Consider the following 57,671-nt stretch of genomic DNA (forward strand, 5'->3'; position numbering starts at 1 on the left):
ATACGACTGTATGATGACCTCCGCCGTGCTTAATCCATGCTTTGACGCCATCTTGAAAGTTCGGTTTGATTTTCCAGAGGACTCGTGCCACCGGTAAATGTGGTGCTGCTTCCTGCGGCTCAAAGGCTTCCACTTCTTGAATCAGCCATTTGAAATGTGTTCCAAAATCAGCAATGGAGACAACAACGCCCTCGCCTGCTTTTCCATCAAACACAAGACGTGCTGGGTCTTCCCGGTTTCCAATGCCTAGCGGAGACACGACAATGACAGGTTTTGTATGTGCAAGCGCTGGATCTACTTCTAGCATATGAGATTGCAGCACTGCTTCCTGACCAGAGGTCATTTCATATGTGTAATCTTCCATAAAACCAGTCGATTGATGATGGCTCATCACCTTTAATAAACGATCCAGTGCGGCGGTTTTCCAATCCCCTTCACCTGCAAAGCCATATCCCTTTGCCATCAGCCGCTGAACGGCTAAACCCGGAAGCTGCTTCATGCCATGTAGATCTTCAAAGTTTGTTGTAAAGGCATTGTAGCCGCCTTCATCTAAGAAACGTTTAATGGCAATTTCATATCGTGCTTGCACTTTTACACTTTGTTCCCATTCTTCCGCCGAATAACTCCCATAATCCACGTCATATAACGTTAAGTACTCAGCAAACAGAGCATCAACTTCTGCTTCTTCCACGGCATTTACATAGTTCACAAGGTCGCCTATTCCAAAGTAATCAACGGTCCAGCCCAGCTGGATCTGCGCTTCAATTTTATCTCCTTCTGTCACCGCAACGTGGCGCATATTGTCACCAAACCGAGCCACTTTGATGTGGAAGCTCTCATGATAGGCAGCCGCAACGTCCATCCAATCAGCGATTTGCTGCTTCACCTCCTGCTTCGACCAATGACCTGCAACGATTTGGTTTTGCTTATTTAAACGTGCATTGATATAGCCGTACTCTCTGTCTCCATGTGCCGATTGATGGAGATTCATATAGTCCATATCAATCGTGTCCCACGGAATGTTTTCATAGTATTGCGTGACGAGATGCAAAAGAGGCTTTTGCAAAAGAGACGTACCACGTATCCACATTTTTGCTGGAGAAAACGTATGCATCCAAGTCATCACACCGATGACCTCATCACGATAGTTGACCTCTTTCATCAGCTGTGTGATTTGATCCGCACTGACCGCCAGTTCCTGCAGAATAATTGGATAAGGCAGCAAACCGCTCTCATTTAAGGCATCTGTTATCTTTTGCGCATCTGCCTTCACTTGCTTCAGTGCTTCATCCCCATATAAGTGCTGTGAACCGACGACAAACCAACATTCTTTCTTCTGACTTGTTAACATAGAAATCCCTCTTTTCTTTATCTTGAAGGTTTTTGTCCGTAATACGCATGTGTTCCATGTTTTCTTAAATAATGTTTATCTAAAATCACCTGCGGAAGAGGCTCCGCATATTCGTTCAATTGCTTTGCAAACAGGTTCATTTTCGCTACTTCATCTAAAATGACACTGTTCGTTACAGCACTTTTTGCATCTTTTCCCCACGTAAAGGGACCATGACCTTGCAGCAAAATACCAGGAACCGCCATGATATCTATCTGTCTTTTCTCAAACGTTTCAATGATCAGGTGTCCTGTTTCCACCTCATACCCGCGATTCACCTCTTCTTCTGTGAGAAATCGAGCGCACGGAACAGGTCCGTAAAATGTATCGGCATGTGTTGTGCCCATTGCTGGTAAATCAAGTCCAGCTTGCGCCCATACCGTTGCCCACATCGAATGGCTATGTGAAATGCCGCCAATTTCCTCAAAGTGTTTGTAAAGAACAGCATGTGTGGCAGTATCGGAAGAAGGATTGAATTCTCCCTCGACCACTTGACCGTCAAAATCGACCACGACCATGTCTTTTGCTGATAATTTGTCATACGCTATGCCGCTTGGCTTAATGACAAACAGTCCACTGTCACGATCGCACGCACTGACATTGCCCCATGTAAATTTCACAAGTCCGTACTTTGGCAGATCTAGATTCGCTTGAAACACTTCTTCTTTTAACCGCTCTAACATACAGGTGCCGCTCCTTTCTGTGGCGTGAGATGTTCTACTGCCGCCTTTTCTATCGGGAGTCCTTCTTGATAGCGCTTTATAAATTCCTCAAAACCTTTAACATCCAGTGGATCAGGATCAATAAGCTCTTCTAATGTATGGGCAAACACTTGATGCTTGAGAAAATGGCTCAGTGTTTGCTGCTGGTGATTGAGCATATATGAAGCAAGGACCGCCATCCCAAACGCACCGCCTTCTCCCGCAGTTGATACGACGGATACAGGTGTCCCGAGTGCAGCAGCAACCATTTTTTGCCCAACTATGGGTGTTTTAAATAAACCGCCATGTCCTAGTAAGCGATCAATCTTGACTTGTTCATGTGCTTTTAAACGCTCCATCCCAATTTTCATTGCGCCAAATGCAGAGAAGAGATGCGTCCGAATGAAATTAGCAAGGGTAAACCGGCTTTGAGGAGATCTAACAAAAAGAGGTCTTCCTTCTTTTAGTCTCGTAATATTTTCACCAGAATAATAGCCATAGCTTAAAAGCCCGCCCCCATCATGATCTGCTTCTAAAGCTTGATTTAATAGAGTTTCGTACAATCTTTCTGTTTCAACTGGCTGACCCATTGCTTCAAACGCTTCTCTGAATAGATTCATCCAAGCGTTGAGGTCACTTGTACAATTGTTGGCATGAACCATCGCGACTGGCAGGCCATCTGGTGTCGTGACAAGATCCACTTCTGGGTACACACCTTTTAGATGATGCTCTAACACAATCATGGCAAATACAGATGTCCCAACTGAAATATTCCCAGTTCTCTTTTCCACACTGTTTGTTGCGACCATTCCTGTTCCTGCATCACCCTCTGGTGGGCAAAAAGGGATACCTGGCTGCAACTGTTTGCCTTGGTCTAAAATCGCTGCTCCAGCTGCTGTTAACACACCAGCTTCTTCGCCTGCTAAATAGATGCGCGGCAAAAGATGACGAAGCTTCCACGGATAGCCTTTTTCTGCAATCAATGCTTCAAATTGATGAAGCATCACTTCGTTGTAATCCTTCGTTTTTTCATCAATGGGGAACATTCCCGACGCATCGCCAATTCCGATGGCCTGCTTCCCTGTTAGCAGCCAGTGAATGTAGCCGGACAACGTGGTCACATACTCTAACCGGGACAGATGTTTTTCCTCTCCTAATATCGCTTGATATAAGTGAGCGATGCTCCATCTTTCTGGAATATGAAATTGGAATACATCTGTTAGCTTTTGACTCGCCTCGGTCGTTGTTCCATTCCGCCACGTTCGAAACGGGACGAGGAGTTCTCCTGTATGATGACAGGCGACATAGCCATGCATCATCGCAGATATCCCGATGGAGCCAATGGTTTGAATCGTCACCCCATACAATTGCGCTGCCTGTTCTTTCATCTGACGGTACGCCACTTGAAGACCTGTAATGATCTCAATTAAGTTGTACGTCCATATTCCTTCTTGAAGAGAACTTTCCCATTCAAATGCACCTTGCGCAATTGGCTGAAACTCTTCATCTATTAAAATCGCTTTAATTCGTGTGGAACCAAATTCAATGCCCAAAGATGTCCGTCCTTCTCTAATGGCTTTGGCCGTCTTTTCACGATTCATTTTGTTCACCTCCAAGATGATAGCGGTTTCAAATATCTTTTTCGTTTGATTCACCTTTACCTGTGCACAAAAATAATATAATATTTGTACGTACATATGTCAATAATAAATATATTTGTACATACACAATTAGACAAAAACTTTCATGTTCTCTAAGGATTAGACGGTAGACACTGCAAGCGCCTGTTTTTGATTGAGCAACCATGTTAAAATATGTCCATACAAGTTCTTCTCAACCCGAGTAGAGGATCAACTGTGAAAGAAGTGAAACGATGAAAAAGAAGTACCAGATCATTATAGATGATATAAAAAGCAAAATACTGACAGGGGATTACCGGATCGGGGAGCGTATTCCAACCGAATCAAGCTTACAAGAGATGTATCAAGTAAGCCGGCATACGGTGCGAAAAGCCATCTTGGAATTATCGAGTGAAGGTTTTTTACGAAGCGAAAAAGGCTCAGGCACATTTGTCACCAATCAATATCAAACAAAACCTGCTGGACATGCTCATATGAAAACGATTGGCGTCATCACCACATACATATCCGATTACATTTTCCCGTCGATCATTCGGGGCATCGAAAGCCGATTAAATGAAGAGAACTATTCTTTGTTACTGGCGAGTACAAATAACGATGTGGAGCAGGAGAAAAAAGCACTTGAAATGATGCTGTCCTTTGGTGTGGACGGATTAATTGTCGAACCGACAAAAAGCAACTTATATAATCCAAACATTTCGTACTACCTATCCTTTAAAGAGCAGGATGTACCGCTTATTATGATCAATGCCTACTATGAGCAGTTAGAAGTTCCCTTCCTTTGTTTGGATGATGTAAAGTCCAGCTATTTAGCGACAAAGGAGCTGATCACCTCTGGACATCAGCACATTGGACTGATTTCAAAAACAGATGATTTACAAGGAAAATATCGAATGAAAGGCTATATTCAGGCACTCGGTGAAGCGAAGCTCAATTTCCTACCAGAGCATGTTCTTTTTTTTGATACAGAATCGAAGCAGTATTTAGGGGATCATATCAAAACCTTTTTACAGGCGCACCAGCATGAGCTGACTGCCCTTGTTTGCTATAACGATGAAGTCGGGTTAGAAGTAGCAAATGTATGTAGTGAAATAGGTTTATCTATTCCAGATGATCTTTCCATTATTGGACAGGATAACTCGTATATTGCCCAAAAAAATGCCCATGTGAAACTGACAACGCTGACACACCCTCAAGAGCAAATGGGACGAGATGCGGCAGACTGGATGATTAAACACGTACAAGGGAAAAAGAACCTGCCTGATCGAACATTTTATGAGCCTGAACTCGTTCCTGGTGAAACGATTAAAGAGCTGAACGTAAGAAAAAATGAGCCCTCTTCATAGAAGGCTCATTTGGCTTTAGGCTCTTGTTCAAGCATATTCATCACATCATAGGCAATTCGGTCGGGAGAGTCTTGCGTGATACGATTGCGATAGTTAGACAAGACGACCACTCCTGTTTTTGAATGCGGGCGGAAGCCCATGAAGCTGGAGAAACCAGAAGTTGCCCCATTATGGCAAATCAATCCCGTATCATCTATGACCCACCCGAGTCCCATTGACATGTTTTTCCCTATCTTTACCTTTGGTTCGTGGGTCATTTTCCATGGAGAAGCGACGTCTGCACTCATATGTGCAGAGAGAAATGAGAGCAAATCAGTGATCGTCGAACGAATCGCACCAGCCCCTTGGTAGTCTAGCATCTGAAGCGGAGGAACCTCTTTTCCATTCTCTTGATGACCTAGGATCATCTTCTCTTTGACGTCCTTCTTGATCGTAATAAAGGTGTTCGATAGTTTCAGCTCATCCACGATATATTCAGTCAGCAGCTCTTCATATGTTTTGTGAAGAGACCATCCCATGATCAACCCGAGGAGGCCCATCCCTACATTGGAGTAACGAGATGGGTATTCTTTTCGCTCATTCCATTTTTTCGAGTGTAACAGTTTCATTAATTCATCAAGGGAGTATTGACAGTACATATCTCTTCTCACTTTTGGAAGGAACCTTAGTTGTAAATCTCTGAGAAAACGATGTGCAGGAAGTCCAGACGTATGGGTTGCCAGCTGTTCCAATTGGATGGGGTGATTCTTTCTTATTTCTGGACAATACAGTGAAATGGAATCGTCTAGCTTCATATGCCCTTTTTGAATCATGCTTGCCAATATACTTGTCGTAAAGACTTTTGAAATAGAGCCGATTTCAAAAATGACCTCCTCAGGCTGGACGCGCTGCTGTATGGGGTGATCTCCGAAATGAAAAACGTGTCTTTCTCCTTGATGAATCAGTCCGATCACGAGCAGTGCCTGTTTCTTTTTCTCCGTATAAGAAGAGGCAATTCGCTGTACTTCTTGTTTGAGCATCATCAATGGATCATCATCCTTCCCCTTCATTTTGATCTACAATCAATTGATCAAGCTTTGTATAAATGGATGTCAATGTGTTGATCTCTTCGTGGCTTAATTTTGAATAGTATTTTTCAATGATCGCAAGTTCTATCTTTCTCATATTCTCCAAGTACGTCTTTGCCTTTTCAGAAAGTTCAACGTGCAATTCCCGGCGGTTTTGCGGGTTGATGCTGCGGCGAACCCATTCTTTTTTTTCAAGCGTGTTTAATAACTGGCTCACAGCACTTTGGGTGATGCCTAGTTGCTGAGCAATTTGAATAGGTGAGCTTCCCCCTTTGCGCTCTACGAAATCAAGGACAATATGCTGTTTATCAGTTAACTCATCTACAAATAATTCTTCAAACTCTAATCGGAGCTTTTGATGGATACGCGCTTCGATTTGGTTTAATTCTTGGATCATCGTTGTTTTGGATGTCAATGTCATCACCTTCATAATTAAGATAACTTAAGTATAAAGGTATATTAATTATTAATCAACAAAAATCCCTATCTTTTATCAAAGATAGGGAAAATGCCGATTATACTTCTTCTTTAGGTGAAGGTACTGCACATACGCCATCTGCACATGCTTCTTCAAATGAAGCATCAGCCGCTTTCTCCGTTTGCGCTGCCTCTTCTGTCCAAGCCGTTTCAAGTGCACGAAGGAACGTATCTGCTGGCTGTGCACCAGCAACCGAATATTTGTCATTGATCAAGAAAAAAGGCACAGCAGAAATCCCGAGCTGTCTTGCTTCTTTTTCGTCTTCTCGCACATCGTCTGCAAATTCTTGCCCGTCTAGAACCTTCTGTACTTCGTTCTGATCAAGGCCTGCTTTTTCTGCGATATCTAAAAGGGTTTGACGATCACCAACATGCTTTCCATCTGTAAAATACGCTTGAAACAGCTCACCCATGACGAGATCGCCTTTTCCCATTTTTCCAGCATATTGTGCGAGCTGGTGGGCATCAAAGGTGTTTGTCAAAACGAGTGGATCGAATTGAAAATCGATTCCTTTCTCCTTGCCCGCCTGTTTCACCTGTTCATTCATCGCGATGGCCCGGCTACGGCTCATGCCATATTTTTTGACAAGCATATCATGCACATCATAATCCACTGCAACAGGTGCATTCGGATCAAGCTCAAAGCTTTTAAACTCTACTTCTACCTGTTCTTTATGAGGGAATTGCTCAAGCGCTGTTTCCAACTGTTTTTTTCCTATATAACAAAAAGGACAGGCGATATCTGACCAAATTTGTACTTTCATCTTCATCTTCCTTCCGTTGCTTACGTTTTTTCTTTCAAGATGTAACTATTATAGTTACATCTTATCCTTTATGTCAAGTGATCCTTCTTTTTAAGTACCATGTATTAAAAAAACCTTTCCTTCAAAAAAGGAAAGGTTTTCATCACGGCTATTCTAAGTTCGCATGGTGACCGTACATTTTATGGGTGTCGAGCTCTTTCATTTCCATCAATCTCAAGATGACCGCATCGTACATAAGAAGCAAAGTTTGCTCAAATAATGAGCCCATCGGCTGAATCGTATGATGGTTTCCTTCATGTTGATCCTTTGGCGCACCTGACAGTAAGATGACTTCATCCGATAGATCAGCTATAGGTGAATCAGCTGAAAGTGTGAACGACGCGACGCTTCCGCCAATCGCCCTTGCCTTTTTCGCGAGCACAAGCAGCGTCTCTGTTCGGCCAGAACCGCTCCCTACAATCAATAAATCCTCAGATGTAAAAGCAGGCGTATTCGTTTCACCGATCACATAAGCTTCGACACCAATATGCGTGAGTCTCATCGCAAACGATTTCCCCATCAAACCAGACCTGCCAGCCCCTGCGACGAAGACCTTTCGAGCCGCTAAAATGCTTTTGACAAGCTGCTCTGCTTGTTCGTCTTGAATCGCGGGCGAGTGCTCAGAAAGCTCGCTTAGAATCGCTCTCACATAGTCACTTGTTTTCATGATTGTGCAATCAACTGCTTCATTTGCGCAGCCACTTCTGCTTTATTGTCTTGAGCCGCAATGCCGCCGCCGACAATAATCAAATCTGGATTTAATTTGACGACTTCAGGCAATGTATCAAGCTTAATACCACCTGCAATCGCTGTTTTCGCCTGTTTGACCACTTGTTTAATGGTCATGAGGTCCGCAAATGAGTTTTGACCAACCGCTTGCAGGTCATAGCCTGTGTGCACGCAAATATAATCTACCCCAAGCTCATCCAGCTCTTTCGCACGGCCGGCGATATCTTTGATCCCAATCATATCAACTAAAATTTGTTTCCCTCTTGCTTTTGCTTCCTTCACCGCTCCTTGGATAGACATATCTTCCGCTGCCGCAAGAATCGTGACGATATCCGCTCCAGCTTCAGATGCCTGCTGCACTTCATAACCGGCAGCATCCATAATTTTAAGATCCGCCAGCACACGTAAATTCGGAAACGCCTGTTTGACTTCTTTTACAGCACGAAGCCCTTCGTTGATCACAACAGGTGTCCCAATTTCCACCACATCAATAGACGCTTCTACTTCTTTGATCAGCTCGATCGCTTCTGGTATATTCACTAAATCTAACGCTAATTGTAATTTCATGAACGTTCACTCCCGTTTTTTCATCTCATCTTCAAGAGCTCCGTGAATAGGGCTTCTTGAACGATGAAATGAGTATAACAACAGGATGGAAGCAATCCAAGTACGCACTTTTTTTTTACATACTATACTTTTTCGCATATGGTTACAAAAAAGACACTGTCTTTTCGACCAGTATCTAAACGTACTGACAAATCCTCGCATTCGGTGTCAAGTCTGTGTTGTGATGCCGCTCCAGTACTCGTCCTTCCTAAACTGCAAAGGTTTTCAAGTCACGCTGAAAAGAAAACAAAGAGCTAAAATAAAATGATTTTAGCTCTTTGTCTACATCTATCGTCTTTCTATTTATCATCCTTTAAAAAATTGCTATCGAGATATTGTTTTCCCCAATCATACATCGCCTCTAAAATCGGCATTAAGCTTTCTCCGAGTTCCGTGAGAGAATACTCAACCTTTGGCGGAACGACGGGATAAACCTCCCGGTGCACAATGTGATCTTCCTCTAATTCTCTTAGCTGATTGACAAGCATTCTTTGCGTAATCCCAGGCATTAACGACTTTAACACACCAAACCGTTTTGTCCCTTCTCTGCCAAGGTGCCATAAGATCAGCATTTTCCACTTCCCGCCGATAATATTCAGCGTCAGCTCTTTTTCGCAATTGAACACTTTATTTTCCATTCGTGATGACAACGACATACACTCCTTTAATCTCAAACCACTTTATCATATACTGCGGCAAAATGGATTGCCCTAGCATACAGTCTTTGTTATTGATTTTGTTTTTTGACGAAAGCCATCACAGCCTTTGTCATCTCTTGCGCTTCTTTTGGCGCTCTGTCAGATCCAAACCATTTATTTAAATCACTGTGGCTCAGCGAATGAACCCGAAACACAAACCGAGAGCCTTTCTCATGATTCAGTTTTTCTGCAAATCGGTACACCTCAGGATTTTCCCAGCCTGTGACCAAATAAACAGGCGGTACATTCGTTTGATTCATATAAGTGACCGGTGATGCCTTTGTCCAGTTTTCCTCTTGTTTGCCAAAGACTTTTTTGTACGATGGAATGGCTTGTATAAATTGATTGATGTTTAACGGTCCATCTAAAATCACGATAGAATTGATCGTTTTTGGCGACAGCCCCACACGTTTTAAGTAAGTCGAATCTGTAGCAACCAATGCCGTCAAATGACCGCCCGCTGAGTGACCCATGACATTGATTTTTGACGAATCGATTTGATATTCATCTGCATGATCCTTGACCCATTTAATAGCGCTTGCCGTATCATCTGCCATCTGCTCGAAGTTGGCATCAGGGTGAAGCCTGTAATTCATTGAAACAAACACATACCCTTGACCCGTAAAATAATCGGCCTTTGAAGCGACTCTATTCTTATCGCCGCCTGTCCAGCCGCCGCCATGGAGATAGATCATGACTGGATGCTTCTTCTTTTTGTCTTCATCTTTTCCCTTTGGCATATATATATCCAGTGTTTGCTGTTTATTTTGTGTGTCTGCATAATGGATGTTCGTCGTCGGCTTAGGCTGGTTGAAACGGAACACAAAGAATGCGCATACCAATAATCCAGCGATGACCGCCGCAAATAAGAGCCATTTCATGATTCGATTCAATGTCATTGCACCTTTCTGTGTTGGGATGGGGAAGTATGATTCGCACATATGTAGAGCGACTAGCCCGATTCATTTGATACGACTTGTATGACTTGAACCGTTTGACAGTAAAAAGAAAAATACTGTTCTTCATAATCTTCGACAAAGTAATTCAAATATTCCCAGCCTCTATCCAAAAGTTGAATGTTCAAAAAAAGATAGGAATCGTTTGTTAACTCCAAATCTTTGATTTGAACAGAAGAGACATTGGTAAATTTCAGATGAATGTCTGCTTGCAGATTCGGGGAATCATATGGGATGTGTATTACAATACAGTTGATCAAGTCGTAATGTTCATTATACTCTTTAAAGTAGTGAAATTCATTGATTTGCTTTAGATGGTTGATATTGAAATCAGGGATTTGTTTCTGGACTTTTTCATCTAAAAACCATGTCATCGTTTGTCCTCCAAGAGGTTATTGTAGAAGTGCAATGATTTGTTTTCTTGTTTCTTCATGGTATTGAACATAGGAGTGCAGTAAAGGATATGATTCAAGGATCTCTTGATACGATTTGATTTGGGGATATTGCTCTTCAAATGACTGACGCAGCACGTTTAACTGTTTTTTCGGTATTCGTTTATGATCGACCACATAACTTAAGCTGCCTGCAACAAGTGAAATAAACATATAAAAATCATCTGAACATATACCAGTTTCCTCTTCAAAAGAGACGATTTCATCTGGATAAGATAAATCTAATAAGTATTGATAACGTTGTTTTACATCATCGAATAAACCTTGTTTATCACGGCTGATTCTCATGGTTTTTTCCCCAATCTCTCATTGTTTTTAATTCTTATTTAGACGCTAATGAGATCTTCCTATACACTGCAAATAAATTCTTGTGAATCGAAACATACGTTTTTCGATTCTATTGCGAGTAACATCCCATTGATGTTAAATAGAAAATTTGTATTTGAATCAAATTCTTCAAGAAGTACATTTTTAAGGTTCCCTATCCCATTAGGATGGTAACTACATTCAAAAATTTGCCAATTCATCTCTTCTTGTATCAATTCTTCAAATCTATCATTACCTTCACCCCCATTATAATAAAGACTCGCCACATTCATAAATCGCAATTCATGATACCGAGCATCATTTATTTCACTTATACTAATGTTTATGACTAGTTCTTTACGAAAAAAAATCAAATGAGAATGCCAGTACATCACAGACACCATCTAAATAATCGATCCATTTCTCTATACTGCTAAACATCTCATTCACTCCCCTAACGTATTCCCCTATTTTTTCAGAATAAACTCTATTCTTATCGTGTCACGGAGTTTGTAAATATTCTTCAAATGAAATAAAGTCCGCTTTTTTTCGAAATTCGCTTAAGATTTTCTGATCTCCTGTAAAAATAACATCTGTCGAATCAAAAAATCCGATTTCAAACACGGCTTGAGGGATAACGGGTGTATAATTCACGTTCCAATATCGTTCATTATCTTCAATTTGAGGTATTGAATGAATATTCAAATGATCTACATGACGAGGCAATGCGGTCAAAACAGCGAAAATAAAAGAATAAGAATAGTCATGTAAGAATTTTTTGAAATGTTCACCCTTCAGAAATAAAAAATCCGTATAATCCGGCATGACTTCTGAATGAGATTGATTATTCCGATCATGAAGCATTGGGAGTGTCACATCACTTATGACCCAATGATACTCTTCTACGTTTAAATTGATTTTCTTTATTAATTCATTTACTTCGAATAGATTTTTCTCTTTTGCTAATACGATTCTCATTACTTGCTCCACCTCACCGATTTAAAACATCAGACGAAACTAAAAATATTCCACAGTATCAAAATCTGACCATAATCTCCAGTCAGTGTTCGTGTTTATATTTACAATGCATGTTGGATCTTGATAGATCAAACTCTTCGCAACCGATTGAAAAAAAGGAGATTGACTAGGGAGTTGGCTATGCGTTTCTGGATGAAACCATGATTCAGTTGTATAGAGCGGTTTATCATATACATGCTGAACGATGTCAAATTGTTCTTGATCTGTCATCCATAAACTATCCAGCAAATCTCGATGTTTGGCCATTTCTCTTAACAGAGTAATCCATTCATTTTCCTCTGTTACATCAGATTGGCATGACTCTGGTATTTGAACATTAAAATAGCCACCATTCAATTTAATTCGTAATGGTTGTTTGGTGAATCCAGGTTCTATCTCATCATCATCTATTATTTCATCATGCTGATCCACGAAAACAAAGAGCTCATCCAATAGAAAATTGATGGATCCATTATTCAACTCATGACCAAACGCAAAAAAATCAATAGCCGGTCCTAACTTCGATAAACCGAATAATTGAATCGTGATCAGCCAATTTCCATCTCTAGTAAATAGAGAAAGCTTCCCTTTGGCAAAATCAAAGTTCTCGTTATCTAATAGCGGAAACTCTTTATTTAGAAAAGACTTATCTAATGTGTTTAATACATGGTCTATTTGTTTCATTTCTTCCTCCTTATGAAGTCATTTCTTCAAAGTTAGTATAATTTCGAATCAGTTCTTTTCTAAAATCATCAGGAAGTTTTTGATTCGGAAATACAACTGAAATCCAGCCTAATACAATCTCATCTAAAATTCTCCACGTTTTTAACAATTGTTTATTCATTTGTTCTAATTGAAGAATCGCTAGTACTCCTATCTCATAACCTCTGTCGCCATAAATGATCCATTTTGCAGAAGGGGAAACCCATATCACACGTGAAGCAATACCCATTATGCTATCATTTACACTCTCTATCGGATAATCCGTTAAGAGATCGAGGTAATCACTTGGTGTGAGGTTTAACGGTACTTTCACCCAAGGATAATAACCAAAATCATGATAATAATCATCCATGCTCTTCTGCTCATCTAATACAGCCATGAGTATATAGTCATCATGATGATTCAAAGCTAAACCTTTTAACATTTCCCAGCCATCATCTGATAACAACCAATGGAATTCTTCGAATAAATAATGAGGGGGTTTTGTTTTCAACACTTGATCAGGGAATGTCTTCGTACTGTGAATGAGCGAATGAACAAACGATAGAACATGTTCAAATTCTTTTGGATCGGATATAAACAAATGTTTCACTTTATGCTCCTTTCATATCTTCGGGTAAGTTTATCATCAGTCATTGATACTCCATTTCACCGCTTGTAACATGACGCATAATGAGAGAGCATTTGAGTGTAATAATCATTGAATGTTTTTTGATCCTTCAATAATCCTTCAAACCAATTTGCTAAAACAGGGTGATCCATTGGTTTCCACCCTTCTTTTAATAACCTATTTTTCACAGAATCTTTTGTTGATACCATCCCTATTACACAAATTCCCATATCCCTATCTGCCCAAATCGCCCACTGCAAAGAATGAGCTAACCAGACAACTATATTCGAATTCGTGATTATATTATCCGCTATGGAACCTTTTGGGTGCATCCATAGTGCATTTACATAATCCTCACCTGAAATGTTCACACTCGCTTTCAGCCAATGATAATAACCAAATTCCTTCAAATAATAATCAGTTGGATCTGGTTGAAGGACTGCAGTCAAAAATTCTCTATCTTGTGTAACAGTTGATAACTCTTTTATGGTTGGTAAAATATCATCACTCAATGCCCAATCAAACTCTTGAAACAAAAAACAATCAAATGTCTTACGAAAAACTTGTTGTGGCAGCTCTTTATTTGTTTCAAACACATGGTCTACTAAATTCTGATAGAATTTGAACTCTTTTTCTGAACGAATAAATAAGTCTTCAAGCCGTTTCAAACAACTACCTCCACTCTTGTCGAACTAGTAGTTTTTTAATTCTTCCTCTATATCTTCTTTTAATGTTTGAATTTCAATTGACACCGAATTATTTCGATTATAGAAAATGGACGGATTGATTCCATCTGCTAACATTCCCGGCAGCCACTCTTCTATAAAATCGTCTAAATCAGTCATTTCTGGCACTGTTTTTTCCCATTGGTCGATCGCACAATAAGCGGCATGTTCCTCTGTCGGCCAAAAATGAAGCTGCGGTACACGATGTTCATCCTCTGACATCACCCACCCCTTCTCGTTTCTTAATGACCAAACCTCTTCAAAATCAACAATCTTTTTGATGAAATAGTCATAACGCTTTTTCGCAGGTAATTGGACGGTGGTTTCTAATTCTTTCGGATGCATGGACATTGCGTCACTCCTTTTATTTATAAATGGGCTTAATCATAAGAATTTAGCAAGCTCATATATAGGAACTATTTGTATTCTTCTAACCAGTCATTCAAATCCTCTACAGGATGTAAGTAAGAATTAGGTGAATCTTTCAAATCAATTCCACTTAAAAGAATCAGCATATCCCAAACTTGATCATCGTCTATTTCTGGATCGTCTGCAGAAACGTAAATTTCAGCCCAATCAGACACTTGTTCTCTTGTGATCGTCCCCTTTAAGACATTTCGTATTTTATTTAAACAGTCTAGCATTTTTGGTTCAGCCATTTATTACACCATTCCTTTCTCAAAACTCATTTTACGCTGTAAACTGCCTATATTTCATATTTAATAATATCCTCCATTGACATACCTTTAAAATATAATGAAAGAATGCTTATAATAGTGTATTCGCCAAGCATACCAATCGGGTTAAATATCATTTTAGCCGTTTTTGGGTCAGCAACCTCTAAGTCCATAACAGGTGCATTGTGACCTTCTTTCCCCTTGCTTACGTAATAATTTCCATCTCGGTATTCCACGAATTTCAGATTTTGAAGATCCTCTTCTTTTATAAAATCTTGATTTATTTTTGTGATGACTTTCCATGAACCATTTAAAAAGCCTGTCAGACCTGTATTTGCAACAAATAGTTCATTCTCTTTTTTCATCAATTGTTTTAACTCATTTTTTTCTATTCTTTCATCAACAAACAAATCATAGTATTGGATTAAAATATCATCATATTGATTTTTCCCCTCACCCGAAATGATCAAAGCATAGCTCAATTTCCCAACTTCTTTTAATGGGAGTTCAAATATAGCTCCTGGTTCCACTTTACTTAAAGTTTTTACTTTTTTAGTTGTTATTTTAATATCCGTTACTTCTTTGTCGTTTAAATCATCAAAATAGTGACTACCTCCATTGTTTAAAGCCATCATAATTGTCAAAAGCATCTCATCAATCGTTGGCTTTCTCTTCAAATGTTCCTCAGTCATTTCATAAAATTGTTCAATCGCTTCTTCAAAAATATCTAATCCATCATCACCAATTATGATGTTCTTTTTCTTATGTTCTTCTTCCCAAAAGCCCATTTGGAAAACCCTCCTTATATATTGGGTTCTTTATTTTCTCATTTTGATTTATCACGATAAATATATACTTGTATAAACTGTTTTATTTGCACGTTTGAAAAGTGTCACTTCGTGATCCGTTAACCATTTAAGCTCTCTCATATGATAAGAAATTTCTTCTAAGTAAGTATAGGTTTCAGCAATTAATTTTTTATCTAAGATATTTCTTTTATTATCTTCAACTACAAGATAAAGAGTAAACTGTTTTAAATCTAATTCGATAACTGGGTAAGCTTTTCTTTTTTTATCGGGACTTAGTTTTGTTCTCCCTTTAATCTCCGCTTTATATTCCTTCTCCTTCATTTTCTTAAATGTTGCTTTGACTAGCTGACTGTCCCAATTCTTCAGTTCACAAAGATAGAGTATCGCTTTTTCCAAAGTATCTGCTAAGATCTTTTTCTTATTTGTTGCATTTTCAAATTCACTGTAACGGAAGGGTACTTCCAGCTCGTACGTATTTTTTATAAATAAGATGTCTGGTTCATCTTTTGAAGTACTAATTAATTTGTAGTCTTTAAAAGGCCCACATATCAAAACAATAGCCTCACAATCTTTCGTTTGAAATTTCTTTTCTAATTCGTATAAAAACATTTCAGTCATACAAAGGGATTGGCTGGCTAAGTTCCCATGATCGTCATCTGACATTAATTGTATATTTTTCAAATGCACTTCTTGTAAGCCTCCTAATAAGATTGTGAATGTTTGCTCACTCTTTTTTCAAAACTTGCTTTCTTAGGTGTAAATGCTCTATCTCATTCCCATTAAAATGCCCTTTCTTCCCTTCTAAATATAGCTAGTTTAAAATATTAGCTCCTTAGAATTTGAAGAATTTCTGTTGCTTCTTTGTACAATTCATTAACTAGTTGTATAATAATTCCTCGCAAATCCACTTCATTTTCAAATGCAATTAAATATCCTTTTTTGCTGATCAGATTATTTGATACACAATCCCAGATATCCAGATGGTCTATACAATAACCTTCATCTCCCTCATCACCATCATGAAACTCTTCGCCATTTAGATAATCTACTGAAAAATATATGGATGAATGATAACCTGCTTTAAAACAATCTGAAACATGAACTTCTCTCCCGCTAAATTTCTTCCCATATCCGAATCGTCCAAATGCAGCATTGATTGTTAACCCTAAATCTCTAAAATCTATTTGTTTTTCATCCACTATATTCAAAGCGATTTTTGTTATTTCTTTTTCGATATCTGCGATAAATTCTTTGGTCAAAGTATTCAATTTAATTTTTTTCAAATTTTTCACCTCTTGCATTGCCTATAGTTGTTAAGATAATGATTACTATTTCACTTCAATATATTTCTATAAATATACCATACTTTCAAACTAATCCATATATCATCAACTTATCTATATATCCCCTTTTTCACACATAAAAAAGCACCCTAAACGGATGCTTCTACCAAATGATATTTTTTCAAAATACGATAGGTGATTTCTTTTGCTTCTAGTCCGGTGCCTTCTATATTTGTGGCGAAGATGTAGGTTTTGTTTTCATGTTTGATGAAGCCTGCGTACCAGCCGATTCCTGATCCGGAGCCTGTTTTTCCGTATAGCGTGGTGTGTTTCTCTTCTTCTTGTATCATCATTCGTTTGACGGTTCTCATAACCGATAGGTCAAATGGGAGACTTTCTTCATATAGCTGTTTAAGGAAATGAACTTGTTCTACTGGAGAAATGCGCAACGTACTGCTTAGCCAAAATTGATCGATTCCGCCAGATATGTCTTGATTCCCATAATGAATGGCTTTTATCCAATGGCTCATGCGTTCTTCCCCGATATCACGCGCCATGGCTTGATAATACCAGACGACTGAATCTCTCATGCCAGAGCCCAGTGTATGGTCCTTATTCCAGTTATCAATCTCTCTTTTTACTCCGTCCCAATATTTGATGTCGTATTCATCTTTAACTGCGCCAGTTTGAAGTCCGATTAAGGCATTTGCTATTTTAAACGTTGATTGTGGTGCAAAGCGCTTGTTCGCTCTTCTTTTGTTATACACCCATGGTGATTTTTCTTTTACTTCTTGAATCACAAATGTGCCTTCCCGATCTTTCATGAATTCATCGACGGACCATTTTGGAGATGTTCCTTCACTTGATGCTGGCTCGCTCATACAAAGTGCTGCAAGCATCACGGCAGCAATCAGCCATTTCATCTTCTTTTTTTGCAAACAATCACCCTCTTTGCTCATGATTGCAATTGATTGTAGCATGCTGACTGATCAGAAATAAGAGCCGCTCGTCCTCTTTTTCAATAAAAAAAACCGGTTTTATCCGGCTTTCTGTTTATTGTACGTTCCATTTTTTCTCTTCAATCGCTTGCTTTGCAATTTTTGAAATTGTCATATCGTCCATTGGTGGGTTATGAAGGCCAGCACGAATGTCTCGATAGTAACGTTGAAGCGGGCAGCTAAGGCTTAAGCTTTTTGCACCGACTAAACGCATGGCTTTATCGACCACTTGCAGACTATCATTAACGACTGTATGCTTCACAGCACCGAATTCATTGATTAACAGCTCTCTTTTCTCTGGCTGCTCATATAATGTTGTCGTTGAATAGATGACATGGCGTGCTTGCTTTAGTAGTAAATCAATTTCGCCAATCAGTGTTTGGACATTTGGCAGTTCGCTAATCGTTCCGCTAATACTGTTCGGTGAATGGGTGATGGCATACTGAACAGCATAGTCTCTTGCCGCTTGTGCAATCCCTAAATAGCAGGAAGGAATGTGTGCGATCCAAGGGTTTAACGTACCGCCCCGAGGTCCTTTTTGCACTTCAACCAACATGTCATCTGGAACTTCCACATGATCTAGAATTAAATCATGGCTCTCTGTTCCTCTCATGCCAACAACATCCCACGTTTCTTCTATAGAAACACCTTTTGTATCACGGTGAATTAAGAAGAAGCCCATCGCTTCTTTTTCTTCGATCCATACACCGACGAGAAAGTATGTGAGTGCTGGTGACATCGTTGTGAATGTTTTCCGGCCATTGATCACCCAATGATCTCCTGATTTCGTTGCAGTTGTTCCAGGTTTGCCTCCTCTTGTTGGACTCCCTGTCTGCGCCTCACTGACGGCCCGGTTCACAAGAGCCCCATTTTTGATTTCTTCAGCAAAAAATTGCAGCTGCTTCTCATTCCATAGTTTCTTTTCATAAATTTCACCAACAACTCCTTGGTGCCAGCCGATCGATAAGGCAGTTGCTCCATCCATACTTCCTAGTGTTTCTTGAAAAAGAACCATATCCTTTACAGATTGACCCCCGCCCCCGTACTCAACAGGCAGAGACAACGTTGTATAGCCCAGTTCTACTAATGATTCGATATTCTGTTTAGGAAAATAGGCACCCTCATCATGTTCTTTTGCAGAATGTTCGATCGTTTCACGAAGGGATTCTAGTTGATTTAGCCAATTTTTTTGAAAATCTGTATCGACAAATAATGCTTTAGACAAAACGTATCCAACTCCTCTGTTTCTCGCAATCTATCATATCCGATTTATCCAATAGGTATTATTAAAACACACTTTACTTATAGGATTTAATGTGTTAAATTTTATCAATATTAAGTACATATGTCAAAGGAACGTGATGCTTTTATGATTTCTGCTATTAATCTACATAAATCCTATGGGTCAACTCATGTGTTAAAAGGAATTGATTTCACCGTACAAGAAGGTGAAGTGGTCGCCATTATTGGACCGAGCGGATCAGGAAAAACAACACTTCTCCGCAGTTTAAACAGCCTTGATATCCCAGACAAAGGAACGCTGACAGTTGGAGAAGCCACGATTCAATTTGAACAATATCGAAAAAAAGATCTTCTAAAACTCAGACAGCAATCGTCTATGGTGTTTCAGCATTATCACTTGTTTCAAAATAAACGAGCACTTGAAAACATCACAGAAGGATTGATTGTTTCTCAAAACATGTCTAAAAAAGAGGCGGAAAAAATCGGAGAGCAATTGTTAACACGAATTGGACTGCTTCATAAAAAAGATGCGTTTCCAAGTGAATTATCCGGCGGTCAACAGCAGCGAATCGGAATTGCCCGTGCGCTTGCCATGAATCCTGCGGTGCTTTTATTTGATGAACCAACGTCTGCACTAGACCCAGAGATGGTCGGAGAAATCCTTGAAATGATGAAAGATATTGCGAGCCAAGGCATGACGATGGTCATTGTGACGCATGAAATTTCGTTTGCAAAGGATGTAGCGGATACAGTGATCTTCATGGCAGATGGGGAAATCGTTGAGAAAGGCTCACCAGAAGACGTCCTGATGAAGCCTCAGCATGAACGGACGAAACAATTTTTATCAAGAATTCATCGCGGGATGTGGCAAGGATTGGAGGAAGACAGATGAAGCGCAAGACTTTATTCACCGCCGCTAGTATCCTTCTGTTTCTCCTCTCTCTCATTGGCTGCAGCAGTGTGAAAACGACAACAGATGATGGCAGACAAATTGTCAAAGTCGCACTAAGCGCAGAAGTCAATCCGCCTTTTTTAGCCACAAATGACCGCAACGAGCCGATTGGCTATAACATCGATTATTTAAATGAAGTCGAGAAACGTTTGCCACACATTCATTTTGATTATACCTTTGGCGAGGAAGAATCCAATTTAATTGGGATCGGCGCTGGGAAATTTGAAATGGCGGCTAATTGGTTTTTTAGTAATCCTGAACGTGAAAAACGCTTTCTTTATCCTAAGGTTCCATACGGCTATTCGATGACAGGTTTAATTGTGAATGAATCAGAGCAAGATATTCAATCTCTAGACGATATGACATCAAAAAAGCTCGCTCCCGTCAGTCCTAGCGGCGGCCTTCGTTCCATATTAAATCAATATAATGAAGAAAATGATCCGAAAATTCCGCTCACGACCATTGAAAGCCCTTCAAACGAACTCAATTTAAAACGAGTCGAAAGTGGACGGTCCGATGCGGCTTTTATGAATATTTCAACCTTTGATACGATACAAAAACATCTTCACCTGAAAGTCAAAGTGGGCGGCATTGTCTCAAAGGAACCTATTTATCTTGTCTTACAGCCTAGTCAAAAGAAACTAGCATCACAATTGGACCGAGTGACACAAGAGATGATAGAAGACGGAACATTACCTGACCTTGCGAAGAAATGGTTTGGCGTTGATTTCTTTCAAGATATTGACTATATATCAGAGCAAGGCTATCAATATGAAGAAAGGAAGGAAGCGCCATGACGTTTACAGCTGGAGATTGGCTGAGAATCTTTTTACAAGTGGTTGATCGTCTGCCACTCACATTTCTTATGATTGTGGTGTCATTGTTTTTTGCCATCATCATCGGATTGCTGTTTGCTTGCATTCGAATCAAACAAATTCCAGTGCTGAAACAATTGGCGGTCATTTATTTGTCATTTACACGAAGTACGCCGCTCATTGTTCAGTTATTTCTGATTTATTTTGGTCTGCCTCAGCTTTTACTCATGGCCGGAATTCAAATCAATCATTGGGATCGTGTGTTATTTGTGATGATCACATTCTCGTTACATACGGGCGCTTATTTATCTGAAGTCTTTCGCAGTGCATATTCTTCTGTTGGGAAAGATCAGCTTGAAGCAGCTTACATTGTTGGGATGACAGATACTCAGGCATTAATGAGGATCATTATTCCACAAGCCTTTCTCATTGCACTTCCGAACCTCGGAAATTACACCATTGATCTCGTGAAAGATACTGCCATTGCATTTACAATCGGACTCATTGATATGATGGGACAGGTCAAAATCATCCTAGGTAATAACTACGGGATAGGGATGTTTGAAGTGTACGTCATCATTGCAATTGTGTATTGGCTGATTTGCATCAGTATTGAACTGATCACGATGCTACTGGAAAGAAAATTTGTGAAAGGCCGCACCAGCCTGTCACGCTAAGGAGGCGATTTGATGCAAACCATTGATATATCATTTGCGATTGACCAAATACCACATATTCTAAAAGGCGTTCCCTTTACCTTATTGATTGCACTTGTTTCTATGGCTGTGAGCCTTTTGATTGGATCTGTTTTTGCTTTCATTCGCCTCTTTCGTATCCCTGTGCTCCGCCAGCTTGTCACGCTCTATGTCTCATTTTTTAGAGGAACACCTCTCATTGTTCAGTTGTTTGCTTTCTTTTATGGCATTCCATTTGTTCTGACCAAAATGAATAGCACTTTTGGGTTGACCTTTCACCCGGATATGGTCTCCCCGCTTACCGTTGCCCTTATCACCTTCAGCCTGCATTCAGCCGCACATTTAACAGAAGTGGTCCGCAGCGCACTCCTTGCGGTAGATAGAGGGCAACTTGAAGCGGCGAAAATCGTTGGCATGACCACCAGACAGGCGATGATTCGCATTATTTTACCGCAAGCGTTTGTGGTTGCCCTGCCAAACCTAGGGAATCAGCTCATTCAGCTGTTAAAAGCCACGTCCCTTTCGTTTACAATTGGTGTACTGGAAATCATGGGAATCTCTCGCATCATTGCAAATGACGGCTACAAGTTTTTAGAAACGTATCTCGTCTCTGCTTTGATCTATTGGATGCTTAGTATTTTCTTTGAACTCACTTTTGCTTTGTTAGAGAAACGAGTCAGCGTGTACGGAAAATCTCTTGGACGTTAAAAAAGAGAACGGCATCTGCCATTCTCTTTTTCGTCCTACTTATTCAGCACTGACTAAAATTTTCACTTGATCTTTTTCATTGATTAATGCATGGAAGCCATCTTCGATCACATCGTCCAACTTGATTTTCTTCGTGACGAGTGTGTCTGCAGAGAAATAGCCTTTTCTCATTAAGTTTAATACAGATGGGAAAACATCTCTGTAGCCGATGATTCCTTTGACTGTACGTTCTTTAATGACAATGTCATTCGGCATAATTTCTGCGCCTTTTTCCCAAATGCTTACAATGACTGTTTCACCTGAAATTCTAGTTGATTGGATTGCTTGCTTCAATACAACAGGTACACCTGTCACTTCAAAAGAAACATCGACTCCACCATTTGTGCGGCGTGCGATTTCTTGAACAACATCTTCATACTGAGAAGGATCTACAATGATCGCTCCAAGTTCTTTTGCTTTTTCTTGGCGCTCTTTTGATAATTCCACTGCATAAATGTCAGTAGCACCAGCTGCTTTTAATGCTTCAATGACAAGTAAACCAATTGGTCCACAGCCAAACACAGCTGCTGTATCCCCAGCTTGCACTTTACTAGAACGAACCGCATATAAAGCAACTGCAGAAGGTTCAACAAGTGCACCTTGCTCATATGAAATTTCGTCTGGTAACAAATGAAGTAATTCTTCATCGACAGATACATATTCAGAGAATCCTCCACCGCCACCAGCAAGTCCTAAGAAGCCCATGTTTTCATCTAAGTTGTAAGCACCTTGGTGCCCGTGAGTTGCAAAAATAGGTTCAACAACCACTCGATCGCCTACTTTGTAATTACTCACGCCTTCTCCAACTTCTACAACTTCACCAGAGAACTCGTGTCCCAGTGTAATGGGTGCTTTTTCTTTTGTAAGTGGATGAGGTTCATTCACAGGAATGAAGATCGGTCCGCCTAAATATTCATGTAAATCACTACCACAAATGCCGCACCATTTTACTTTCAGTTTCACTTTTCCTGGAGCAACTGTTGGTTCGTCAATTTCCTCTAGTCGAATGTCCTTTTGATCGTGCCAGCGTAGTGCTTTCATTTGTAAGACTCCTTTTCTCATCAATTTAATTAACTTACTTAAATAATGATAACATAATTTTTTTAATTTTCTAAGTAAGATGCACTATTTTTTTGACAGTCAATGGACGAAAAATGACAAAACATAGCAACAGACAAATAAGAAGCATACATATGCAGCCAATTATGACAGAAGTACGTATCGATAAAACATGCGCCAATGCGCCGCATATTCCTGTCATCATCATCGTCAGAACTGCTTCACATAACGCATAAAAACTTGCCACTCTCCCCATAACCTCTACCGGGATATTCGTTTGATAAAAAGTCATAAAACCGGTGTTTGCAAATGCTAAAAAGAAAGCGAGAACAAAAAAGCCAGCTGCTGCGAAAGTCAATGTGCTTGAAAAAGCATAGATCAAGTATCCAAAAGCCACAAACAAACTTCCCGCACCAAGCATCACTGAAATAGGCAGCCTTTCGACAATGACCGTATTGAGACATGCCCCTGCGATAATCCCTGCTCCAGCTACACTGACAAGAAATCCATATTCGGTATTGGTCAACATCAGCACTTCCTTTGCAAAAGCTGCTTCAAGTGAGTCAATCGCAGTCGGCAGCACCGTGATGGCAGCGCTAAATAATAAATACACGGCCATCACTTGCCGGGATGTGAGACTGAAACGAAAGACAAGTTTTGCATCTTCCTTTAATACCGAGAGAGAAAAGCCCTTTTGTGCCCCGTCTGCTTTTGACAAAATCGGTAAACACATCGTCAAAACAGCAGATATCAAAAGGCAGATTGCATTTACATAAATTGAAAGGACTGGTGTACCAATGAGAAAAAGCAGCCCTGCTACGGCGGGTCCGAGTAAAAATCCACCAGACTGCAGCAAAGATCGAATGGCATTAAACCGTTTTCGTTTATCCGCCGGGATTAGTGCTGTCATATACACCATCGAAGCTGGATGAAACATGGCTTGTGCCATGTGAATGAGAAATAGCATCACATATACGATCAATAAGTGGCCTGAAAATAAGGCAAAGGGTAAACAAGCAATCAGAATGGCCCGGCATAGATCTAGACTGATCATGACATTCCGCTGATTCAGTCTATCTATTAAACTACCAGACCAGCTATTTGTTAAAAGAGCCGAGACAGGTCTTAACATATAGACGGCTGTAACAGCAAGAACGGATCCCGTTTCCTGAAAAATCAGCAGATGGAGAGCAATCATATAAATCCATTCTCCTATGTTCGCAATACCAATCGCTCCAAGTAACACGCTCATATCCCGCCAATGTTTTTTCATCGTGGTGCCCTCCTTTTTGTCATAAAAAAATCCCGCCCCCAAGACATTTCTGTCTTGAGGACGGGATTGACTCCGCGTTGCCACCTCAGTTCATTCACCTGTTACCAGATGAACCTTAGCAGGTTATCGCTAACCCATCTCTATAACGGGAGAATGCCGCTGCACCACCATCACAATGAATCCGGTGCAGAGCTAAGAGGCTTGGTTCTGTAACGCTTCCCAGCTCCTTCTCAGCTTCACGGAGTTCTCTGTGTGAGGCAGCCATTACATACTCTTCTCTATTTGCGCTTTATCTTTTTTTCATCACGATCTTCAGCTGAGTTGTTCTATATTGTACTGCGTCTCCGTCAAGGCGTCAATGTTTTTTCATGTTAATCCGCATAAATCATTTTTCTAGTCATGCCGCCATCAACAACCACATCGGTTCCTGTCACAAATTGATTGTCTTCATCTGTTAAATAAAAACAAGCTTTGACAATATCCTTTGGCGTTCCTACTCGATTGGAAAGGTGCTGCTGATGATCAATTTCTCGCAAATTTTTCTCATCCTTCGTTTCAATCCACCCAGGGGAAATGCTGTTTACTGTTATATGATTCTGACTAAAAGAAGCAGCCAGCGCATGAGTAAGTGCTGATATCCCGCCTTTTGATGCAGCATACGCTTCTGTATGAGGCTCTGACATGGTCGCACGGGTAGATGAAATATTCACAATGGAACCGCCGTTTGGATTCTCTTTGATATAACGTGCCGCTTCCCTTGCACATAAAAAAGCACCTCGTAGGTTTGTATGCAGCACATGATCAAACTCATCAACCGTTAGCTCATAAGGCGATTTTGTACACATAACCCCTGCATTATTGATGAGAATATCGATCGTTTGATAACGAGCCACGGCAGCCGACATGATGTCTTGAATATCCTTCTCTTGTTTCACATCCGTTTTTTTAAAAAAAGCCTCAAAGGACTCCTTTTTCAGCTGATCTTCCAAGCGCTTGCCCTTCTCTTCGTCAATATCCGCAAGCACGACACGCGCCCCTTCTTTCGCATAGCCATACGCGATCGATTCACCAATTCCATTGGCTGCGCCAGTGATGATGACGGTTTTATTGTGAAAGTTCATCGTTTATCCTATCCTTTCTCTCATGAGATGTTGTCGTCTATCATACCACTCATGTATACATGATACCTAGTCAAATGGGACATAGAAAAACCACCACCTAAATCATACATTAGGAGGGTGGTATATTTGTAATTCTCCATATTGACGACATAGTCGTTTGCTTCTTGTGTAAAGTCTGGGAAGGTTTGTGTTTATCATTCAGTCATTCTATTCGGCTCTTTTTCTGTATGATTATATTAAAAAGCAGCCTTTAGTATATCTAAGTAGTCCGCTTTCGTAACGGCACGAACATTGCTTTTTGTAGAGTTGTTTTGTTCTGCTAGTTCAGCCATTTTTTCAAAATCTTCTACTTTTACATAAGATAATTCTTTTAGTGATGGAATACCTAAATTCTTTGTGAATGTATATATACCATCCATTAATTTTTGAATCGCCACATCATCTGCATCCGTCTTATCTGCAAAGCCCATGATGTTTGCAAGCTCTATGTGCAATGATTTGTTTTCAGCTGCATTAAATTGTATGACATAAGGTAAAAATACAGCATTTGCGATACCATGAGGTGTATCATAAAGACTTCCGAGCGCTTCGGCTAAACAATGCACAGCTGCTACATCAGCGGAACCGAAGCATAAGCCAGCGAGTAAACTGCCTTCCTGCATTTTGTATCTTGCTTCTAAATCAGATCCGTCTTCATACGCCTTCGGTAAATAGGTCACAATGGTTTTCATTGCGCTTGCCCCCATCGCCTTAGAAATAGGGTTTGTTTCTTTACATGTATAGCCTTCAATCGCATGTACCAGTGCATCAACACCTGTTGCCGCTGTTATACTTTTTGGCACCGTAGAAGTAAGAGCAGGATCCAAAATCGCAATAGTTGGTCGAAGCAAGGCATGTTTTAAGGTGATTTTTTTATGTGAAGCAGCTAACGTAATCACAGATGAACGGGTCACCTCAGAGCCAGTTCCAGCCGTGGTTGGAATACAAATTAAGGGTGATACATTTGTATACGCCTTCTTCCCTGCTATATACTCTTCAGGATTACCGCCATTTGGACCTAATAAAGCAATGGCTTTTGCCGTATCCATTGGGCTGCCTCCGCCAATCGCAATTACCGCTGATGCTTGTACTTTTCTAAAGAGCTCTGCACCCGTTAGACATTCATGATCTCTAGGGTTTGGTGATACTTGATCAAAGACGACAACGGAATAACCAGCTTCTTGCAAATAGGCTTCAATAGGCGTCACCAATCCTGCGCTTTTTACACCAGGGTCAGTCACAATCATAATTGTAGCACTAGGCAATACAATGTCCTCTACAATAGAGGCAATATCTTTAGATTTTCCAGTCCCCATGATCATTTTCGTATGACAATCATATTCAAAATTTATCATTGATTTTCTACCCCTTCATTTGTTGATTTAATCGCTTGTTTTTCTGCTCCCCACCATTCTATTCCTTTTAAACCTGGAATGGTAGAAGCGTAAAAAACAGGGTTCTTTCCTACCTTTCTTTGTCCCATGTAATCATTTAGAGCCGCAAAAGCAAATTTGCCTAAAATCGCAATGGCAACCAAGTTAACAATAGCCATAATTGCCATCGACAAGTCCGCTAACGTCCAAACGATTTGTAAGTTGGCGAGAGCACCAAACATGATCATCATTAAAACAGTGATTCGATACACGAATAGCGCGGATACAGTGTTATGAATAAAACCGATATTGGCTTCACCGTAATAGTAGCCACCTACAATAGAGCTAAATGCAAAAGTAAAGATCGCAAATGCTAAGAAAATACTAGCCCAAGAACCGAAATGCTGCGCCATTGCAGCTTGAGTAATTTCAATACCTGACAAATCACCTGCTGTTTCTACTGTTGATAGCATAATAATAAATGCTGTACAACTACAAACAACTAATGTATCAAAAAATACGCCTAATAATTGAACAAACCCTTGTTTTACTGGGTGTGAAACATGGGCAGCAGCAGCGGCATTTGGCGCACTTCCCATTCCTGCTTCATTGGAAAACAAACCGCGTTTGACACCGTTCATTATTGCAGCGCCGATTCCGCCTCCAACCATTTGCTCTAATCCAAACGCACTTTTCATAATACTTGTTAATGCTGCGGGTACATCAGCGATATTTGTCACAATCACATAAAGTGCTAAGATAATATAAAACGAGGACATGATTGGCACAATGATTTGGGTAAAGCGGGCAATTCTCTTTACACCACCAAAAATGATGAGCGCCGTAAGAATGGTTACGAATACCCCCATACCAATTGGACTGATACCAAATGAATATCGAAAGGCATTTGTGATGGTGTTCGTTTGTACTGCATTAAAAATTAAGCCAAAACTAAGAATAACAGAAAAGGCAAAGATCCTACTCGGCCATTTCAGTCCAAATTGCTTTTGAATATAATAGCCTGGTCCCCCTTTAAAACCATCACTTGTTCTCACTTTATATATTTGAGCGAGTGTGCTTTCGACAAATGCAGAAGCTCCCCCTAAAACTGCTGCAAACCACATCCAAAAAATAGCTCCAGGACCACCAACTGTAATGGCAATAGCAACACCTGCCATATTTCCAGTTCCAATCCTCGTCGCTGCTCCGATAAAGAAAGCTTGCATTGAAGAAATGTCTTGACTCCCTTTTATTTTTGGAGCTTTTTCAAAAATAGAACGGAAGATCTCTTTTAGTAAGACAATTTGCATAAACTTCATTCTCACCGTAAAGTAGATTCCAATCCCTATTAACATAATGACTAAAATATATGTCCATAAAAAGTCATTTATTGAATTGACAATCGTTTCAAACAAAGCCATCCCCCCTATAAAATCTGAACATTCTAAATAATGAAAGCGCCTACTTTTATCATAGTAAAAATGATATGATCTATCTATAGAAGTTTTCTGATTGCATCAATCGGCTCATCCGATTTAGGAGGGATTGACGTTGGAAATAAAGCAACTGATGATGTTCCAAACAGCATCAAAAGTATTAAACTTTACAAAAACAGCACAAATACTTGGCTATGCTCAATCTAGTATCACGGCAAATATCGCTGCATTAGAAGAAGAGTTAGGAACCCCTCTTTTTGAAAGGCTTGGAAAAAGGGTCATTTTAACTGAAGCTGGCATGAAGTTTCAAGATTATACGGATAAGATTTTAGGTTTAACAGGAGAAGCATTAGAGGCTGTTGGCGGGATGAGTGAGCCAAGCGGCATTTTGAGAATATGTGCATCTGAAACACAATGTACCTATCGACTTCCTCATATTTTAACGGACTTTCAAACAACGTATCCTAAAGTAGAACTGATTTTTCGTCCCGGAATAGCTGAAAAGGATGTTTTAAATCTATTACTGGAAGGACAAATTGATGTCGCCCTATTATCGATGAATCTTGTCGTATCCTCACATTTAATTGTAAAAGAATTAAAAGATGAACCGATGGCGATTGTATGCTGTCCAACAAATCCATTGAGCAAAAAACAAAAAGTATATCCTATCGATTTAGACGAGCAAAGATTGTTGTTAACCGAAGACTGCGATTATCGTTATGCCTTCGAACACTCTTTGACACAGGCAGGAGCAAAACCGAGAAGTAAACTAGAACTAGCAGATGTAGAAGCCATAAAAAAATGTGTAATGGCTGGTCTAGGAATTGCTGTACTTCCCGAAATTTCTATAAAAAGAGAAATAACAGAAGGCCATATGATTAAAATCAATTGGATGGGACCCTGTCTCACAACGAAAATCCAACTATTCTGGCATAAAAATAAATGGATGTCTCCTGCTTTGAAGGCGTTTGTTGATTTAACAGAGGAATATATACTCAGGCACGGCTAACAATTGACATGGAATGTAGCAGAAAAGCTTCATCTTTTTATATGTAACAAACAAAAAACTTACAGGAAAAATCCTGTAAGTTTTTTTCGATGGATCATTATTTAGAAATCATGCCATGCGGGTCAATCACAAATTTCTTCGCCACACCCGAATCAAAATCGCTATATCCTTTAGGGGCTTGATCAAGGGAAATGACGGTTGCATTAACGGCTTTGGCGATTTGTGCCCTTCCGCTTAAAATAGATTTCATCAAGCTGCGGTGATATTGCATGACAGGGGTTTGGCCTGTCACAAAAGTATGGGCTTTGGCCCAGCCAAGTCCAATTCGCACTTTCAGAGATCCAACTTTTGCATCTTCATCCACAGCACCTGGATCTTCTGTGACGTAAAGTCCTGGAATTCCAAGTTTACCGCCAACTTTGGTAATATCCATAATTGTATTTAAAACGGTGGCTGGTGCTTCTCCTTGATCTCCATGACCTGAAGCTTCAAAACCGACACAATCGACCGCACAGTCGACTTCTGGCTCTCCAAGGATGTTTGTCATTTGTTCACCGATTCGATCATGTTTTCGTAAATTAATCGTTTCGCAGCCAAAGCTTCTCGCCTGCTCGAGCCTTTGTTCATTGAGATCGCCGACGATGACAGCAGATGCGCCAAGGAGCTGAGCGGAATGCGCTGCTGCAAGACCTACTGGCCCTGCACCAGCAATATAGACGGTAGAGCCCGGCTTTACGCCAGCCGTATAAGCACCATGAAAACCTGTCGGGAATATATCAGAAAGCATCGTCAAATCAAGTATTTTTTCCATCGCCTGATCTTTGTCCGGAAATTTGAGTAGCTGGAAATCAGCATATGGCACCATGACGTACTCCGATTGGCCGCCAACCCATCCGCCCATATCTACATATCCATAAGCTGAGCCAGGTCGATCGGGGTTCACATTTAAACACACATGGGTTTTTTGTTCTTTACACATGACGCAGCGACCACAGGCAATATTAAATGGAACTGATACGAGATCACCCTTTTGGATAAACTCTACATCTCGTCCAACTTCAACGACTTCACCAGTAATTTCATGACCAAGGACAAGTCCTTCAGGCGCAGTTGTACGCCCTCTTACCATGTGCTGGTCGCTCCCGCAAATGTTTGTTGTCACCACTTTTAAAATGACGCCATGCTCACACTTACGTCCAACATTGGCTTTAGGTACACCAGGGCCATCTCTTAAAACCAAATCAGGGTATCCAATATCCTCAACTGCTACATTTCCTGCTCCTTTGTAAACGACACCTTTGTTTCCCGACATGTTTTCATTCCTCCCTTTTTGTTTAAAAATGAAGTCTCTCCAAAATTCTCTCTTTCTCGGTTTTTTTCCTTCTTTTAACCACACATTGACTCAAAAAATAAGTGACAAATGTCTATCTAGGAGAGAAAAATGTATTTTCCAGTCAAATAAAAAAGAAAATATTGAAAAAAAAGCTAAACATTTGCAGAACATTGTCGATATAAGGAATAAGCCAGACAGGTATCCTTAATCGACAAACAAATTCCTTATATATACTATCATTCCTTACACACCTGGCTGGCCCCTACATATGAAATGAATGCAAAAGCCTCTTCTTATGAAGAGGCCTTTTTTATTGACGAATGGTCCATTTCATCGCATGCAAAAAGGCTCCTCTGACGAAGAGCCTTTTTTAATTGCTTGTTCATTACCTGGGAAATATTTTCATCATCATTTTAAGGCTTTGATACAGATGTATGTATCATAATGGTAAACAGAGACGTCTCTAAAGTGATACGCTGAAAAAAGACAGCTGATGTCTTCTTCACTGTACGTTGAAAGAGACTGTGAGCGTTTTTGTTCCTTCATCAGTTCCTGCTTTTGAAAAGATAAGAATACTTCTCCATCCACTTGAAGAACACGATATACCTCTTTCATAACTTGTTCGATATCTGGCAAGTAATAGATGGTCTGCACTGTGAACAATTTATTGAATGATCTGTCTTCAAAAGGTAATTGCTCAGCTTTTCCAAGTGTGATAACGGCTTTTTCCTGCTCGACAAGCCTCTTATGTTTTCTTTTCGCGTATTTTACCATATGACGCGAAGCATCGATTCCATATACTTTCCCTCGATCAAGTTTTTCCGCTACTTTAGATAATGTCATACCTCTTCCAGTACCAATTTCTAAAATCCGGTCGTTTTCTTGTATATTTAAGAGTTGAATCGTCCATTGATTGATATTATGATGATTTTTTTCCATATAGCGGGCTACCCATTTTGAGAACAAGCCCTTTGGTTCCCTCATTTGTTTTCCAATCCAGCTTTGAATCAATGTCAACACCTGCTTTGCACCAGTAAATAAAACTATTTACGAATTTTCTTACTTTTCATATCGGCTCTCGCCTAACAAAAGTTAAGACCTAGTCCTAATTTCTTTGTCTTTTATTAGACGGCACCTTTTCTGAAAATGTTTCGCACGTCATGAAAAATATTTAAACAAATAGGCATTTTCATTAATTGTGCTCAGATTGATTTCGTTTTCTGCATGAGCTGCATATTTTATGAATGTATCTTGATTAGATAAAGGTGGTGCTAGATTATGGGCTTTGGCGGTTATTCTGGAGGCTACTGCGGTGGCTACGGTGGCGGTTTTGCAGGCGGATTCGCATTGCTTGTTGTACTGTTCATTTTGTTAATCATCATCGGTGCAAGCTGGATTTGCTAATGTAAAAGGAGCAGGAAACGATGACGTTTCCTGCTCCTTTTCTTTAATACCAATAGGTTGGATAATTGTACATATAGCGTCTGAGCATTTCTTCTTGCTCTCTTTGCATTCTGTATGGATTGCCGTACCCGTGCTTTAAAGAATGCGGAATAGACGCATACCCGTGCCCCACTGACGGAAACCTCATATATGGTGACATCGACATTCATTGATCACCTCACAATCTCCTTTTACGGTTATCATATGTGCAGGTGATCAATGTGGAGCGTGTCTAAACCTGGTCCTTCTCCCTTGTATAACAATCAAGCATTGCAAGCATCATAAACATGTCAATCTCCTCCTTTTCATGTTTTTATTGTCCTTTTTAGTTCATGTACTTTAGTTGTTTCTGCTTCATTTCTTCATAAAATGTTTCGACTTGTTGTTCATAAAGAACCGTTTCAATGTCTTTGTATTTACGTTGGATCGTCAAAGTAATAAAAAATAAATGGATTGTCATATACGCTCACCTCCCTTCAGTTCGCAGCACGCGAAATAGCCCGCAGATCTTCTTTATCAGTTGACCTGCGGGCACACAAAAATGCAGATCAAAAGACAGTGTCTTCTAACCTGCGATGGATGATACGTGAAATCCTCGTTTACTTAAACAGTTTTGTAGCGTGAACCGTAAAAGGTAAAGGAAGGACACGAGCTCTTCCACAGGCTGATGACATGATGAAATTGGTTGTTGAATTGATCACAAGTAGATACGAATAACATATTCTTCAGCCTCCTTTACGTTTTTAATTACTTTGTAAGTATATCCAGCAAGCACCATTTTGTAAACCTGTTTTTAGTAAATTAGATGATTTTTGTGTGTTTGACTAAATTTCCACAGTGATTCTTGTCCAATTATCCAGTGTAATCAAAAAAGTCTCCTCATCACATGAGGAGACTTTTCGACTTAATCTTCATCTAGTTCTTGTAGCTTTTTTTGAAAAAAGATCGCACGTTTCACGCAAAGAAAAGCGGCTAATAAGAAAACACAATCAACTGCCATCATCAGCATTTTTGGTGATGCTTCTAGGTGCTGATTCGGTAAAATCGTACCAATATATAAAAAGGTGCTAACAGCAAGCAAAATAAAAGCGTATTGCTTGTAATCTGTCACTAAACCATCCCACTTTTTCTTCACTTGATTCACCTTCCCGTTATCAATGTCTATTGATAGCTTACCATAGTGAGAGAAAGCGAGGGGCATGTAAATCTATCCATTCGTTACTGCGTCGAGCCCTTGTTCAATATCATGTAATAAGTCATCAATATCTTCAATACCGACAGAAATACGGATTAAACCATCTGTGATGCCAAGCTCTTCTCTGCGCTCTTTTGGAATGGATGCATGGGTCATGCGAGCAGGAACAGAGATTAAACTTTCAACCGCCCCTAGGCTTTCTGCGATTGTAAACAATTTTAATTGGCTTAAAAACACGTCGACATTTTCTTCTTTTCCAATATCAAAAGAAATCATACCGCCAAAGCCTGTTGCTTGAGTTTTTGCAAGCTCATGACCTGGGTGAGCGCTTAAACCTGGGTAATAGACACGTGTAATCGCAGGATGCTGTTCTAAAAACTCAGCGATTTTCTGCGCGTTTTGTTGATGTGCTTCCATTCTTAGTCCGAGCGTTTTCATCCCTCGCATTAGAAGCCACGCATCTTGCGGTCCAAGAATACCGCCTGTAGAGTTTTGAACAAAGTGCAGTTCTTCACCAAGCTCTTCAGTAGCTGTCACGACAAGTCCGCCCACCACATCACTATGGCCGCCTAAATATTTTGTGGCACTGTGCAAGACAATGTCAGCCCCATATGAAATCGGCTTTTGAAAATATGGGGTAAAAAACGTATTATCGACAATCATCAAGATGCCAGCTTCTTTTGTGATCCGGCTTATGGCTTGTAGATCGGTCATTTTCAGCAATGGATTGGTTGGTGATTCAATATAGACGGCTTTTGTTTCTGGTAAAATTGCTTTTTTCACCGCTTCAGGATCACTTGTGTCTACAAATGTGGCTTTAATGCCAATCCGGTTGAGCACCTTTGTCATCACACGATAGGTTCCGCCGTACACGTCGTCAGTCAGTACGATATGATCTCCGCTGTTAAACAGCATCATCACAGCTGTAATTGCAGCCATCCCTGAACCGAATGCATAGCCGTTTGCCCCGCCTTCAAGATCACGAATGACTGTTTCCAGTGCTGTTCTTGTTGGATTCGCAGTTCTGGAATATTCATATCCAGTGTGCTCGCCTGCTTTAGGCTGCTTATAGGTGCTGACTTGGTAAATGGGAACAGACACGGCTCCTGTTTTTTCATCACCAGTGATTCCACTATGAATCATCATTGTTTTTGGCTTCATTTTATTTTCCTCCCTCATAAATACCTTTACTTAGATAACGTTCACTGCTATCAGGAAAAATAGTGACGATCACCGTCCCAGGTGATGCCTTTTTCGCTTCCTCTAAAGCGGCAAATAGAGCGGCTCCAGACGAGCTTCCGATCAGAACACCTTCCTTTTCAGCTGCTTCTTTCACCATTCGGAAAGCATCATCGTCACTGACGGTATAAATCTCGTCAAATAAAGTCGATTCCATATAATCTGGAATAAATTCAAGGCCAATTCCTTCCGTTCTATGCGGTCCCGGCTTTCCGCCATTTAAAATAGATCCTTCTGGTTCCACGATCACTGTTTTTAGCGCTTCTTTTTGCTCTTTTAAATAGGCAGCACAGCCTTGAAACGTTCCGCCAGAGCCCGCTCCTGCTACAAACACGTCTATGTTCCCCTGGAGGTCGGACCATATTTCTGGCCCGAGCGTTTTATAGTAAGTCAATGGATTTACTTGGTTTTTAAATTGTAAGACACAATACGCATTGTCAAGGCTTGCCTCTAGTTCAAGGGCTCGATCAATCGCACCCTTCATCCCATCTTTTCTTGGTGTATGAATAATCTCTGCACCAAGCGCCTTCATGAGCTGTTGTTTCTCTTGACTAAAATGTTCTGGTACACAGAAGATCGGATGCAATTGATGTTTTCTTGCACTTAGCGCAAGCCCGATGCCTGTGTTTCCTGCAGTTGCTTCAATAATGGTTCCGCCTGGGCGCAGTTTGCCCGATGCCAGCGCTTCTTTAATCAGCATATCACCTAAGCGATCCTTAATACTTCCGCCTGGGTTCATCATTTCAAGTTTTGCATAAACATCAACACCTGCCGGCACACCCATCCCTGACAGTTTTAAAAGCGGTGTGTGGCCAATTAATTCCGTAATATCATGTATGACAGCCATATAAATCCCTTCCTTTGTATGGAAAAGAAGGGGGAAACCCCTTCTTTTATTGTGTTTGCTTTATCATACGCAGGACAAGGTCTGTTGAGTGAATCGCTGCTTGCTCTAGAAATTGATCAAAAGAGATATTGGATTCTTTCCCAGCAATATCTGACAACGCTCGAACGACCACAAATGGCGTTTCAAATAGATGGCAAACTTGCGCAACTGCTGCTGCCTCCATTTCCACTGCATACAGCTCTGGAAATTTCTCTCTCACAAACGCGACACGACCAGGATCATCCATAAATGAATCTCCTGTTGCAATCGTTCCTTTTGCCACTTGAATATGATCGATTTCTGAAGCAGATTCCTCTGCCAGCTTCACAAGCTGATCATCTGCGATGAAAGCAGCTGGTAATCCTGGCACTTGTCCATATTCGTAATTAAAGATCGTCACGTCCACATCATGATGTCTAACATCTGTAGAGATGACAATATCACCTACATTTAATGAGTGATGGAAACCGCCAGCTGATCCTGTATTGATCACATAATCTGGCTGAAAGCGGTCAAGCAGAAGTGTTGTGCTGACCGCTGCATTTACTTTTCCAATCCCTGATTTTAATAAAATCACTTCTTTATCTTCATAAACACCTGTTGTAAATTCACACCCAGCGATGTTTTCTTGTGTGGCATTCTTTAGTTGGTCTCTTAAAATCGTCACTTCTTCTTCCATTGCACCTATCACTGCTATTTTCAAATCAAAAACATCCTTTCATTCCCTTTTCTTCGCTTCTACGATCCACACAAAATCATTCATTTGATGAAAAGATGTGCTAAAACCTTCTTCTTCAAAGATTTGTTTTAACACACCTATGGATGGATAATATTCCGTTTCTAAATCCTCTGCAAGCTGATCGAACCCAGCGGCTTTCGCTTTGTTCGTTGCAGCTTGATGTGCTGCTTGATTTTGAAACATTGTATCAGCAAAGACTATTTTACCACCTGAGGGAAGGATGTTGCCATAGGTGTGGATGGCTTGTTTTTTTTCTTCGTCCGTTAAATGATGGAAAGCATATGAACTGACGATCGTATCAGGCTCAAAAGGTGGGGCTGGAAACGATAAAAAATCTCCGTCATGAAATACATTTGGTATTCCTTTTTGAAGAGCCGCTTTCTTCATGGCCTCTGAAGGTTCAACGCCAAACACTTTCTTATCTGCTTGAAGCAGTGCCGCCGTTAGGTTTCCTGTGCCGCTTCCAAACTCAATGACATGTTGACCTGCACGGCGAGTAATCTCTTTTAGAATGGCCGGATACCGGCGAAACACTTCTTTATACTGCTCGTCATGACCACTTACAGTGGCATCATAAGATTCAGCCCAATGATCAAATAAAGAAAGAAACTCACGTCCCATTTTTCTTTCCCTCCACTTTATCTATTTATTCCTATCCGTATAGTATGTTTTATTCCGTCGAACAGTTCCTATCCTACCACATCTTCTGATTCTTTCCTACTAAAAAATACTGAGTGGGGTAGAAAAATATTTGCCCTTTTGAATGGGAGAGATTATGATGAATCTAGAGCATGGAGGGATGAATGAAATGGATTTTCAACTGGATTTTTTAAAGGACAAAATTGAATTTTTTGAAGCAACGTCTTTAAAAGAACTTGAACAAAAGATCCAAAAACAAATTGAACATAATCAGGCGATCTTGCTGACTGTTCATTCTGTGAGTCATCAAACGACTGTCATTGATGATAAGATTTTGTATACAGCAGTTGTTCATTTTAAAGCGAATGTCTCATAAAAAAAAGATCAGCGTATAGGCAGTCAGGTCTGTGCGCCGGTGCTAGTCCTTCCTAGACTGCAAAGGTTTTCTATCACGCTGAAAAGAAGAAAAAGGCTAAAATGAAGTTCATTTTAGCCTTTTTGCATGCATCTTTTTTATTTTATTTTAATTTTTCAACCTTCACAGGTTTCCAGCCTTTTTCGTCCACCCACGTAATTTCTACACGGTAGCGTTCACCTGTTGATTTATCACGGATGGTTCCTTTTGCATCTTGAGGTCCTCCGTTATTTCCTAACCAAATAACAGTCATTTGATCTTCTGAGATTCCTGTCGCATAGGACATGGATTTTATCATTTCTTTCCAGTCTTTTGAGTTAGCATCATAGGTTGCTGTATGTGATCCCGATTGCTCTGTTCCTACAGGCTCCCAGTTATCGTTTTCATATGTTTTGTCTACGTCACTTGTTTTACCGCCATCTGTTTCTGTGGCATCTTTTAACGCATCTTTGTTTGGCTCTTCTTCATCATCTGTTTTCTTTGTATCATCTTTTTTGTCAGATGAATCGTCTTTTTTCGCATCCGCATCATCGGATGTATCTTTCTTTTGATCTTTCACATCTTCTTCTGAGTTTTGTTTATTTTCACTCGATGCAGGTGCTGTTTTGGATGGTTCGTCTGCTACATTTGTATCTTTCGGTTTATTAAAAATTAACAAACTCGATGCGACAACCAAAATAAGCACCACAACGATACCAATTAATATGTTAAGCACCATATTCGCCTTTCTGCGCTTATCACGATGTTCAAATCGAGAATTTCTACTCAAAATCTCTGCACTCCTTTGCCTCTGTTCCCTAAGTCGTTACTATTCTAACATGACATGAAGGGATGTTCTATGTCTGTTTCTTTTCAATTTCATTGACCTTTTTTACAATATCATAAAACGCTTCATTTGTCTTAGCCCGGCCACTTGCCTCATCAAGGTGAACAACAACCAGAGCGTATTTTGGTTTTTCTGCCGGAAAGTATCCGGCAAACCACTTGTGATAAAGTGGATTCCCCTGTTTATCTTTGCTGCCGGTTTGGGCAGTGCCTGATTTCCCTGCTATATGGAACGGCAGGTCTTGAAATCTTCTTCCTGTTCCTTTGTCAGACGTCACCACCTGCCTTAAGTACTTTTGCAAGGTTTGAGCTGTATAGCGGTCAATACTGTCACCATCAGGTCGTTTGTTTTGAAAGGATAGCATCGTTGTTCCGTTTTGATACATCACTTTATCTGCAATCCTCACTTCTTTTCGTTCTCCGCCCCTTGCAATCGTTGCCATCATATTGGCAATTTGTAAGGGGGTTGTTTTGACATTTTTTTGACCAATTGCCGTTTGCGCAATGGCTTTTTTGACATGCTTGTCTCTTTTATCTCCCCACACACTGCCTGTTTCTTCACGATCAAACTGTTTGAATTGTTGCTTATGGTATACATCCCCTTCCCAGCCGGCTCGATCCACAAGCCCAAGCTTTGAAGCTGTCTTTTCAAGGCTTTGATCATCTGTTTGGATGAGCTGCTCAGCGAGTGTCGCAAATGTATAATTACAGCTTTGCGCAAAGCTTTCAGACAGATTCAGTACTTCCTGCTTTCCTTCTGGCTCTCCATATAAATTCTTTCGACAATCATACATCGTTTGTGGCTGGTTCAAGTTTTTTTCAATCGCTGCGGCAAGTACGACCGTTTTAAATACAGAACCGGGAGCCATTGCGGTCAGCATGTAATTTCTTGCCTCATGCCGGTTTTTGCTGGTCACATTTGGAACACTCGCCATCGCCAGCACACTGCTATTCTGAATGTCGAGCAGAACCGCTCCGCCTTTTTCAACACCTTGCGCTTTGAGAACATTCTCCATTTCCCTCTGCATGTCTTCGTCCATAGTTGTCTGCACTTGCAGCGGATAAAACGAATGAGCTTCTGCTGTATATTTGACGTCCATCCCAAACAAAGGGTTTCCCCTTCCGTCCACATGATATAACAATTTTGTGTCTTGCTCTGGTAATAGAAATTCGTCAAATGTACTTTCCAAACCAAATGTACCGATCTCAGTGCGAATCGAAAGCTCTTTTTTGTCCGGATAACGTTTTCTCAAGAGTTCTGGATTCTCGCTTGTGAAACCTAATGTGTGGAGGGCAAGTCTTTTTTTGTCCTTCTCTTTCATATATACGCCGTAAACACCTGAATATTTCATATCATTGATGTCTTTCAGCTTTTTTTTCGTGATATCATCTTTTAAAATGAGTGGTTTCTTCGTTTCTGTCAGCTGGCTTTTCAGTTCATCCTCTTCCATCTCAAGTATAGAAGCGGTTTGTTTTAAGTGAGGGAGGTCATATTGCAGGAAAGGAAATATGATGACCGCAGGCTCTTCTTTTGTGAGAAGTGCCTCGCCGTTTCGATCTAAAAATTCGCCGCGTCCGTCTGAAATGACTACTTCTTCTGTCCGCTGCCTGACACTTTCTTGGATCAAATTAATATCAAGCTTTGAAAAAGATTCTGTGAAAAACAACTGAATTTCCGCTAGTCTAAATAGGAGACCGAGCAATAAGATAAAAATAATGACACCTGTCCATTGGATTCTTCTTGTTTTCAGCATAAAAACACCTCGTCCCTATTGTGGACGAGGTGTTTATCGTATAAACGTAATTATGAAATTTTTACAATTTGGACGAACATTTCTCCGCCAGGTGTTTGAACAGTGACTTTGTCGTCTACTTGTTTGCCTAAAAGACTTTTTGCAATTGGTGAATCGTTTGAAATTTTGCCTTCAAACGGATCAGCTTCTGCACTTCCTACAATCGTATAAGACTCTTCTTCACCGTCCGGTAATTCAACGAATGTCACCGTTTTACCGAGTGAAACAATATTTGAGTTACCTTCATCTTCAATAATTTTGGCATTACGAATCATATTATCAAGCGTTGTAATACGACCTTCTACAAACGCTTGCTCTTCTTTAGCAGAATCATATTCCGAGTTTTCAGAGAGGTCTCCAAAACTTCTAGCGATTTTAATACGCTCTACAACCTCTTTACGTTTAACCGTTTTCAAATATTCAAGCTCTTCTTCTAATTTGCGCTTTCCTTCTTCTGTCATTGGAAATACTTTCTCTTGTGCCATGAATCATTCACTCCTTCTATTAATCCTCATCATACAAGCTTTCTGCATGTGAGTGACGACTGAAATATACAAGAATGAGGACATATTCCGGCCCTCATTCCTTCTGTCCCATATTCGTAAAAGTCCATCTTACATGGCGTCCCTTTTAGATGCAACTATTATGCCTTTTTATTAGGCAGGAACAGCAGCGGTCTCATGATGATGTATTATTATCTTCATCGCACAAACTGTGGAAAGGCACAGGAAGCTCCTGTACCTCGTTCGGCCATTTCGATCATATGTAGAAGAATAGCTTATCCATTCTCCATCTTCCAATACATAATATGGTCAGTGTACGATATGTCTATGCTATATTATTACAAAATTGCATTTTGATCAAGAATTGTTTGAAAATTTGTGATGATTTGTTTGTCGTTTTTTTAATATACTTTTACAAAGCAGGAATAACTGAAACTTTCAGCATCCCATCGTGATTTTCCTGTCTTCATTTCGCAGCATTGTTTTCCTATCATATCAAATCTTTTATTCAGAGGGCTGTTTCTTACAATGCTCACCGATGATTTCGGACTAGCCATTACTAAAGTATTGACTACAAGAGCATGATGTTGAAAAGACCTTTACGTCGTAAAGGTCTTTGTTCTTCTCCACCATTTACTCTCCGCGGTTTTGAAGAATCGTTTGAATTTTTGTCACCATGAGATCAATGGCCACATGATTTTGACCGCCTTCTGGGATGATGATATCCGCGTATCGTTTTGACGGTTCAATGAATTGATTGTGCATCGGTCTGACGACAGATACATATTGTTCAATCACGGAATCAATCGATCTGCCTCTTTCTTTCGTATCACGTAAAATACGGCGAATGATCCGAAGATCTGCATCAGTATCCACATACAGTTTAATATCCATTAAGTTTCTTAGACGTTCGTTTTCAAGAGCAAAGATTCCTTCAACGATGATGACATCTTTGGGTTCAACATGTACCGTCTCTTCTGAACGTGTGTTTAGTTTAAAATCATAAATCGGTTTTTCAATGGACTCGTACTTTAGCAGCGCTTCTACATGCTCAATCATCAGGTCATTGTCAAATGCAAGCGGATGATCATAATTGGTCAGCAGGCGCTCTTCAAATGGCATATGACTTTGATTTTTATAATATAAATCTTGCTGAAGCATGAGGATTGAATGTCCTTTAAATTTTTCGTAAATGGAATTGGTGACGCTCGTTTTACCTGAACCCGAGCCGCCAGCGATTCCAATCACCACTGGTTTTTTCCCCATGTGCCGGTTATTTCCCCTTTCTCATCATGTTGCTAGGGTATACTTTTTGATCAAGCTTAAATTTCACAATTTGCAGTGGATGACGAGCGGCATCGATTTCGTTCCCTTTTTCGTCCCAAATCGTCTCAATCTTACATGTGAAATTTTCGATTTCTGGACCGAAAAATTCAACTGCGTCGCCAGCTTTAAAGAAATTACGCTGCTGTAATGTGACAATTTGTTCTTGTTCATCATAATGAAGTACAAGACCGACGAAATCAAAGGTCGTTTTCTTTCCATGAATGCCAAACATTTGTTCATCCGTTCCTGGTACACCTTCAAAAAAGGCAGGAGCCGTGTCACGATTGGCACATTTGTCTAATTCATCGAGCCATTCTTGTTGAATGACGAAATTGTCTGGATCCGCACAGTAAGCATCAATGACTTTACGATAGACACTGACAACTGTTGCTACATAATGAATGGACTTCATTCGTCCTTCAATCTTTAAGCTGTCAATTCCCATTTCGATCATTTGCGGTATGGATTCGATGAGTTTTAAATCTTTTGGACTCATCGCAAATGGTGCATCTTCTTCACCGAATAAAGGCGCTTCCTCAGAGCCTTCTAGTTTATATAGGTCATAATCCCAGCGGCAAGATTGGCAGCAGCCTCCGCGGTTTGAATCTCTCGCTGTCATATGGTTACTGAGCACGCAGCGGCCAGAATAAGCAATACACATCGCCCCGTGAATGAACGTTTCGATTTCAATATCCACTTTTTCTTTCATTTCTTTAATCTCTAGAGCGCTTGTTTCACGTGCAAGGACCACACGCTCAAGCCCTTCTTCCTTCCAAAACTGCACCGCTTTCCAATTTGAAAGAGATTGCTGTGTGCTCAAGTGAACTTCAAGCTTTGGAGCTACTCGTTTGCATGTTTCGATGATGAGTGGATCAGCGACAATAATTCCCGCTACACCCGCTCCTTCAATCCCTTGAAGATATTCTTCCAGCCCGTCCATGTTTTCGTTGTGGGCGAAAATATTCGTTGTCACATAAATGCGAGCACCGTATTTGTTCGCAAATGCGACACCTTCTGCCATTTCTTCGATTGAAAAGTTATCTGCATTTGAACGAAGTCCAAATTCTTTCCCACCAATAAAAACAGCGTCTGCTCCATAATGCACAGCAATTTTTAGTTTTTCTAAGTTTCCTGCTGGCGCTAGCAGTTCTGGTTTTTTTGTAATGACACGTTTTCCATCGATCACTTCAGAAATTCCATCTTTTAAAAGTGCCATTTCCTCTGCCTCCTTTTATCTTAATAAACCGTTTCTTTAAAGAAAAATCCTGTATCGATTGAGCGGTTGACAGGCTGGATCTCTTCAATACGCTCCACCCATTCATCTTTTTGATCTTCATAGGCTTCCTTATCAGTCACTAGTAAATCAATGGCTTTTCGATAGAGGGATGTCACCTCTGTCATATAAGAAAGTGACTTTAAAATTCCGTCAATTTTAAATGAGTCAATGCCTGCGTCGACAAATTCTTCTAATTCATCAATCATACATACATCATTTGGACTCATAATGTGTGTGCCATTTTCATCCTCAAAAATAGGATATTTGTTTTGACGCTCCTCGTCGTGAAGGAATAGACCTTCTTCCATATTTCTGCCTTCCACGTCCATTTGTTTGCCTTGATATTCAAAATAGTTGCCAACAAGTGTCCGTTTCGATTGGAACATACAGGTCATGCCGTGGACTTGAATTTCAATCTCCACTTCGGCGTTTTCTTTGATATCAATCACACTGTCCATATTGAGTTCTTTGGCAAGAACAGCACGTGTTGCGCCTTTTCTGCCCCAGTAGTTACAAGTGTAATAGTTTGTCCCAGTTGTTTCTGTACTCCAGTGCAGATTCAAGTTGACACCTGTTTCTTTTGCGGCCATGATCACTGCCGGATCTCCAAAAACGACACCATCCACGTTTAACCCATCGAGAAAGGTTAAATAATCTCCAAGCAGTGCCACACGGTCATTATGAAAAATCGCATTCATGGCGACATATACTTTTTTGTGATGTGCATGTGCGAGTTGAACCGTTTGTTTCACATCTTCTCTTGAAAACTCACCTGCAAGACGGATTCCATATGTTTGTTCACCTATTAAAAATGCGTCAGCACCCGCTTCAATGAGCGGCAGTACATCCGACACCTTGCTTGGCGTCACAAGCAATTCTGGTTTTTTCATGATTGGTCACCTCTTTTTGTACTAATGGCGATCCCATCTCCAACTGGAATGATACACGTTTGGTAGTCAGGATTTGACATCAGCCATTGATTGTATCGATCAATTTTGCCTATTAATTGTTTTTTTCGTTTATCTTCAATTTCTTCTTCATAATTTGTCGCAACTAAGCCTTTAAATAATACGTTGTCTGTAATAATCATTCCGTCATCGGACAGCATCGGTTCAAACAGCTCAAAAAAGCGTTGATACTGACCTTTTGCCGCATCAATGAAGATCACATCATAGGGCGCCATCGTCTGAACCGTTTTAGCTGATTCCATCGCATCGCCAAAAAACACGTGAATTCTATCTTTGAAATGTAATTCTTCAATATTCCGTGTCGCTTCCTCATAACGTTTTGCATTTCGCTCAATCGTATAGATTTCAGCATCTGGCAGAGCTTCTGCCATTCGAATCGCTGAATAGCCAATCGCTGTCCCAACCTCAAGAATCTTCTTCGGTTTTTTCAAAGAAAGCAGCTGCAATAACAGTTCAATGCTCACCTTTTCCATGATTGGCACATGATGCTCTTTCGCATACTCCTCTAATTGAGCGATGGCATCAGGACTCGGCTCAATTAAATCTTCAATATAATCATTTATTTGATCATCTTCGATTGTCATTATATGTCTAACTCCTTCATGACCTGAAAAAGAAGAGTCCTGCCTGCTGCAGCTCTCTTTCTCGTCAATCTTTCGTTCATCTAAGTAAAAACAACCCGATATATTTTACCACAAAGATGTGGTAATTGCGAACCTATAAAATGGATATAACAACGAAAAAAAACTGCAGGCAATTTCACCATTGTCTACAGTCTTTTTCCTCTCACATGGGCGTTAGTTGCTGCCTGTGATGTATTTCGCTTTTGCTTTGTTGTGCTCATTTAACGTTTTCGTAAAGACGACTTCGCCATTTTTCTTTGCTAGGAAGTAAACAAAATCTGTTTTCTCTGGATGGAGTGCTGCTTTCCAAGAAGATTCTCCAGCATTGGCAATAGGTCCAGGCGGCAGCCCTTTGTTTGTATACGTATTATATGGTGATTTTACTTTTAAATCTTTGTAATAAACACGGGATTTATGCTCGCCAAGCGCATAAAGAACGGTTGGATCTGTTTGAAGCGGCATATCCTTTTTCAACCGGTTATAAAACACACTTGAGATTTTTGACCGGTCTGTTTTTTCAGTTGCTTCCATTTCTATCAGGGATGCCATCGTTAGGACATCATGGATGGACATCTTTCTCTTTTTCATGTCCTTTTCGTACGTTTTCACATATTGATCTGTTTGTTTAATCATCGTGTCAATGATGGTTTCAAGTGATTCATCCTCACGATAAAACGGATACGTCGCCGGGAATAAATATCCCTCTAACGGATGCTTGACCTGTTTCCCGTTCACTTGTGATGTCACCGTTTTCGGGTACTTTTTCATCAATTTTTTAATAAAGGCTGGATCATCCAGCTTCGCTTCAACTTCTTTCGCTGAAAAATTCGTCTGGTTTGCAATAATGGCTGCAATATCAGACAACTGTTTCCCTTCAGGTATCACAAGCTGAAATGCGTAGTCTGTCCCGCCAGATGTCAGCTTTTGAATCAGCTGATCCGCATCCATTGTTTGTTTGAGATGAAAATAGCCCGCTTTAAAGCCTGATGCTTTTTTGTACTTTGCATAGTAAGTGAAAATCGTGTCATTTGAAATCAGTTCATTTTCTTTTAAAATACTCGCAATTCCGCTGACAGATGTCCCATTTGGAATATGAATATTAATGGTTTGTTTGCTTTTTTGATCGACCGGCCCGAGTGCTGATTTTACATATAAAAAACCTGATAATGCTGCAATGATGATCACAGCAAGTACAGATAACAGGACGATCCCCATTTTTCGTTTAAAAAATGGTCGTTTCTTTTGTTCTGAAAACATGCATGGCCCTCCTCACATCTAGCTTTTATAGTACATGATTCGACGGAGTTCGGCAATTACTTGCTCATGCATGTCATGACAGAACTTTCCATAGTGTGGCTAAACCGACACCGCCTCCGCTGCCAATTGCAGCCATGACATAGCTTCCATTCGGTAAGGCGCGGGCTTCGTAAAACAGTCTCACCATCATAGCAGCTCCCGAGGCGCTATATGGATGCCCAAGACAAAGCGCACCGCCTTTTTTATTGATACGGTCATAAGGAATACCTAGTATCCGGGCAATGAGTACTACTTTGAGCGCAAACGCTTCATTGATTTCAAAAAGTGCAACATCTTCTATCTTCACCTGTTCTTTATGTAAAAGTTTCTTGATTGCATCAATTGGTGAAGCAGCAGGATAATGCGGGTCTATAGCGGTCACGGCACTCCCGATATACCGCAGCATAGGGCTGAAGCCTTTTGCCTCCGCTTCCGCTCTTTCCATCACAACGACGGCAGCTGCACCATCTGCTTCTTTACAGCTATTGGTCACAGTCACAGTACCTTTGCCTGGTAAAAAGACAGGTTTTGCCCGCTTTATCAAGCTTGCAATCGGTCTTATTTTAGCTGCCGCTTCATCTGTACTCATCCCGCTAATCGGAACAATTTCTTCTGAATACGTTCCTTGCTTGAATGCGGTTATACTTCGTTCCCAGCTTAAAAGTGCATAGTCATCTTGCTCTTGTCTCGCAACTGAAAATCTCGACGCCGTCAGCTCTGCCGCTTCCCCCATATGAGGGTCCCCTATCCACTCTGGAGAAAAGCGGGCCCTTTCTTTCATTGGTGACCGAGAAATGCTTTCCGTTCCACCAGCGATATATATTGATCCCTCCCCCGACTGAATCATGATGCACGCTGTTCTAATGGCTTCAAGACCGGAAGCACACTGCCTATCAATGGTCATACCCGGAATATGTAATGAAAGCCCTGCTTCTAACGAGGACAGACGGGCAATGTTGCCACCACCCCCGACGACATTGCCTAAAATGATGTCATCTGGCTTGGTCACGTTTGAAAAATGCTGGATCAAGGGCGCGGCTAGATGCTCTGGCTGGTAATCCTTCAACATTCCATTTTTCTCACCGAAGGGCGTCCGCTTCGCTTGTACGATCACGGCTTGCATGATAATTGTTCCTCCGCCCACTTTTTCATACTGGCACGAGCGATTTTCCCTCCTGATGTTTCGATCATTTTGTCCGTGACGAGCCATTTTTTTGGTACTTTGTATGCCGCTAATGTTTCTTTTACAGCTTGCCGAATGGTTTTTGTTTGCTGTACATTCTCAATAATGGCAACAGGGATTTCGCCCCAATATGGATCAGGAAGTCCAATCACGATTGACCGATTCACCTCTGGCTGTTCATTCAGCATACGCTCAATTTCCTCTGGAAAAATATTCAGTCCCCCATAGACAATCATGCCATTCTCGCGGCCGCTCATATACAAGTAACCATCTTCGTCGAGCCACCCCATGTCATATACGGTCAGCCACTCTTCGGGCGGCTTTTCATCTTGTAAATAGCCTGAAAAAGACATTGGGCTTTTCACATAAATTCTCCCTATTTCATTTGACTTGCAAACGGTTTGATCTGCCCTCCTGACTTCAACCTGAATAGAAGGAAAAGGTTTTCCGACAGAAGTAGGTTTTTGCAGAAAGTCATCAGAAGATAAATAGGAAACAAAACTCAATTCTGATGTTCCATAAAAATCAAAAAATGTGATGTGAGGATAGCGGTTGACGAGCTGTTTTTTTGAAGAGTTTCCCCAATCTGCACCAGAAGACAGGACAAGAAGCGGATTCTTTCCGAAAGCATCCATTTGCAGTAACGATTCTGTCATGGTCGGAACCGTATAAATAGCCGTGATGTCTCCTCTTTCTAAGATGTTTTTTGCTTTCTCTGGCACAAATTTTTCTAACAATGTCACGGTGCCCCCGAAATAAAGTGTGCTGATCGCGCCGTATAAAAAATGAGAGGATAAAAGTGTGCCCAAAATCAGTACATGATCTTGATGTGTGATCCCAAAGACGGATGTTGTCATTTGAAAGCTCTCGATCCATGACTGCTGGCGTCTTATAAAGGCTTTTGGCGATCCCGTTGATCCTGAAGTAAATCCCATATAAAAAGCAGGATCTTCCTCCGGTTCACCTTTGTTCGATTGAACGTTTATGCTGAGGCTGATTCTTTCTTTCCATTCAGATAAAGAGAGCACTGGCATGTCCAGCTTGTACTTTTCAATCCTTTTGATATATCGATCTTCCACAATGACAAGGTCCGCGTCGCTTAATAAGAGCTTTTCCGCGCATTCCTTGTCACTCCACCGCGGATCAAGAGGCACCGCTGTCCATCCTGCAGAAGCTGCGCCAGCAAATAGTTGAAGAAACGGAACACCATTTGATACTAAAAAAGCGACTCTTTTTTGCTGATGAGGCGTTTCTTTTAACCATTGTGCAGTTGACTGCACACGCTCATGCCATTCTTCATAAGTGATCTGCTCTTTTTCATCTATGATCGCCATCTGATCTGGCTTCACTTTTGCATGAGCCGCATAGCTTTCCGTTATTCTCATCAAACTGCTCGCCTCCCTCTATGTAAGTCCCTTTTTCGATATGACATCGCTTGAATGATTTTCACCGTGAAGACAGCACATATCCCTGCTTTGATCAGATCACCCGGTAAATAAATGACGCTGAACAGAGCTGCTTGCGTGATCTTTATATGCATCATCATGGCTTGAAAGGGAATTCCGCCTATATATAATATCCCGATACTGCATACCGCATAGATCAAAAATAGTCGTAAGGCCGTCACTTTCTTCAGCCGGTTCAGCCACAGGCTGATCATAAAGGCAGCCACTGGATAAGCAAGTAAAAAACCACCGCTTGGCCCAAAAAAGACCCCTATTCCGCCTCTTCCTCCAGATAAAAGAGGTGCGCCTGCTGCCACTATTAGAAGAAACAGAAGTAAACTAATCAGCGCTTGCTTTGGTTTTAACAGCCCTCCAGCAAGCAAAAGACCTGCGGTTTGTAAGGTGATTGGTACAGGTGTAAACGCAAGAAAAATAGGCGGAATTAATCCTAACATCCCAATAACTGCTGTCATTAATGCCATTTGCATCATATCGTGAATTTTCAATTTTCATACCCCTCACTCGATTCATTATTAAAAATAGCGTAAAAGGTCGAGCGATATATGTCAACTAAATTTCAATAATAGTTTACATATAGAATGTAAAAAAAGACCTGTGAAGAAAGATCACAGAGATCATGTTCACAGGCCTTTTATTCGTTCTATTCTTCTTCGTCTTCTTGATCTAAGAACGTATTTAACGTTTCTTCAATCATGTCCCACTCTTCATCCGTTTCAATTGGCTCTAATTCGCCATCTTCACCGTCTTCGTTTGGTGTGAAGCTTGATGCATGAATTTCAATTTCTTCGTTATCTTGTTCAGAAATTGGGTAGTAAAGAACATATGATTTGTTAAAATGGTCGCTTTCAAAAGTAAATAGTACTTCGCAAAGCTGCTCATTTCCATTATCATCAACGATTGTAATTTGCTTTTCTCCGTGTTCCATTTGATTCACCTCATTTTAATTTAAGCTGTCTAAATACCCTTGAAGGATCATAACAGCCGCCATTTTATCAATGACTTTTTTACGCTTTTGTCTGCTCACATCTGCAGAGATGAGCATTTTTTCTGCTGCCATCGTTGACAGACGCTCGTCCCAAAGCACAACAGGAACATTGTACGTGTTTTCTAACACTTTCGCAAATGATTGGCTGGCCTCGCCTCTTGGACCGACCGTACCGTTCATATTTTTTGGAAAACCAAGGACAATTTTATCCGTTCCATATTGCGAGACGATCTCAGACAGGCGGCTGAGACCAAAGTCTCCGCCTGCTTCATCAATTTTAATGGTTTCAATCCCTTGAGCTGTCCATCCCATTTCATCACTGATTGCCACACCAAGGGTTTTCGTGCCTAAATCTAAGCCTAAAATTCTCATGTTTTACGCCTCTTTATGTGTCTCTAAGTACGATTTAACCAATTCCTCAATTAATTCGTCTCGTTCTAGTTTACGAATTAGGTTGCGTGCATCCTGATGTCTTGGAATATAAGCAGGGTCGCCTGACAGCAAGTATCCGACAATTTGATTGATCGGGTTGTATCCTTTTTCTTGGAGTGCGTCATAAACTGTTATGAGCACTTCATTCACATTGGTTTCAGCTGAATCATCAGAGAAGTTAAACTTCATTGTCTTATCAAATGAACTCACTGCTTCTTGCACCTCTCTTCCAACATTCTACTAGCAAGCTTTTTTCTAACCGCTCATCTAATACCATTATTCTACACTACATTGACTGATTATAAAACGGATTTGACAGATTCTTCGACAGTTGCCAGTGCTTCTTCAAGCTTTTCTGGCTGTTTCCCGCCTGCTTGTGCCATATCTGGGCGTCCGCCTCCGCCTCCGCCGCAAATTTCAGCTGCCTGCTTCACAAGTTTTCCTGCATGAAGACCTTTTTCAATGACATCTTTTGTCACACCGGCTGAAATGTTGACTTTTCCATTTTGAACGGCACCAAGTACGATGACAGCTGAACCTAATTTCGCTTTTAATTCATCAACCATCGTTCTTAAATGGTTCATGTCTTTGGCGTTTACTTTTTCAGTTAACACGTTCACTCCGCCAACTTCGATAACTTTTTCCAAAATAGAGCCAGCTTCTGCTTGACTTAATTTCGCAAGAAGTGATTCGTTTTCTCTTTGAACTTCTTTTAAATCAGCCTGCAAGGAAGCGATGCGTTTTGGTACATCTTTTGTATTTGATTTCAGTTCATTAGCTGCCTTTTCTAAAATCGCAAGCTGATCATTTAATTCTTCATAAGCACCTTTACCTGTTACAGCCTCAATACGGCGTGTTCCAGCACCAATACCCGATTCAGATGCAATTTTAAACAATCCGATCTCCGCAGTGTTTTGAACGTGACAGCCTCCGCATAACTCGATGCTGTAATCACCCACTTGCACAACACGGACAATATCGCCATACTTCTCGCCAAACAGCGCCATTGCGCCCATTTCTTTTGCTTCAGCAATTGGTTTCAGGTCAATGGCAACCGAAATGCCTTCCCAAATCTTTTCGTTGACGATTTTTTCAATTTGTGACAATTCTTCTTTTGTTACTTGTCCAAAGTGAGAAAAGTCAAAGCGAAGTCTGTTTTCATTCACAAGTGAACCCGCTTGGTTAACGTGGCTGCCCAATACATCTTTTAGCGCTTGGTGCAAAAGATGTGTCGCTGTGTGATTTTTCACAATGCCTTTTCGAAGCGCTGATTCGACTTCTGCAGTGACTTCAATGCCTTTTTGAACCGTACCACTTACGACGACTCCTTCGTGGACATGCTGGCCGTTTGGCGCCTTTTTCACATCTTTGATATCAATGATCGCTTCGGCACTTTTTAACGTTCCTTTATCCGCCACTTGTCCGCCGCTTTCCGCATAGAAAGGTGTTTCATCTAATAAAATTTGCACCGTTTCCCCTTCGTGTGCTTCTGTGACAATTTCACCGTTTTGAAGCAATTCGATAATACGAGCATCTGCAGTTAAATTTTCGTAGCCAACAAACGTACTTTCTGCTTTTATATCGCCTAAAGCCCCGCCTTGAACCTGCATACTGCCCACATCTTGTCTGGCATTTCTTGCACGTTCACGCTGCTTCTCCATTTCTAGCTGGAAGCCTTCACGATCGACTGTCATGTTCTCATCTTCAGCATATTCTTCTGTGAGTTCGACCGGGAATCCATATGTGTCATAAAGCTTAAACACATCTTTACCGGAAATTTGTGAGCTGCCATTGTCTCGTTCTTTTTTGATCACTTCTGATAAAATGGCTAACCCTTCATTCAGTGTCTCATGGAAACGCTCTTCTTCATTTTTGATCACTTTTGCAATAAATTCTTCTTTTGCTTGAACATCTGGATAGAAATCCTTCATGATCTCCGCAACAACTGGAACTAGATCATACATGAATGGACGGTGGATATGGATCGTTTTTGCATAACGCACAGCACGGCGCAGCAAACGTCTTAACACATAACCTCGGCCTTCATTAGAAGGAAGCGCTCCGTCACTGACGGCAAAGGCAACAGTACGAATATGGTCAGCAATGACTTTAAATGCTGTGTCTTTTTCTTTTGACTCCCCATAGCTTTCTCCAGAAATCGTTTCTACTGCACGAATAATCGGCATGAACAGGTCTGTATCAAAGTTCGTCGGTACGTTTTGAATCACAGAGACCATACGCTCAAGACCCATTCCTGTATCAATGTTTTTCTTCGGAAGCGGTGTATATGTACCATCTGGATTATGGTTAAATTCAGAAAAAACAAGATTCCATACTTCTAGATAACGTTCATTTTCTCCGCCTGGATATAATTCAGGGTCGTTCATGTCGTTGCCATATGCTTCGCCGCGATCATAGAAAATTTCTGTATTCGGACCACTTGGCCCCTCGCCAATATCCCAGAAGTTGCCCTCTAGACGAATAATTCGTTCCTCAGGGACACCCATTTTATCTCTCCAAAGAACATATGCTTCTTCATCCTCTGGATGTACCGTTACAGATAACAGATTCGGATCAAAGCCAATCCACTCGTCACTTGTGAGGAATTCCCAAGCCCATTCGATTGCCTCTTCTTTGAAATAGTCTCCAATAGAGAAGTTGCCCAGCATTTCAAAAAACGTATGATGGCGTGCTGTTTTCCCTACATTTTCAATGTCATTTGTACGAATTGATTTTTGTGCGTTGCAAATACGTGGATTCTCAGGCACGACGCGGCCATCGAAGTATTTCTTTAATGTTGCCACCCCGCTGTTAATCCATAAAAGTGTTGGATCGTCATGCGGTACGAGGGACGCACTCGGTTCGACAGCATGTCCTTTTTCTTTAAAAAAATCTAAAAACATTTGACGTACTTGAGCTGAAGTTAAAGTTTTCATCATAAATCCTCCCTTTTTATTCTCAATCTTCACACAAACGAAAAAACATCCCGCCCTATGCAAGCAAAAAACTACTTACACAGGGACGAGATGCTCTCGCGGTACCACCCTGATTATAGACATATGCGTCTATCACCTTCACATCCGATAACGCCGGAAGAGAGCGGCAGTGTTTATCTGCACTCGGGACTAGCTTCCGTTAAAGGTCTGATAAGGCTTTTCTCAGCAAACAAAGCCTCTCTCTGCAACAGCTTTTTAACGTACTCGGGTCCGTCATTGAATTCAATATGTATGAATCGAAATTATTATAGACAACTCGGCTCGTCTTGTCAATGAACGCTTCGTCTCATGTGAATATATTGCACAATAATGACCCTCATAATGGCTGCGGACGGTACGGCTAAAATCATTCCAATCAAGCCAAACAGCTCACCTCCAGCGAGTAACACCAGCATGATCACGACAGGATGCATATGCAGGCTTCTCCCGACAATGATCGGACTCAGTACATTGCTTTCTAAAAATTGAAGCACGGCTACTGTAATTAGCACAATGATCACTGACTTCACTGAGATGGTAAAAGCGATAAAGACAGCTGGGATCGCTCCAATAATCGGGCCAAAATACGGAATGACATTCGTTGCGCCGATTAACATACCTAGTACAAGCGGATATGGAATATGAAACAGCCAAAGAACAATGGCAGCAGCTCCCCCAATTAAAGAACAGACAAGCAATTGCCCTCTAATATAATCCCCAAGTGAGTCATCCACTGCTTTCACAAAGGCATGTCCCCTTTTTCGAAAGCTTGGCGGGGTTAAATACCATGCTGCCCGCTTCATCGTGTTCATATCTTTCACCATATAAAAGACAAGAAAAGGAATAAGTGCAGCAACTAAGGCGTAATCAAGCAATACTTTACAGCTTAGAATCATCCGCTCTGCCCCATTTGCGGCATACGTCTCAGATTGGACAATAAAACGATCCAGCCGTTCATGCAGTCCATCAGGCCAGTGGCTTGTATGACGATGAACATGTGATAAAGCACCATTATACGTTTCGGCAAGCATGGGAATTTGCTCCGACAATTCATTTAACTGAGCGATTAAAACCGGTGCCCCTTTATACACAGCCAAACCAATGCCGCCAAAAAACAGCACATATATCAATAAGAGACTGACCGTCCTTGGCAAACCTCGCTTATGTAGTCTTTCAACAATTGGATAAAGAAGATAAGAAATAAAAATAGCGATAAGAAGCGGGATCAAAACCGCTTTAAGCAATAAAAAAATAGGCATCCATAACTCGTCGAGCTGAACCAAAATGAGTAAAGACGCAAGGACAAGCAGTACACTTGCAGCATATATTAGAAACTCGATCGGACGTTTCTTCACCTTTTTCACCTCTCTTCTTATTGTTTAACCAACTTCTGCAATTATCCATGTAAATAAAATTTGTCCTAACTTTGTTAAAAATGAATACACATGAAACATACGGCTCCATCCAAAGTCACTGTTTGCTGTAAAATCTCGTTAGAAAATATTCCATTATTTTCTTATATTCACCTCATTTATGCTAGAATCCGCTTTAGCTCAATCATTAGAAGAGGAGGTTCTTCATGATCACATTCGAAGAAGTCAACAAGCATTACGGCCAGTTCCATGTACTTAAGGACATTAACCTACATATTCAAAAAGGTGAGGTTGTTGTGATCATCGGTCCTTCAGGATCTGGAAAAAGCACGATGCTCAGGTGTATCAATCGTCTTGAAAGCATTGATGAAGGAAAAGTCCTTGTCAATCAAGTGTCTGTTCAGCATCCGAAAACCAACATCAATCTCATCAGGCAAAATATCGGGATGGTGTTTCAGCACTTCCATCTTTATCCGCATAAGACGGTGCTTGAAAACATTATGCTTGCGCCGATGAAGGTTAAAAAAGTGAGCAAAGAAGAAGCAAAGGAAACAGCTGAATTTTATTTAAATAAAGTTGGCATTCCTGAAAAAGCAGACACCTACCCTTCTAGACTCTCAGGAGGACAGCAGCAGCGTGTGGCAATCGCAAGGGGACTTGCAATGAAACCTGAGGTCATGCTTTTCGATGAACCAACATCAGCTCTTGATCCAGAGATGATCGGTGAGGTGCTAGATGTGATGAAACAGCTGGCAAGGGAAGGAATGACAATGGTCGTTGTCACACACGAGATGGGGTTTGCCCGTGAAGTCGCAGACCGTATTGTGTTTATTGATGAAGGAAGAATTCTTGAAGAATCTACACCAGCTGCCTTTTATGAAAAACCGCGCGAGAAACGCGCTCAGCTCTTTTTAAGCCGTATTTTAAATCACTAGGGGGAATGAATTTGATGAAAAAAATGAAACGCTTTGGCCTATTACTGTTGATGACTTGCTGTATGATCGCTCTCGCTGCCTGCGGCTCTGCCGAGAAAGGCTCAACCGATGCAAAACAAGGTAGCTCATTAGAAGCCATTAAGAAAGACAAAAAAATCGTTTTCGGTGTGAAAAACGATACTCGTTTATTTGGTCTAAAAAATCCTAGTAGCGGGGATATTGAAGGTTTTGATATTGATATCGCAAAAGCGATCACTAAAGAAATGCTCGGTGATGAAGGAAAAGCAGAATTCAAAGAAGTGACATCTAAAACAAGAATTCCTTTACTGCAAAAAGGAGATATTCATGCCATTGTTGCCACAATGACGATCACAGAAGAGCGTAAAAAAGAGGTCAATTTCTCAGATGTTTACTTTGAAGCAGGACAATCACTGCTTGTGAAAAAAGGCAGCGACATTCAATCGATTGATGATCTTAAAAAAGGTACGAAGGTGCTTGCAGTGAAAGGGTCCACTTCTTCTCAAAACATTCGCGAAAAAGCACCAGAAGCATCCGTTTTAGAATTTGAAAATTACCAAGAAGCCTTTACAGCCTTAAAATCAAATCAAGGGCAAGTTCTGACAACTGATAATGCAATTTTATTTGGCATGGCAGACGAAGATTCAAATTATGAAGTCGTTGGTGGAACATTTACCGATGAGCCTTATGGCATCGCTGTGAAAAAAGGCGATGAAGAATTGACAGAAGCCATTAATAAAGCGTTAAAGGCATTAAAAGATAATGGAGAGTATGACAAGATTCATAAAAAATGGATCAAAGAATAATCAATTGACTCGATCAATCTCAACACCCTCAGGAGAGCCGCTTGCCGGCTCCTCTGTTGATTAGGAAGGAAGTGAACTGATTGCTGCGGTTTTCCATTTTAACTGAGAACTTCCATCTTTATTTAGAAGGGTTTAAATATACGATTGGTGCAAGTGTCATTGCGTTGATTGGAAGCTTTTTCATCGGTACACTCATTGCCATCATGAGAATTGCGCCACTAAGGCCGCTCAACTGGTTAGGGACGGCTTATGTGGAATTTATTCGGAATATTCCGTTATTATTGATCACCTTTGTGTTCTTTTTTGGTTTACCGGTACTTGGCATTGTGGCAGATGGCTTTACAGCAGGAACCATTGCCCTCTCCATTTATACGTCTGCTTTTATCGCTGAAGCCATTCGTGCAGGTATACAAGCTGTACCGCTTGGACAAATGGAAGCAGCTAGAGCTTCTGGTCTGTCATATGGCGGAACGATGCGATATATTATTCTGCCGCAGGCCATCAAAATTGTCATTCCACCACTTGGGAATCAATTTATCAACCTTGTGAAAAACTCGTCTATTTTAGGTGTCATTGCAGGGTTTGATCTGATGTACCAAGGAGACCTTATCGCTTCGAGAACGTTTGTGACATTTGATGTATACATTTTTGTTGCCATGTTCTATCTTCTATTGACCATTCCGCTTAGTCTAGGCGTTGGTTATTTAGAAAAAAGATTAGCCCGAAGCCACTAGAAAGGAGGAAACACAATGGATTTTATAGGTGCCTACCAGCCCGATCATCTCGCCTTTTTACTTGAAGGATTTGCTGTCACCTTAAAAGTGGCTTTTATCTCCATCATTTTAAGCTTTATCATCGGATTAGTCGTTGGCACATTGAGGTTCGCACAAATCCCTATTTTATCAAAGGTGCTTGCGGTCATTGTTGAAACTGTTCGGAACCTACCGCTTTTGCTGATCATCTTTTTTACGTATTTCGCCCTGCCTGAAATTGGCATTAAGCTGAGCATCACGGCCTCTGCCATTGCGGCTTTAACCGTGTTTGAATCCGCTATGCTGTCAGAAATCATTCGCAGCGGATTAAAATCAATTGATAAAGGACAAATCGAGGCGGCCAGATCCTCTGGTTTAACCTATATTCAAACATTAAAAATGATTATCATGCCACAGGCGTTACGCCGAATGGTACCGCCGATTGTCAGTCAATTTATTTCTCTTTTAAAAGA

66 protein-coding genes and 1 other annotated feature (2 of these 67 running past the window's edge) are annotated in these 57,671 nt (G+C 40.7%); of the genes, 12 read left to right on the top strand and 54 right to left on the bottom strand.

Features of this window, described 5'->3' with window-relative positions:
* The 3 genes in view from araA to N521_RS08640 are tightly spaced (at most 17 nt apart) and all read right to left on the bottom strand, a layout consistent with a single transcriptional unit that may run on beyond the window.
* Positions 1–1,351, bottom strand: partial view of an L-arabinose isomerase gene (gene araA / locus N521_RS08630; RefSeq protein WP_019743625.1) — the 5' portion only. Its footprint begins 71 nt before the window's first position; only the first 1,351 of its 1,422 coding nucleotides appear in the window; it begins with the start codon at positions 1,349–1,351; its stop codon lies beyond the left edge, outside the window.
* A gap of 17 nt (positions 1,352–1,368) precedes the next feature.
* Positions 1,369–2,073, bottom strand: coding sequence for an L-ribulose-5-phosphate 4-epimerase (locus tag N521_RS08635; protein WP_017358058.1), 705 nt, complete (start codon positions 2,071–2,073; stop codon positions 1,369–1,371).
* Positions 2,067–3,692: a xylulokinase gene (locus tag N521_RS08640; protein WP_035390897.1), complete on the bottom strand. Its 1,626-nt coding sequence runs from the start codon at positions 3,690–3,692 to the stop codon at positions 2,067–2,069. The genes N521_RS08635 and N521_RS08640 overlap by 7 nt, the downstream gene beginning before the upstream one ends.
* 272 nt (positions 3,693–3,964) lie before the next feature.
* Between N521_RS08640 and N521_RS08645 the strand changes: the two genes are divergently transcribed.
* Positions 3,965–5,077, top strand: a complete 1,113-nt coding sequence (locus N521_RS08645; protein ID WP_035390899.1) for a GntR family transcriptional regulator — start codon at positions 3,965–3,967, stop codon at positions 5,075–5,077.
* Positions 5,078–5,082: 5 nt separating this feature from the next.
* Here N521_RS08645 and N521_RS08650 read toward each other — a convergent pair whose 3' ends face one another.
* The 21 genes from N521_RS08650 to N521_RS08750 form a co-directional block, all read right to left on the bottom strand.
* A complete protein-coding gene (locus N521_RS08650; protein ID WP_197025615.1) occupies positions 5,083–6,099 on the bottom strand; it encodes a serine hydrolase domain-containing protein in 1,017 nt (338 codons plus the stop codon).
* A 10-nt stretch (positions 6,100–6,109) separates the two neighbouring features.
* Positions 6,110–6,565, bottom strand: coding sequence for a MarR family winged helix-turn-helix transcriptional regulator (locus N521_RS08655; protein ID WP_231493308.1), 456 nt, complete (start codon positions 6,563–6,565; stop codon positions 6,110–6,112).
* Between the two features lie 94 nt (positions 6,566–6,659).
* Positions 6,660–7,385 carry a DsbA family oxidoreductase gene (locus N521_RS08660; protein ID WP_035390904.1) on the bottom strand — a complete coding sequence of 242 codons (726 nt, stop codon included), beginning with the start codon at positions 7,383–7,385 and terminating at the stop codon, positions 6,660–6,662.
* 148 nt (positions 7,386–7,533) lie between these two features.
* Positions 7,534–8,091, bottom strand: coding sequence for a 6-phospho-3-hexuloisomerase (gene hxlB, locus N521_RS08665; protein WP_035390905.1), 558 nt, complete (start codon positions 8,089–8,091; stop codon positions 7,534–7,536).
* Positions 8,088–8,720 (bottom strand): 3-hexulose-6-phosphate synthase, encoded by a 633-nt coding sequence (gene hxlA, locus N521_RS08670; protein ID WP_007501390.1) that lies wholly within the window; start codon positions 8,718–8,720, stop codon positions 8,088–8,090. The genes hxlB and hxlA overlap by 4 nt, the downstream gene beginning before the upstream one ends.
* A 338-nt stretch (positions 8,721–9,058) precedes the next feature.
* Positions 9,059–9,415, bottom strand: a complete 357-nt coding sequence (locus tag N521_RS08675; protein WP_035390908.1) for a transcriptional activator HxlR — start codon at positions 9,413–9,415, stop codon at positions 9,059–9,061.
* Between the two features lie 71 nt (positions 9,416–9,486).
* Positions 9,487–10,356, bottom strand: coding sequence for an alpha/beta hydrolase (locus N521_RS08680; RefSeq protein WP_035390910.1), 870 nt, complete (start codon positions 10,354–10,356; stop codon positions 9,487–9,489).
* A gap of 53 nt (positions 10,357–10,409) precedes the next feature.
* Entirely contained in the window at positions 10,410–10,787 is a 378-nt protein-coding gene (locus tag N521_RS08685) for a hypothetical protein (protein ID WP_035390911.1), read from the bottom strand.
* An 18-nt stretch (positions 10,788–10,805) separates the two neighbouring features.
* Positions 10,806–11,153 carry a YxiJ family protein gene (locus N521_RS08690; protein WP_035390913.1) on the bottom strand — a complete coding sequence of 116 codons (348 nt, stop codon included), beginning with the start codon at positions 11,151–11,153 and terminating at the stop codon, positions 10,806–10,808.
* Positions 11,154–11,212: 59 nt separating this feature from the next.
* Positions 11,213–11,575, bottom strand: coding sequence for a YxiG family protein (locus N521_RS19950; RefSeq protein ID WP_442852760.1), 363 nt, complete (start codon positions 11,573–11,575; stop codon positions 11,213–11,215).
* A 97-nt stretch (positions 11,576–11,672) separates the two neighbouring features.
* On the bottom strand, positions 11,673–12,149 hold the full coding sequence (locus tag N521_RS08700; protein WP_008342589.1) for a hypothetical protein: 477 nt from the start codon (positions 12,147–12,149) through the stop codon (positions 11,673–11,675).
* Positions 12,150–12,188: 39 nt separating this feature from the next.
* Complete coding sequence (locus N521_RS08705; protein ID WP_035390914.1) at positions 12,189–12,872, bottom strand: DUF7003 family protein; 684 nt, start codon at positions 12,870–12,872, stop codon at positions 12,189–12,191.
* A 10-nt stretch (positions 12,873–12,882) separates the two neighbouring features.
* On the bottom strand, positions 12,883–13,503 hold the full coding sequence (locus tag N521_RS08710) for a hypothetical protein (RefSeq protein WP_035390916.1): 621 nt from the start codon (positions 13,501–13,503) through the stop codon (positions 12,883–12,885).
* Between the two features lie 56 nt (positions 13,504–13,559).
* The gene (locus N521_RS08715) at positions 13,560–14,189 is read right to left on the bottom strand and encodes a hypothetical protein (protein WP_035390917.1); all 630 of its coding nucleotides are present in this window, start codon (positions 14,187–14,189) and stop codon (positions 13,560–13,562) included.
* 24 nt (positions 14,190–14,213) lie between these two features.
* Positions 14,214–14,597 carry a DUF2750 domain-containing protein gene (locus N521_RS08720; RefSeq protein WP_081832184.1) on the bottom strand — a complete coding sequence of 128 codons (384 nt, stop codon included), beginning with the start codon at positions 14,595–14,597 and terminating at the stop codon, positions 14,214–14,216.
* Positions 14,598–14,662: 65 nt separating this feature from the next.
* The gene (locus tag N521_RS08725; protein ID WP_035390920.1) at positions 14,663–14,905 is read right to left on the bottom strand and encodes a DNA-binding protein; all 243 of its coding nucleotides are present in this window, start codon (positions 14,903–14,905) and stop codon (positions 14,663–14,665) included.
* A 47-nt stretch (positions 14,906–14,952) separates the two neighbouring features.
* Positions 14,953–15,711, bottom strand: coding sequence for an Imm26 family immunity protein (locus tag N521_RS08730; protein WP_035390922.1), 759 nt, complete (start codon positions 15,709–15,711; stop codon positions 14,953–14,955).
* A gap of 51 nt (positions 15,712–15,762) precedes the next feature.
* Positions 15,763–16,419: a hypothetical protein gene (locus N521_RS08735; RefSeq protein WP_035390924.1), complete on the bottom strand. Its 657-nt coding sequence runs from the start codon at positions 16,417–16,419 to the stop codon at positions 15,763–15,765.
* A 137-nt stretch (positions 16,420–16,556) separates the two neighbouring features.
* Entirely contained in the window at positions 16,557–17,024 is a 468-nt protein-coding gene (locus N521_RS08740; RefSeq protein WP_230680588.1) for a hypothetical protein, read from the bottom strand.
* Positions 17,025–17,164: 140 nt separating this feature from the next.
* The gene (gene blaBPU / locus N521_RS08745; protein WP_035390929.1) at positions 17,165–17,953 is read right to left on the bottom strand and encodes a BPU family class D beta-lactamase; all 789 of its coding nucleotides are present in this window, start codon (positions 17,951–17,953) and stop codon (positions 17,165–17,167) included.
* Between the two features lie 115 nt (positions 17,954–18,068).
* Entirely contained in the window at positions 18,069–19,238 is a 1,170-nt protein-coding gene (locus tag N521_RS08750) for an acyl-CoA dehydrogenase family protein (RefSeq protein WP_035390931.1), read from the bottom strand.
* 144 nt (positions 19,239–19,382) lie between these two features.
* Here N521_RS08750 and N521_RS08755 point away from each other — a divergent pair, with 144 nt between their 5' ends.
* Genes N521_RS08755 through N521_RS08770 form a run of 4 tightly spaced genes read left to right on the top strand, consistent with a single transcriptional unit; the run spans position 19,383 to position 22,425 of the window.
* A complete protein-coding gene (locus N521_RS08755) occupies positions 19,383–20,147 on the top strand; it encodes an amino acid ABC transporter ATP-binding protein (protein WP_034646521.1) in 765 nt (254 codons plus the stop codon).
* Complete coding sequence (locus tag N521_RS08760; RefSeq protein WP_035390933.1) at positions 20,144–21,004, top strand: amino acid ABC transporter substrate-binding protein; 861 nt, start codon at positions 20,144–20,146, stop codon at positions 21,002–21,004. Before N521_RS08755 ends, N521_RS08760 begins: the two co-directional genes overlap by 4 nt.
* A complete protein-coding gene (locus N521_RS08765) occupies positions 21,001–21,699 on the top strand; it encodes an amino acid ABC transporter permease (RefSeq protein WP_008342617.1) in 699 nt (232 codons plus the stop codon). The genes N521_RS08760 and N521_RS08765 overlap by 4 nt, the downstream gene beginning before the upstream one ends.
* Positions 21,700–21,711: 12 nt before the next feature.
* Positions 21,712–22,425 carry an amino acid ABC transporter permease gene (locus N521_RS08770; protein ID WP_035390935.1) on the top strand — a complete coding sequence of 238 codons (714 nt, stop codon included), beginning with the start codon at positions 21,712–21,714 and terminating at the stop codon, positions 22,423–22,425.
* Between the two features lie 39 nt (positions 22,426–22,464).
* On the opposite strand, the gene N521_RS08775 is transcribed toward N521_RS08770, so the two are convergent.
* The 5 genes from N521_RS08775 to N521_RS08795 all read right to left on the bottom strand — a co-directional run bounded on the left by N521_RS08775 (position 22,465) and on the right by N521_RS08795 (position 28,750).
* Positions 22,465–23,505 carry a 2,3-butanediol dehydrogenase gene (locus tag N521_RS08775; RefSeq protein ID WP_017358082.1) on the bottom strand — a complete coding sequence of 347 codons (1,041 nt, stop codon included), beginning with the start codon at positions 23,503–23,505 and terminating at the stop codon, positions 22,465–22,467.
* Between the two features lie 70 nt (positions 23,506–23,575).
* Positions 23,576–24,796, bottom strand: a complete 1,221-nt coding sequence (locus N521_RS08780; protein WP_035390937.1) for an MFS transporter — start codon at positions 24,794–24,796, stop codon at positions 23,576–23,578.
* A 371-nt stretch (positions 24,797–25,167) separates the two neighbouring features.
* Positions 25,168–25,917, bottom strand: coding sequence for an SDR family oxidoreductase (locus tag N521_RS08785; RefSeq protein ID WP_035390939.1), 750 nt, complete (start codon positions 25,915–25,917; stop codon positions 25,168–25,170).
* Positions 25,918–26,153: 236 nt separating this feature from the next.
* Positions 26,154–27,311: an iron-containing alcohol dehydrogenase gene (locus N521_RS08790; protein WP_008342626.1), complete on the bottom strand. Its 1,158-nt coding sequence runs from the start codon at positions 27,309–27,311 to the stop codon at positions 26,154–26,156.
* Positions 27,308–28,750: an alanine/glycine:cation symporter family protein gene (locus tag N521_RS08795; RefSeq protein ID WP_035390941.1), complete on the bottom strand. Its 1,443-nt coding sequence runs from the start codon at positions 28,748–28,750 to the stop codon at positions 27,308–27,310. Before N521_RS08795 ends, N521_RS08790 begins: the two co-directional genes overlap by 4 nt.
* A 130-nt stretch (positions 28,751–28,880) precedes the next feature.
* On the opposite strand from N521_RS08795, the gene N521_RS08800 reads away from it, so the two are divergent.
* Positions 28,881–29,774 carry a LysR family transcriptional regulator gene (locus N521_RS08800; RefSeq protein ID WP_035390942.1) on the top strand — a complete coding sequence of 298 codons (894 nt, stop codon included), beginning with the start codon at positions 28,881–28,883 and terminating at the stop codon, positions 29,772–29,774.
* A 97-nt stretch (positions 29,775–29,871) separates the two neighbouring features.
* Here the strand turns inward: N521_RS08800 and fdhA are convergent, their stop codons facing one another.
* Positions 29,872–31,086, bottom strand: coding sequence for a formaldehyde dehydrogenase, glutathione-independent (gene fdhA / locus N521_RS08805; RefSeq protein ID WP_017358089.1), 1,215 nt, complete (start codon positions 31,084–31,086; stop codon positions 29,872–29,874).
* A gap of 429 nt (positions 31,087–31,515) precedes the next feature.
* Positions 31,516–32,118: a class I SAM-dependent methyltransferase gene (locus N521_RS08810; protein ID WP_017367683.1), complete on the bottom strand. Its 603-nt coding sequence runs from the start codon at positions 32,116–32,118 to the stop codon at positions 31,516–31,518.
* 267 nt (positions 32,119–32,385) lie between these two features.
* Here N521_RS08810 and N521_RS19995 point away from each other — a divergent pair, with 267 nt between their 5' ends.
* Positions 32,386–32,511, top strand: a complete 126-nt coding sequence (locus tag N521_RS19995; protein ID WP_008342643.1) for a YjcZ family sporulation protein — start codon at positions 32,386–32,388, stop codon at positions 32,509–32,511.
* A gap of 43 nt (positions 32,512–32,554) precedes the next feature.
* Here the strand turns inward: N521_RS19995 and N521_RS19570 are convergent, their stop codons facing one another.
* The 7 genes from N521_RS19570 to N521_RS08835 all read right to left on the bottom strand — a co-directional run bounded on the left by N521_RS19570 (position 32,555) and on the right by N521_RS08835 (position 37,230).
* Positions 32,555–32,716, bottom strand: a complete 162-nt coding sequence (locus N521_RS19570; RefSeq protein WP_154666048.1) for a hypothetical protein — start codon at positions 32,714–32,716, stop codon at positions 32,555–32,557.
* Positions 32,717–32,875: 159 nt separating this feature from the next.
* Positions 32,876–33,010 carry a YrzI family small protein gene (locus N521_RS19180; RefSeq protein WP_008342648.1) on the bottom strand — a complete coding sequence of 45 codons (135 nt, stop codon included), beginning with the start codon at positions 33,008–33,010 and terminating at the stop codon, positions 32,876–32,878.
* Positions 33,011–33,454: 444 nt separating this feature from the next.
* Positions 33,455–33,685, bottom strand: a complete 231-nt coding sequence (locus N521_RS08815; RefSeq protein ID WP_035391005.1) for a YrhC family protein — start codon at positions 33,683–33,685, stop codon at positions 33,455–33,457.
* A gap of 72 nt (positions 33,686–33,757) precedes the next feature.
* A complete protein-coding gene (locus N521_RS08820; protein ID WP_008342652.1) occupies positions 33,758–34,906 on the bottom strand; it encodes a bifunctional cystathionine gamma-lyase/homocysteine desulfhydrase in 1,149 nt (382 codons plus the stop codon).
* Position 34,907: 1 nt separating this feature from the next.
* Entirely contained in the window at positions 34,908–35,831 is a 924-nt protein-coding gene (locus tag N521_RS08825) for a PLP-dependent cysteine synthase family protein (RefSeq protein ID WP_007501427.1), read from the bottom strand.
* 46 nt (positions 35,832–35,877) lie between these two features.
* The gene (gene mtnN / locus N521_RS08830; RefSeq protein ID WP_019743016.1) at positions 35,878–36,573 is read right to left on the bottom strand and encodes a 5'-methylthioadenosine/S-adenosylhomocysteine nucleosidase; all 696 of its coding nucleotides are present in this window, start codon (positions 36,571–36,573) and stop codon (positions 35,878–35,880) included.
* Between the two features lie 15 nt (positions 36,574–36,588).
* A complete protein-coding gene (locus N521_RS08835) occupies positions 36,589–37,230 on the bottom strand; it encodes a class I SAM-dependent DNA methyltransferase (RefSeq protein WP_035390943.1) in 642 nt (213 codons plus the stop codon).
* Between the two features lie 187 nt (positions 37,231–37,417).
* Here N521_RS08835 and N521_RS08840 point away from each other — a divergent pair, with 187 nt between their 5' ends.
* A complete protein-coding gene (locus N521_RS08840) occupies positions 37,418–37,624 on the top strand; it encodes a YrzA family protein (RefSeq protein ID WP_024718362.1) in 207 nt (68 codons plus the stop codon).
* A gap of 142 nt (positions 37,625–37,766) precedes the next feature.
* Here N521_RS08840 and N521_RS08845 read toward each other — a convergent pair whose 3' ends face one another.
* The 16 genes from N521_RS08845 to N521_RS08920 all read right to left on the bottom strand — a co-directional run bounded on the left by N521_RS08845 (position 37,767) and on the right by N521_RS08920 (position 54,669).
* Positions 37,767–38,432 carry a YrrS family protein gene (locus N521_RS08845; RefSeq protein ID WP_035390944.1) on the bottom strand — a complete coding sequence of 222 codons (666 nt, stop codon included), beginning with the start codon at positions 38,430–38,432 and terminating at the stop codon, positions 37,767–37,769.
* A 67-nt stretch (positions 38,433–38,499) separates the two neighbouring features.
* Positions 38,500–40,242 (bottom strand): peptidoglycan D,D-transpeptidase FtsI family protein, encoded by a 1,743-nt coding sequence (locus N521_RS08850; RefSeq protein WP_035390946.1) that lies wholly within the window; start codon positions 40,240–40,242, stop codon positions 38,500–38,502.
* Positions 40,243–40,292: 50 nt separating this feature from the next.
* A complete protein-coding gene (gene greA, locus N521_RS08855) occupies positions 40,293–40,766 on the bottom strand; it encodes a transcription elongation factor GreA (RefSeq protein WP_007501433.1) in 474 nt (157 codons plus the stop codon).
* A 651-nt stretch (positions 40,767–41,417) separates the two neighbouring features.
* Entirely contained in the window at positions 41,418–42,050 is a 633-nt protein-coding gene (gene udk, locus N521_RS08860; RefSeq protein ID WP_007501435.1) for a uridine kinase, read from the bottom strand.
* 7 nt (positions 42,051–42,057) lie between these two features.
* Complete coding sequence (locus N521_RS08865; RefSeq protein ID WP_025207695.1) at positions 42,058–43,326, bottom strand: peptidase U32 family protein; 1,269 nt, start codon at positions 43,324–43,326, stop codon at positions 42,058–42,060.
* A gap of 20 nt (positions 43,327–43,346) precedes the next feature.
* The gene (locus N521_RS08870) at positions 43,347–44,276 is read right to left on the bottom strand and encodes a peptidase U32 family protein (protein ID WP_035390948.1); all 930 of its coding nucleotides are present in this window, start codon (positions 44,274–44,276) and stop codon (positions 43,347–43,349) included.
* The gene (locus N521_RS08875) at positions 44,273–44,938 is read right to left on the bottom strand and encodes an O-methyltransferase (RefSeq protein ID WP_035390950.1); all 666 of its coding nucleotides are present in this window, start codon (positions 44,936–44,938) and stop codon (positions 44,273–44,275) included. The genes N521_RS08870 and N521_RS08875 overlap by 4 nt, the downstream gene beginning before the upstream one ends.
* 213 nt (positions 44,939–45,151) lie before the next feature.
* Positions 45,152–46,234 (bottom strand): endolytic transglycosylase MltG, encoded by a 1,083-nt coding sequence (gene mltG, locus N521_RS08880; RefSeq protein ID WP_025207696.1) that lies wholly within the window; start codon positions 46,232–46,234, stop codon positions 45,152–45,154.
* A 73-nt stretch (positions 46,235–46,307) separates the two neighbouring features.
* Positions 46,308–47,396, bottom strand: coding sequence for an acetyl-CoA C-acyltransferase (locus tag N521_RS08885; RefSeq protein WP_035390953.1), 1,089 nt, complete (start codon positions 47,394–47,396; stop codon positions 46,308–46,310).
* On the bottom strand, positions 47,384–48,841 hold the full coding sequence (locus tag N521_RS08890) for an acyl-CoA synthetase (protein WP_035391008.1): 1,458 nt from the start codon (positions 48,839–48,841) through the stop codon (positions 47,384–47,386). Before N521_RS08890 ends, N521_RS08885 begins: the two co-directional genes overlap by 13 nt.
* Positions 48,841–49,407: a biotin transporter BioY gene (locus N521_RS08895; RefSeq protein ID WP_007501449.1), complete on the bottom strand. Its 567-nt coding sequence runs from the start codon at positions 49,405–49,407 to the stop codon at positions 48,841–48,843. Before N521_RS08895 ends, N521_RS08890 begins: the two co-directional genes overlap by 1 nt.
* A 155-nt stretch (positions 49,408–49,562) precedes the next feature.
* Positions 49,563–49,847, bottom strand: coding sequence for a DUF1292 domain-containing protein (locus N521_RS08900; protein ID WP_017358102.1), 285 nt, complete (start codon positions 49,845–49,847; stop codon positions 49,563–49,565).
* Between the two features lie 15 nt (positions 49,848–49,862).
* On the bottom strand, positions 49,863–50,279 hold the full coding sequence (ruvX, locus tag N521_RS08905; protein WP_003216519.1) for a Holliday junction resolvase RuvX: 417 nt from the start codon (positions 50,277–50,279) through the stop codon (positions 49,863–49,865).
* A gap of 3 nt (positions 50,280–50,282) precedes the next feature.
* Positions 50,283–50,549: an IreB family regulatory phosphoprotein gene (locus N521_RS08910; RefSeq protein WP_024718370.1), complete on the bottom strand. Its 267-nt coding sequence runs from the start codon at positions 50,547–50,549 to the stop codon at positions 50,283–50,285.
* 89 nt (positions 50,550–50,638) lie between these two features.
* Positions 50,639–53,275 carry an alanine--tRNA ligase gene (gene alaS, locus N521_RS08915; RefSeq protein WP_017367696.1) on the bottom strand — a complete coding sequence of 879 codons (2,637 nt, stop codon included), beginning with the start codon at positions 53,273–53,275 and terminating at the stop codon, positions 50,639–50,641.
* 78 nt (positions 53,276–53,353) lie between these two features.
* Positions 53,354–53,561 (bottom strand) — a binding site (T-box leader).
* 43 nt (positions 53,562–53,604) lie between these two features.
* Positions 53,605–54,669, bottom strand: a complete 1,065-nt coding sequence (locus N521_RS08920; protein ID WP_035390955.1) for an AI-2E family transporter — start codon at positions 54,667–54,669, stop codon at positions 53,605–53,607.
* A 224-nt stretch (positions 54,670–54,893) separates the two neighbouring features.
* Between N521_RS08920 and N521_RS08925 the strand changes: the two genes are divergently transcribed.
* The 4 genes from N521_RS08925 to N521_RS08940 form a co-directional block, all read left to right on the top strand.
* On the top strand, positions 54,894–55,622 hold the full coding sequence (locus N521_RS08925; protein ID WP_007501456.1) for an amino acid ABC transporter ATP-binding protein: 729 nt from the start codon (positions 54,894–54,896) through the stop codon (positions 55,620–55,622).
* Between the two features lie 14 nt (positions 55,623–55,636).
* Positions 55,637–56,446, top strand: a complete 810-nt coding sequence (locus tag N521_RS08930) for a transporter substrate-binding domain-containing protein (protein WP_008342689.1) — start codon at positions 55,637–55,639, stop codon at positions 56,444–56,446.
* An 80-nt stretch (positions 56,447–56,526) separates the two neighbouring features.
* A complete protein-coding gene (locus N521_RS08935) occupies positions 56,527–57,180 on the top strand; it encodes an amino acid ABC transporter permease (protein WP_007501460.1) in 654 nt (217 codons plus the stop codon).
* A 15-nt stretch (positions 57,181–57,195) separates the two neighbouring features.
* Positions 57,196–57,671 carry the 5' portion of an amino acid ABC transporter permease gene (locus tag N521_RS08940; RefSeq protein WP_035390957.1) on the top strand. The gene runs 175 nt beyond the window's last position, so only the first 476 of its 651 coding nucleotides appear in the window; its start codon is at positions 57,196–57,198; its stop codon lies off the right edge, out of view.

The organism is Bacillus sp. UNC125MFCrub1.1, from assembly GCF_000701305.1.
In the GTDB taxonomy this organism is placed as follows: Bacteria; Bacillota; Bacilli; order Bacillales; family Bacillaceae; genus Bacillus; species Bacillus altitudinis.

Bases quoted from the DNA above. Each gene is read 5' to 3' on its own strand.
- N521_RS08725 (WP_035390920.1), bottom strand. From the start codon at position 14,905: ATGGCTGAACCAAAAATGCTAGACTGTTTAAATAAAATACGAAATGTC.
- N521_RS08650 (WP_197025615.1), bottom strand. From the start codon at position 6,099: ATGATGCTCAAACAAGAAGTACAGCGAATTGCCTCTTCTTATACGGAG.
- N521_RS08685 (WP_035390911.1), bottom strand. From the start codon at position 10,787: ATGACATGGTTTTTAGATGAAAAAGTCCAGAAACAAATCCCTGATTTC.
- N521_RS08930 (WP_008342689.1), top strand. From the start codon at position 55,637: ATGAAAAAAATGAAACGCTTTGGCCTATTACTGTTGATGACTTGCTGT.
- N521_RS08785 (WP_035390939.1), bottom strand. From the start codon at position 25,917: ATGAACTTTCACAATAAAACCGTCATCATCACTGGCGCAGCCAATGGA.
- N521_RS08720 (WP_081832184.1), bottom strand. From the start codon at position 14,597: ATGTCCATGCATCCGAAAGAATTAGAAACCACCGTCCAATTACCTGCG.
- N521_RS08870 (WP_035390948.1), bottom strand. From the start codon at position 44,276: ATGAAAAAACCAGAATTGCTTGTGACGCCAAGCAAGGTGTCGGATGTA.
- mltG (WP_025207696.1), bottom strand. From the start codon at position 46,234: ATGTTTTCAGAACAAAAGAAACGACCATTTTTTAAACGAAAAATGGGG.
- N521_RS08925 (WP_007501456.1), top strand. From the start codon at position 54,894: ATGATCACATTCGAAGAAGTCAACAAGCATTACGGCCAGTTCCATGTA.
- N521_RS08865 (WP_025207695.1), bottom strand. From the start codon at position 43,326: ATGGCACTTTTAAAAGATGGAATTTCTGAAGTGATCGATGGAAAACGT.
- N521_RS08640 (WP_035390897.1), bottom strand. From the start codon at position 3,692: ATGAATCGTGAAAAGACGGCCAAAGCCATTAGAGAAGGACGGACATCT.
- N521_RS08825 (WP_007501427.1), bottom strand. From the start codon at position 35,831: ATGGCTGTCATACATGATATTACGGAATTAATTGGCCACACACCGCTT.
- fdhA (WP_017358089.1), bottom strand. From the start codon at position 31,086: ATGTCGGGAAACAAAGGTGTCGTTTACAAAGGAGCAGGAAATGTAGCA.
- N521_RS08850 (WP_035390946.1), bottom strand. From the start codon at position 40,242: ATGCTGAAAACAAGAAGAATCCAATGGACAGGTGTCATTATTTTTATC.
- udk (WP_007501435.1), bottom strand. From the start codon at position 42,050: ATGGGGAAAAAACCAGTGGTGATTGGAATCGCTGGCGGCTCGGGTTCA.
- N521_RS19180 (WP_008342648.1), bottom strand. From the start codon at position 33,010: ATGACAATCCATTTATTTTTTATTACTTTGACGATCCAACGTAAATAC.
- N521_RS08835 (WP_035390943.1), bottom strand. From the start codon at position 37,230: ATGGGACGTGAGTTTCTTTCTTTATTTGATCATTGGGCTGAATCTTAT.
- N521_RS08760 (WP_035390933.1), top strand. From the start codon at position 20,144: ATGAAGCGCAAGACTTTATTCACCGCCGCTAGTATCCTTCTGTTTCTC.
- N521_RS08635 (WP_017358058.1), bottom strand. From the start codon at position 2,073: ATGTTAGAGCGGTTAAAAGAAGAAGTGTTTCAAGCGAATCTAGATCTG.
- N521_RS08675 (WP_035390908.1), bottom strand. From the start codon at position 9,415: ATGTCGTTGTCATCACGAATGGAAAATAAAGTGTTCAATTGCGAAAAA.
- N521_RS19950 (WP_442852760.1), bottom strand. From the start codon at position 11,575: ATGGTGTCTGTGATGTACTGGCATTCTCATTTGATTTTTTTTCGTAAA.
- N521_RS08885 (WP_035390953.1), bottom strand. From the start codon at position 47,396: ATGCAAGCCGTGATCGTACAAGCGAAGCGGACGCCCTTCGGTGAGAAA.
- N521_RS08780 (WP_035390937.1), bottom strand. From the start codon at position 24,796: ATGAAAAAACATTGGCGGGATATGAGCGTGTTACTTGGAGCGATTGGT.
- N521_RS08705 (WP_035390914.1), bottom strand. From the start codon at position 12,872: ATGAAACAAATAGACCATGTATTAAACACATTAGATAAGTCTTTTCTA.
- N521_RS19570 (WP_154666048.1), bottom strand. From the start codon at position 32,716: ATGTCGATGTCACCATATATGAGGTTTCCGTCAGTGGGGCACGGGTAT.
- hxlB (WP_035390905.1), bottom strand. From the start codon at position 8,091: ATGAAAACAAGTGACTATGTGAGAGCGATTCTAAGCGAGCTTTCTGAG.
- N521_RS08755 (WP_034646521.1), top strand. From the start codon at position 19,383: ATGATTTCTGCTATTAATCTACATAAATCCTATGGGTCAACTCATGTG.
- N521_RS08840 (WP_024718362.1), top strand. From the start codon at position 37,418: ATGGATTTTCAACTGGATTTTTTAAAGGACAAAATTGAATTTTTTGAA.
- N521_RS08730 (WP_035390922.1), bottom strand. From the start codon at position 15,711: ATGGGCTTTTGGGAAGAAGAACATAAGAAAAAGAACATCATAATTGGT.
- N521_RS08655 (WP_231493308.1), bottom strand. From the start codon at position 6,565: ATGACATTGACATCCAAAACAACGATGATCCAAGAATTAAACCAAATC.
- greA (WP_007501433.1), bottom strand. From the start codon at position 40,766: ATGGCACAAGAGAAAGTATTTCCAATGACAGAAGAAGGAAAGCGCAAA.
- N521_RS08770 (WP_035390935.1), top strand. From the start codon at position 21,712: ATGCAAACCATTGATATATCATTTGCGATTGACCAAATACCACATATT.
- N521_RS08700 (WP_008342589.1), bottom strand. From the start codon at position 12,149: ATGAGAATCGTATTAGCAAAAGAGAAAAATCTATTCGAAGTAAATGAA.
- N521_RS08790 (WP_008342626.1), bottom strand. From the start codon at position 27,311: ATGATAAATTTTGAATATGATTGTCATACGAAAATGATCATGGGGACT.
- alaS (WP_017367696.1), bottom strand. From the start codon at position 53,275: ATGAAAACTTTAACTTCAGCTCAAGTACGTCAAATGTTTTTAGATTTT.
- N521_RS08795 (WP_035390941.1), bottom strand. From the start codon at position 28,750: ATGGCTTTGTTTGAAACGATTGTCAATTCAATAAATGACTTTTTATGG.
- N521_RS08820 (WP_008342652.1), bottom strand. From the start codon at position 34,906: ATGAAGCCAAAAACAATGATGATTCATAGTGGAATCACTGGTGATGAA.
- N521_RS08875 (WP_035390950.1), bottom strand. From the start codon at position 44,938: ATGACAATCGAAGATGATCAAATAAATGATTATATTGAAGATTTAATT.
- N521_RS08900 (WP_017358102.1), bottom strand. From the start codon at position 49,847: ATGGAACACGGAGAAAAGCAAATTACAATCGTTGATGATAATGGAAAT.
- N521_RS08680 (WP_035390910.1), bottom strand. From the start codon at position 10,356: ATGACATTGAATCGAATCATGAAATGGCTCTTATTTGCGGCGGTCATC.
- N521_RS08890 (WP_035391008.1), bottom strand. From the start codon at position 48,841: ATGAGAATAACGGAAAGCTATGCGGCTCATGCAAAAGTGAAGCCAGAT.
- N521_RS08690 (WP_035390913.1), bottom strand. From the start codon at position 11,153: ATGAGAATCAGCCGTGATAAACAAGGTTTATTCGATGATGTAAAACAA.
- N521_RS08775 (WP_017358082.1), bottom strand. From the start codon at position 23,505: ATGAAAGCACTACGCTGGCACGATCAAAAGGACATTCGACTAGAGGAA.
- N521_RS08660 (WP_035390904.1), bottom strand. From the start codon at position 7,385: ATGAAAGTACAAATTTGGTCAGATATCGCCTGTCCTTTTTGTTATATA.
- hxlA (WP_007501390.1), bottom strand. From the start codon at position 8,720: ATGAAATTACAATTAGCGTTAGATTTAGTGAATATACCAGAAGCGATC.
- ruvX (WP_003216519.1), bottom strand. From the start codon at position 50,279: ATGAGAATTTTAGGCTTAGATTTAGGCACGAAAACCCTTGGTGTGGCA.
- N521_RS08765 (WP_008342617.1), top strand. From the start codon at position 21,001: ATGACGTTTACAGCTGGAGATTGGCTGAGAATCTTTTTACAAGTGGTT.
- N521_RS08645 (WP_035390899.1), top strand. From the start codon at position 3,965: ATGAAAAAGAAGTACCAGATCATTATAGATGATATAAAAAGCAAAATA.
- N521_RS19995 (WP_008342643.1), top strand. From the start codon at position 32,386: ATGGGCTTTGGCGGTTATTCTGGAGGCTACTGCGGTGGCTACGGTGGC.